At 67.6% G+C, this 56,695-nt stretch carries 61 protein-coding genes (1 of these 61 running past the window's edge); 39 read left to right on the top strand and 22 right to left on the bottom strand.

The window, feature by feature from the left end:
- Positions 1 to 343 precede the first annotated feature (343 nt).
- The gene (locus ACFVVM_RS32990) at positions 344 to 727 is read left to right on the top strand and encodes a hypothetical protein (RefSeq protein ID WP_387626351.1); all 384 of its coding nucleotides are present in this window, start codon (positions 344 to 346) and stop codon (positions 725 to 727) included.
- Between the two features lie 124 nt (positions 728 to 851).
- Here ACFVVM_RS32990 and ACFVVM_RS32985 read toward each other — a convergent pair whose 3' ends face one another.
- Positions 852 to 1,661: a hypothetical protein gene (locus tag ACFVVM_RS32985; RefSeq protein WP_387626349.1), complete on the bottom strand. Its 810-nt coding sequence runs from the start codon at positions 1,659 to 1,661 to the stop codon at positions 852 to 854.
- A 545-nt stretch (positions 1,662 to 2,206) separates the two neighbouring features.
- Here ACFVVM_RS32985 and ACFVVM_RS32980 point away from each other — a divergent pair.
- The 5 genes from ACFVVM_RS32980 (at position 2,207) to ACFVVM_RS32960 (ending at position 7,526) form a co-directional block, all read left to right on the top strand.
- Positions 2,207 to 3,922, top strand: coding sequence for a ParB/RepB/Spo0J family partition protein (locus tag ACFVVM_RS32980; protein WP_387626347.1), 1,716 nt, complete (start codon positions 2,207 to 2,209; stop codon positions 3,920 to 3,922).
- A 58-nt stretch (positions 3,923 to 3,980) separates the two neighbouring features.
- The gene (locus tag ACFVVM_RS32975) at positions 3,981 to 4,934 is read left to right on the top strand and encodes a ParA family protein (protein ID WP_387626345.1); all 954 of its coding nucleotides are present in this window, start codon (positions 3,981 to 3,983) and stop codon (positions 4,932 to 4,934) included.
- On the top strand, positions 4,904 to 5,167 hold the full coding sequence (locus tag ACFVVM_RS32970) for a hypothetical protein (RefSeq protein ID WP_387626343.1): 264 nt from the start codon (positions 4,904 to 4,906) through the stop codon (positions 5,165 to 5,167). Before ACFVVM_RS32975 ends, ACFVVM_RS32970 begins: the two co-directional genes overlap by 31 nt.
- Positions 5,168 to 5,239: 72 nt before the next feature.
- Positions 5,240 to 6,349 (top strand): hypothetical protein, encoded by a 1,110-nt coding sequence (locus ACFVVM_RS32965; RefSeq protein WP_387626341.1) that lies wholly within the window; start codon positions 5,240 to 5,242, stop codon positions 6,347 to 6,349.
- A gap of 298 nt (positions 6,350 to 6,647) precedes the next feature.
- On the top strand, positions 6,648 to 7,526 hold the full coding sequence (locus ACFVVM_RS32960) for a hypothetical protein (protein WP_387626339.1): 879 nt from the start codon (positions 6,648 to 6,650) through the stop codon (positions 7,524 to 7,526).
- A gap of 51 nt (positions 7,527 to 7,577) precedes the next feature.
- On the opposite strand, the gene ACFVVM_RS32955 is transcribed toward ACFVVM_RS32960, so the two are convergent.
- From ACFVVM_RS32955 to ACFVVM_RS32930, 6 genes are all read right to left on the bottom strand, one after another.
- Positions 7,578 to 9,257, bottom strand: coding sequence for a hypothetical protein (locus ACFVVM_RS32955; protein ID WP_387626337.1), 1,680 nt, complete (start codon positions 9,255 to 9,257; stop codon positions 7,578 to 7,580).
- 402 nt (positions 9,258 to 9,659) lie between these two features.
- A complete protein-coding gene (locus ACFVVM_RS32950) occupies positions 9,660 to 9,935 on the bottom strand; it encodes a hypothetical protein (RefSeq protein ID WP_387626335.1) in 276 nt (91 codons plus the stop codon).
- Between the two features lie 116 nt (positions 9,936 to 10,051).
- On the bottom strand, positions 10,052 to 11,080 hold the full coding sequence (locus tag ACFVVM_RS32945; protein WP_387626333.1) for a GAF domain-containing protein: 1,029 nt from the start codon (positions 11,078 to 11,080) through the stop codon (positions 10,052 to 10,054).
- Positions 11,081 to 11,106: 26 nt separating this feature from the next.
- A complete protein-coding gene (locus tag ACFVVM_RS32940; protein ID WP_387626331.1) occupies positions 11,107 to 12,477 on the bottom strand; it encodes a cytochrome P450 in 1,371 nt (456 codons plus the stop codon).
- A 207-nt stretch (positions 12,478 to 12,684) separates the two neighbouring features.
- A complete protein-coding gene (locus ACFVVM_RS32935) occupies positions 12,685 to 13,068 on the bottom strand; it encodes a hypothetical protein (protein WP_387626329.1) in 384 nt (127 codons plus the stop codon).
- Between the two features lie 805 nt (positions 13,069 to 13,873).
- A complete protein-coding gene (locus tag ACFVVM_RS32930) occupies positions 13,874 to 14,389 on the bottom strand; it encodes a helix-turn-helix domain-containing protein (RefSeq protein WP_387626327.1) in 516 nt (171 codons plus the stop codon).
- A gap of 265 nt (positions 14,390 to 14,654) precedes the next feature.
- Between ACFVVM_RS32930 and ACFVVM_RS32925 the strand changes: the two genes are divergently transcribed.
- The 20 genes from ACFVVM_RS32925 to ACFVVM_RS32830 all read left to right on the top strand — a co-directional run bounded on the left by ACFVVM_RS32925 (position 14,655) and on the right by ACFVVM_RS32830 (position 34,538).
- Positions 14,655 to 15,050 (top strand): hypothetical protein, encoded by a 396-nt coding sequence (locus tag ACFVVM_RS32925; protein WP_387626325.1) that lies wholly within the window; start codon positions 14,655 to 14,657, stop codon positions 15,048 to 15,050.
- The gene (locus tag ACFVVM_RS32920; protein WP_387626323.1) at positions 15,047 to 16,348 is read left to right on the top strand and encodes a hypothetical protein; all 1,302 of its coding nucleotides are present in this window, start codon (positions 15,047 to 15,049) and stop codon (positions 16,346 to 16,348) included. The genes ACFVVM_RS32925 and ACFVVM_RS32920 overlap by 4 nt, the downstream gene beginning before the upstream one ends.
- Positions 16,349 to 16,362: 14 nt before the next feature.
- Complete coding sequence (locus ACFVVM_RS32915; RefSeq protein WP_387626321.1) at positions 16,363 to 17,223, top strand: hypothetical protein; 861 nt, start codon at positions 16,363 to 16,365, stop codon at positions 17,221 to 17,223.
- Entirely contained in the window at positions 17,220 to 18,071 is an 852-nt protein-coding gene (locus tag ACFVVM_RS32910; protein WP_387626319.1) for a hypothetical protein, read from the top strand. The genes ACFVVM_RS32915 and ACFVVM_RS32910 overlap by 4 nt, the downstream gene beginning before the upstream one ends.
- 29 nt (positions 18,072 to 18,100) lie before the next feature.
- On the top strand, positions 18,101 to 19,642 hold the full coding sequence (locus ACFVVM_RS32905) for a cutinase family protein (RefSeq protein ID WP_387626317.1): 1,542 nt from the start codon (positions 18,101 to 18,103) through the stop codon (positions 19,640 to 19,642).
- A 101-nt stretch (positions 19,643 to 19,743) separates the two neighbouring features.
- Positions 19,744 to 20,409, top strand: a complete 666-nt coding sequence (locus ACFVVM_RS32900) for a hypothetical protein (RefSeq protein WP_387626315.1) — start codon at positions 19,744 to 19,746, stop codon at positions 20,407 to 20,409.
- Positions 20,406 to 20,693 (top strand): hypothetical protein, encoded by a 288-nt coding sequence (locus tag ACFVVM_RS32895; protein WP_387626313.1) that lies wholly within the window; start codon positions 20,406 to 20,408, stop codon positions 20,691 to 20,693. The genes ACFVVM_RS32900 and ACFVVM_RS32895 overlap by 4 nt, the downstream gene beginning before the upstream one ends.
- 2 nt (positions 20,694 to 20,695) lie before the next feature.
- Entirely contained in the window at positions 20,696 to 20,947 is a 252-nt protein-coding gene (locus ACFVVM_RS32890; RefSeq protein WP_387626311.1) for a hypothetical protein, read from the top strand.
- 35 nt (positions 20,948 to 20,982) lie between these two features.
- Positions 20,983 to 21,612 carry a hypothetical protein gene (locus tag ACFVVM_RS32885; RefSeq protein WP_387626309.1) on the top strand — a complete coding sequence of 210 codons (630 nt, stop codon included), beginning with the start codon at positions 20,983 to 20,985 and terminating at the stop codon, positions 21,610 to 21,612.
- Positions 21,613 to 22,464, top strand: a complete 852-nt coding sequence (locus ACFVVM_RS32880) for a hypothetical protein (RefSeq protein WP_387626307.1) — start codon at positions 21,613 to 21,615, stop codon at positions 22,462 to 22,464.
- A gap of 29 nt (positions 22,465 to 22,493) precedes the next feature.
- On the top strand, positions 22,494 to 23,990 hold the full coding sequence (locus ACFVVM_RS32875) for a hypothetical protein (protein ID WP_387626305.1): 1,497 nt from the start codon (positions 22,494 to 22,496) through the stop codon (positions 23,988 to 23,990).
- Entirely contained in the window at positions 23,987 to 25,471 is a 1,485-nt protein-coding gene (locus tag ACFVVM_RS32870; RefSeq protein WP_387626303.1) for an SCO6880 family protein, read from the top strand. The genes ACFVVM_RS32875 and ACFVVM_RS32870 overlap by 4 nt, the downstream gene beginning before the upstream one ends.
- Complete coding sequence (locus ACFVVM_RS32865) at positions 25,471 to 27,240, top strand: hypothetical protein (protein WP_387626301.1); 1,770 nt, start codon at positions 25,471 to 25,473, stop codon at positions 27,238 to 27,240. The genes ACFVVM_RS32870 and ACFVVM_RS32865 overlap by 1 nt, the downstream gene beginning before the upstream one ends.
- On the top strand, positions 27,237 to 27,557 hold the full coding sequence (locus ACFVVM_RS32860; protein ID WP_387626299.1) for a hypothetical protein: 321 nt from the start codon (positions 27,237 to 27,239) through the stop codon (positions 27,555 to 27,557). The genes ACFVVM_RS32865 and ACFVVM_RS32860 overlap by 4 nt, the downstream gene beginning before the upstream one ends.
- On the top strand, positions 27,554 to 29,188 hold the full coding sequence (locus tag ACFVVM_RS32855) for a peptidoglycan DD-metalloendopeptidase family protein (RefSeq protein ID WP_387626297.1): 1,635 nt from the start codon (positions 27,554 to 27,556) through the stop codon (positions 29,186 to 29,188). Before ACFVVM_RS32860 ends, ACFVVM_RS32855 begins: the two co-directional genes overlap by 4 nt.
- Before the next feature lie 11 nt (positions 29,189 to 29,199).
- Entirely contained in the window at positions 29,200 to 29,760 is a 561-nt protein-coding gene (locus tag ACFVVM_RS32850) for a hypothetical protein (protein WP_387626295.1), read from the top strand.
- Between the two features lie 39 nt (positions 29,761 to 29,799).
- On the top strand, positions 29,800 to 30,513 hold the full coding sequence (locus ACFVVM_RS32845) for a hypothetical protein (RefSeq protein WP_387626293.1): 714 nt from the start codon (positions 29,800 to 29,802) through the stop codon (positions 30,511 to 30,513).
- A gap of 71 nt (positions 30,514 to 30,584) precedes the next feature.
- Complete coding sequence (locus ACFVVM_RS32840) at positions 30,585 to 32,285, top strand: type IV secretory system conjugative DNA transfer family protein (RefSeq protein WP_387626291.1); 1,701 nt, start codon at positions 30,585 to 30,587, stop codon at positions 32,283 to 32,285.
- A complete protein-coding gene (locus ACFVVM_RS32835; RefSeq protein ID WP_387626289.1) occupies positions 32,282 to 32,815 on the top strand; it encodes a DUF4913 domain-containing protein in 534 nt (177 codons plus the stop codon). Before ACFVVM_RS32840 ends, ACFVVM_RS32835 begins: the two co-directional genes overlap by 4 nt.
- Entirely contained in the window at positions 32,808 to 34,538 is a 1,731-nt protein-coding gene (locus tag ACFVVM_RS32830; protein WP_387626287.1) for a hypothetical protein, read from the top strand. Before ACFVVM_RS32835 ends, ACFVVM_RS32830 begins: the two co-directional genes overlap by 8 nt.
- A 133-nt stretch (positions 34,539 to 34,671) precedes the next feature.
- Here the strand turns inward: ACFVVM_RS32830 and ACFVVM_RS32825 are convergent, their stop codons facing one another.
- From ACFVVM_RS32825 to ACFVVM_RS32815, 3 genes are all read right to left on the bottom strand, one after another.
- Positions 34,672 to 35,316 carry a class I SAM-dependent methyltransferase gene (locus ACFVVM_RS32825; protein WP_387626285.1) on the bottom strand — a complete coding sequence of 215 codons (645 nt, stop codon included), beginning with the start codon at positions 35,314 to 35,316 and terminating at the stop codon, positions 34,672 to 34,674.
- 64 nt (positions 35,317 to 35,380) lie between these two features.
- A complete protein-coding gene (locus ACFVVM_RS32820) occupies positions 35,381 to 35,560 on the bottom strand; it encodes a hypothetical protein (RefSeq protein WP_387626283.1) in 180 nt (59 codons plus the stop codon).
- Positions 35,557 to 35,736, bottom strand: coding sequence for a Tn3 family transposase (locus ACFVVM_RS32815; RefSeq protein ID WP_387626281.1), 180 nt, complete (start codon positions 35,734 to 35,736; stop codon positions 35,557 to 35,559). Before ACFVVM_RS32815 ends, ACFVVM_RS32820 begins: the two co-directional genes overlap by 4 nt.
- Between ACFVVM_RS32815 and ACFVVM_RS32810 the strand changes: the two genes are divergently transcribed.
- Positions 35,665 to 35,844, top strand: a complete 180-nt coding sequence (locus ACFVVM_RS32810) for a hypothetical protein (protein WP_387626393.1) — start codon at positions 35,665 to 35,667, stop codon at positions 35,842 to 35,844. The genes ACFVVM_RS32815 and ACFVVM_RS32810 overlap by 72 nt on opposite strands.
- A 23-nt stretch (positions 35,845 to 35,867) precedes the next feature.
- On the opposite strand, the gene ACFVVM_RS32805 is transcribed toward ACFVVM_RS32810, so the two are convergent.
- Positions 35,868 to 36,494 (bottom strand): hypothetical protein, encoded by a 627-nt coding sequence (locus tag ACFVVM_RS32805; protein ID WP_387626279.1) that lies wholly within the window; start codon positions 36,492 to 36,494, stop codon positions 35,868 to 35,870.
- 207 nt (positions 36,495 to 36,701) lie between these two features.
- Here ACFVVM_RS32805 and ACFVVM_RS32800 point away from each other — a divergent pair, with 207 nt between their 5' ends.
- On the top strand, positions 36,702 to 36,977 hold the full coding sequence (locus ACFVVM_RS32800; RefSeq protein WP_387626277.1) for a hypothetical protein: 276 nt from the start codon (positions 36,702 to 36,704) through the stop codon (positions 36,975 to 36,977).
- Between the two features lie 267 nt (positions 36,978 to 37,244).
- Positions 37,245 to 37,595, top strand: coding sequence for a hypothetical protein (locus ACFVVM_RS32795; RefSeq protein ID WP_387626275.1), 351 nt, complete (start codon positions 37,245 to 37,247; stop codon positions 37,593 to 37,595).
- Between the two features lie 21 nt (positions 37,596 to 37,616).
- Here the strand turns inward: ACFVVM_RS32795 and ACFVVM_RS32790 are convergent, their stop codons facing one another.
- A complete protein-coding gene (locus ACFVVM_RS32790; protein ID WP_387626273.1) occupies positions 37,617 to 38,123 on the bottom strand; it encodes a hypothetical protein in 507 nt (168 codons plus the stop codon).
- Positions 38,124 to 38,222: 99 nt separating this feature from the next.
- Positions 38,223 to 39,935, bottom strand: coding sequence for a helix-turn-helix transcriptional regulator (locus tag ACFVVM_RS32785; RefSeq protein WP_387626271.1), 1,713 nt, complete (start codon positions 39,933 to 39,935; stop codon positions 38,223 to 38,225).
- 82 nt (positions 39,936 to 40,017) lie between these two features.
- Between ACFVVM_RS32785 and ACFVVM_RS32780 the strand changes: the two genes are divergently transcribed.
- From ACFVVM_RS32780 to ACFVVM_RS32760, 5 genes are all read left to right on the top strand, one after another.
- Positions 40,018 to 41,145 (top strand): hypothetical protein, encoded by a 1,128-nt coding sequence (locus ACFVVM_RS32780; RefSeq protein WP_387626269.1) that lies wholly within the window; start codon positions 40,018 to 40,020, stop codon positions 41,143 to 41,145.
- 76 nt (positions 41,146 to 41,221) lie between these two features.
- Positions 41,222 to 41,977, top strand: a complete 756-nt coding sequence (locus tag ACFVVM_RS32775) for a hypothetical protein (protein WP_387626267.1) — start codon at positions 41,222 to 41,224, stop codon at positions 41,975 to 41,977.
- Positions 41,978 to 42,298: 321 nt separating this feature from the next.
- The gene (locus ACFVVM_RS32770) at positions 42,299 to 43,585 is read left to right on the top strand and encodes a hypothetical protein (RefSeq protein WP_387626265.1); all 1,287 of its coding nucleotides are present in this window, start codon (positions 42,299 to 42,301) and stop codon (positions 43,583 to 43,585) included.
- Positions 43,586 to 43,929: 344 nt separating this feature from the next.
- Positions 43,930 to 44,505, top strand: a complete 576-nt coding sequence (locus tag ACFVVM_RS32765) for a hypothetical protein (protein WP_387626263.1) — start codon at positions 43,930 to 43,932, stop codon at positions 44,503 to 44,505.
- Positions 44,506 to 44,724: 219 nt separating this feature from the next.
- Entirely contained in the window at positions 44,725 to 45,432 is a 708-nt protein-coding gene (locus ACFVVM_RS32760) for an NUDIX domain-containing protein (RefSeq protein ID WP_387626261.1), read from the top strand.
- Between the two features lie 28 nt (positions 45,433 to 45,460).
- Here ACFVVM_RS32760 and ACFVVM_RS32755 read toward each other — a convergent pair whose 3' ends face one another.
- Both ACFVVM_RS32755 and ligD read right to left on the bottom strand, forming a co-directional pair.
- Complete coding sequence (locus ACFVVM_RS32755) at positions 45,461 to 45,727, bottom strand: hypothetical protein (protein WP_387626259.1); 267 nt, start codon at positions 45,725 to 45,727, stop codon at positions 45,461 to 45,463.
- A gap of 31 nt (positions 45,728 to 45,758) precedes the next feature.
- Positions 45,759 to 46,709 carry a non-homologous end-joining DNA ligase gene (gene ligD, locus ACFVVM_RS32750; RefSeq protein ID WP_387626256.1) on the bottom strand — a complete coding sequence of 317 codons (951 nt, stop codon included), beginning with the start codon at positions 46,707 to 46,709 and terminating at the stop codon, positions 45,759 to 45,761.
- Positions 46,710 to 47,005: 296 nt separating this feature from the next.
- On the opposite strand from ligD, the gene ACFVVM_RS32745 reads away from it, so the two are divergent.
- Positions 47,006 to 47,506 (top strand): hypothetical protein, encoded by a 501-nt coding sequence (locus ACFVVM_RS32745; RefSeq protein ID WP_387626254.1) that lies wholly within the window; start codon positions 47,006 to 47,008, stop codon positions 47,504 to 47,506.
- 22 nt (positions 47,507 to 47,528) lie between these two features.
- Here the strand turns inward: ACFVVM_RS32745 and ACFVVM_RS32740 are convergent, their stop codons facing one another.
- Positions 47,529 to 47,663: a hypothetical protein gene (locus ACFVVM_RS32740; protein WP_387626251.1), complete on the bottom strand. Its 135-nt coding sequence runs from the start codon at positions 47,661 to 47,663 to the stop codon at positions 47,529 to 47,531.
- 663 nt (positions 47,664 to 48,326) lie between these two features.
- Here ACFVVM_RS32740 and ACFVVM_RS32735 point away from each other — a divergent pair.
- Complete coding sequence (locus ACFVVM_RS32735) at positions 48,327 to 49,301, top strand: tyrosine-type recombinase/integrase (protein ID WP_387626249.1); 975 nt, start codon at positions 48,327 to 48,329, stop codon at positions 49,299 to 49,301.
- Between the two features lie 58 nt (positions 49,302 to 49,359).
- Here the strand turns inward: ACFVVM_RS32735 and ACFVVM_RS32730 are convergent, their stop codons facing one another.
- From ACFVVM_RS32730 to mobC, 3 genes are all read right to left on the bottom strand, one after another.
- Positions 49,360 to 49,875 (bottom strand): hypothetical protein, encoded by a 516-nt coding sequence (locus ACFVVM_RS32730; RefSeq protein WP_387626247.1) that lies wholly within the window; start codon positions 49,873 to 49,875, stop codon positions 49,360 to 49,362.
- An 81-nt stretch (positions 49,876 to 49,956) separates the two neighbouring features.
- Positions 49,957 to 51,681 carry a relaxase/mobilization nuclease domain-containing protein gene (locus ACFVVM_RS32725; protein ID WP_387626245.1) on the bottom strand — a complete coding sequence of 575 codons (1,725 nt, stop codon included), beginning with the start codon at positions 51,679 to 51,681 and terminating at the stop codon, positions 49,957 to 49,959.
- A complete protein-coding gene (gene mobC / locus ACFVVM_RS32720) occupies positions 51,678 to 52,034 on the bottom strand; it encodes a plasmid mobilization relaxosome protein MobC (RefSeq protein ID WP_387626242.1) in 357 nt (118 codons plus the stop codon). The genes ACFVVM_RS32725 and mobC overlap by 4 nt, the downstream gene beginning before the upstream one ends.
- Before the next feature lie 494 nt (positions 52,035 to 52,528).
- On the opposite strand from mobC, the gene ACFVVM_RS32715 reads away from it, so the two are divergent.
- Entirely contained in the window at positions 52,529 to 52,951 is a 423-nt protein-coding gene (locus ACFVVM_RS32715; RefSeq protein ID WP_387626240.1) for a hypothetical protein, read from the top strand.
- A 33-nt stretch (positions 52,952 to 52,984) separates the two neighbouring features.
- A complete protein-coding gene (locus tag ACFVVM_RS32710; protein ID WP_387626238.1) occupies positions 52,985 to 53,143 on the top strand; it encodes a hypothetical protein in 159 nt (52 codons plus the stop codon).
- A 250-nt stretch (positions 53,144 to 53,393) separates the two neighbouring features.
- On the opposite strand, the gene ACFVVM_RS32705 is transcribed toward ACFVVM_RS32710, so the two are convergent.
- The 3 genes from ACFVVM_RS32705 to ACFVVM_RS32695 all read right to left on the bottom strand — a co-directional run bounded on the left by ACFVVM_RS32705 (position 53,394) and on the right by ACFVVM_RS32695 (position 55,533).
- Positions 53,394 to 54,356 (bottom strand): DUF4192 domain-containing protein, encoded by a 963-nt coding sequence (locus ACFVVM_RS32705; protein ID WP_387626236.1) that lies wholly within the window; start codon positions 54,354 to 54,356, stop codon positions 53,394 to 53,396.
- A 373-nt stretch (positions 54,357 to 54,729) separates the two neighbouring features.
- Positions 54,730 to 55,176 (bottom strand): hypothetical protein, encoded by a 447-nt coding sequence (locus tag ACFVVM_RS32700; protein WP_387626234.1) that lies wholly within the window; start codon positions 55,174 to 55,176, stop codon positions 54,730 to 54,732.
- Between the two features lie 123 nt (positions 55,177 to 55,299).
- Positions 55,300 to 55,533: a hypothetical protein gene (locus ACFVVM_RS32695; protein ID WP_387626232.1), complete on the bottom strand. Its 234-nt coding sequence runs from the start codon at positions 55,531 to 55,533 to the stop codon at positions 55,300 to 55,302.
- Between the two features lie 696 nt (positions 55,534 to 56,229).
- Here ACFVVM_RS32695 and ACFVVM_RS32690 point away from each other — a divergent pair.
- On the top strand, positions 56,230 to 56,695 hold the 5' portion of the coding sequence (locus tag ACFVVM_RS32690; RefSeq protein WP_387626230.1) for a DUF4238 domain-containing protein. 653 nt of this gene lie beyond the right edge of the window; 466 of the gene's 1,119 nt are visible here — the first part of the coding sequence; it begins with the start codon at positions 56,230 to 56,232; its stop codon lies off the right edge, out of view.

Genomic DNA, 56,695 nt, shown 5'->3' with positions numbered 1-56,695 from the left:
CGGTGGACTGTGGATCTGGATCCGTCAGGACGGGCTGATCCACACGGCCGCAGCGTACGTCGCGATCTTCCACTCGGATCCGGCCAGGCGGCGGGCCGCGCTGCGGGTGAGCGATAGGTACCTGCGCGAGCGGCCCCCAAGGCTTGTGCGCGGTGCCACGCCGCGCCGCTTGCCGAATCCTCGCCGGGGCCGACGCGCGGCCGCAGCGCCCGCTTCCCCGTCTCCCATCGCTGATCCCGATACGTAGTCGGTCCGGTAGCGCCTGGCGTCGAGCGGATGCAACACTGCCACGCCCTGCCCGCTCGACCGAGGCCAGCCCACCAAATTCCGAAAGGTCACCACCATGTACCGCAAATTCATGCCCGCCGAGCTGACGGCCACTTTTGTTCCGAGCGCAGCCGGGTACATCTCGACCTGCTCGCAGGTGTACGGCTGCCCGCCGTTCACCATCGCCTATCACGCCGAACGGGCGCTCGAAGCCGGGCGCCCGGTCACCCTGCCCGAGGAGTACGACCTGCCGGTCCTGCGCCAAATCAGCGCTGCAACTGGCGCATACGACGAGCCCGTCCGGATCTCCGACCGCCAGGCCCGCGAACTCGCCCAGATCGGCCGCGAGCTGCTCGCCGCCGACACCGCGGGCACGTTCCCACTGAAACGTCGCGATCGTGAGCTCATCGAGCTTCTCGTCGATCTCGTCGCGGACGTGTCCGAGGGCCCTACCACCTAGGGGTCCATCCATCAGCGCGACCAGGGCGCTCCCCTGGCAGTCGTGCTGATTTTCAGCACGGTCTCGGTGCCGGTGGTCACCGCGTTCATCACCCTCGGCCGCCGCGCCCGATAGTTCACCTCCGTCAGCATCCGCGCTGACGCAGCAACTTCCAGCCCTGCTCACACATCGCGAACGCGGCCAGGTAGGGCTCGGCCAGCTCCCCCAGTGAGCCGCCGACGGCGAACTCGGCGACGCCGTTGGCGTCGGGCTCGGCAGTCTGTGTCATTCCCGGGCCGCCGAAGGTCGGCCAGAAGAACCCATGCGCGGCACCGGATCCCGACCGCCACACCAGCACTGCCGCCTGCTCAAGCTGCGCGGCGTCCGCGCGCCCGGCGAAGACCTCCCGCGCGGCCTGCCTGATCATCTTGGTGTTGCGGAACAGGGCCGTCTCCTTCGCTGCCGCGCGCTTGGCCTTCATCTCCTGGATGCGCGTATCCAGGTGCGCGGCAACGATCTCGGTGCCCTCATGCGGCTCGCCGCCCGCGTAGGTCTGCAGGTCGGTTAGGTACTGGCGGTGGTTGTGGTGCATATCCGTGATCAGCATGCGGTGGCGGCACAACCGCACCTCCTGGTCATCGGAGACGAGCAGCCACACGGCCTGCGCGGCGCCGACGAGCGCCGTCCGGCACAGCGTGGCCTGCGGCAGCGGGAACAGCTGTCCCGGACCGGACTCCGGCTCCAGGTGCACACGGATCGCCTGCAAGTGCGTCACCGCAACAGCCAGACCCTGATGCGCTACCGCCGACAGCGGCGCGTACGGCCAATCGAGGTCGTCGCCGCGAAGCTGACTGCCCGACTCGGGCCTGAACGCGGTTCCCCCTGCGGTCTGCCACAGGTCTAGCGTGGGAAAGGTCGATCGAATCATCCGCGTGTAGTCGGCGTCGCTGGTCATGCCCGATCCTATGTCCGCCCGCCGTACCTGGCACGGAATTTCCTGCCCACCTGGGCCCCGATGGAACGCCCTACGCGGCCCCCTGTACCGTTCGCTCCCCCATCGTGCAGATGAATCAACAGCCCTACGCCTGGGGTCCTTTGGCGGGCCCCAACGAGTAGTGGCCAGGCAGGTCTTGGGGCAAGCGAGCGAAGCTCGCGCGGCAGCCATCTTCTGCCGCGCGGAGCTCCATGCGGCTGGCGATGGATCAATTCACGGTGAATTGGTCGGCGTGCGCTCTTCCGATCCCCCGCCTGCCGACCTACCATTGTCGGGATCCCGTCGTTGCCGAATCGCGACGACCTTCCCTGGGCTCGACCCGATCCCATTCCCCACCCGCTGACGGGTTTCCATGACGAACGCGATAGCAATTCACCGTGAATTGCCCCCTTCGATGGGGGTCTTTGAGGCAACAAATCCGCGCTGCGCGCGCCCTCGCGGATCCAGTCTCTATGCAGTAAGGTTTGTATTACATGTTTTACGTGTAATGATCATGAGGAGGATGAATGGGGTCCCGACTCACGCGTGAGAAGCCTGCGGAGCGCTACCGAAGTCGGCGTGGCGGCGACGCGTCCGACGAAGTGAGGGAAGCGGCCTCGGGAGCGGGTTTCGACACGGCGGACATCGACGCAGCGCAAGACGACGAAAGCGGCGATGTCGCCGCCGCCTTGGCGAACATCCATGCCAAAGCTGCTGCGGCGGGATTGTCCATCCCGGATTTGCCAGTGAGTGCCCTGGCACCGCACCCTTTGAACTCCAAGCGCCGATCAGAGCCTCAGCCCGGCCACCCCAAGTGGGAAGAGCTCGTTCGCTCGATCCGCAAGGTGGGGAAGGTCGTCATCCCGCTGCTGGTGGTGACCCGCGCAGCGTTCCTCAAGCACCGCCCCGATTTGGCAGATCAGATCCCCGCCGACGCTGCCTACATCGTGATCTACGGACACCGGCGGTGCGCGGGTGCCCGCTTCGAGGGCCTCGAGACTGTGCCGGCCATCATCGACGACTCGGTGATGGAGGATGGTGGCGATCTTGTAGAAATGGGCCTGGAGAACTCAGGCCGTGACGATCTGACCGTCATCGAGACTGCGCACCAGTATGCGAACTTCATAGACGACGGCATGAGCCAGCCCGATGTCGCCGACATCATGGGTGTCAGCCAACCGACGGTAAGCCGCCATCTCGCGCTGCTCTGGTTGATTCCCGAGGCGCAGCACCTGGTGTCGACCGAGAAGAGCGAAGGAACGATCGGCCTGCTCGCAGCCGAAGCCCTTGCCCGTGAACTGCCGATCGGCCAGGCGCGCTGGGAGTGGCAGACCTTCATCGACGAAGAGGCTGTTTCGCCGCAGCGGGTGGAAGACCAGCGGACTGCGTTGGGCTACGTGCTCGAGGGTGTTCCCGCCAAGCGGGCTGTGGAGCGTGTGCGTACTGAGCGCCGGTCGCGGCGAGTCGCCGCAGAGGCCGGTTTCGAGGTGGTCGAGGACCCGCGCAGCACGTTCGGCGACCGCCTTGAGCACCACCGACTCCTGGAAGTACCCGAACCCGGGACCGAGGGCATTGTCGCGGCTCTCGACGAGGACACACGGACGCTGGTGTACTTCCGCGAGTCCGCGCCCGATCCAGAGCCCGAGCCCGCGCCGGTTGACGACCGAACCGACGTGGTGAGGCGCCAAGAGCGACGATCACAGCCCGATGGTGAGAAGGCCTCTGACGACGATGCTCGACTGCGATCAGCTGCGCAGCGGGCTCGGCGAGCTGCTGTTGCCACCTTGGCAGCGAAGGGCGCGAGCAGGGAGCGGTTGGGTGCGTTGCTGATCCAGCTCACGAAGGCTCGGGTTCGCACAGACTCTCCGCGAACCTGGGCCCTGGCCCACGGGTGGCTCCTCGGCAGCGGTGCGACCTCCGCGACCTCAGCTACGGAGTGGCAGGCTGAGTTCGATGCCGAGACCGACCAGAAGGCGATTCAGCGCGGGCTCTGGGCCGTCGCTCTGGCCGCGTGCGAGATTCGCGCTGCGGAAAGAGGTCGGCTCTGGGACCAGCTCGATGCTGCGTACCTGAGTTGCCTGGTCGATGGCGGCGAGTTTGAGCCTTCCCCCTGGGAAGGGGCTCAGTTGTCTCGGCTGCGCGCTCCTGTCTCGACTGCGCCCACCAAGGCAATTCACGGTGAATCGCTTGCCGCTCAGCCTGAGAGCAACCCCGCAGACGCCTCCGACTCCCCCACAGACTGACACCTCAACCGGGGGGCAATTCACGGTGAATTGCCCCTCCCTTCCAAGGAGTAGCCACGTGTCGACCACCGCGTTCATCAGTATGGCCGGTTCCACCGGCAAGACGGTCACAGCGATCACCACGGCGTGCAAGCTCGCCGCAGACGGCCTCGTCGTCGACGTGGTCGACATCGACCTACAGGCCAACCCGACGTCCTGGCTGGGTTATGAGGAATGGAACGGCCCGACGGTCGCAGATGTGCTGAGGGGGAAGGCTTCTCTGAAAGAAGTGCGTCTGCCTGCCCGGTACTACCTGGGGCGAAACGCTGACGATGAGGACGTCTACAAGTACCTCGATCGCGTTCGGATCATCCCAGCCTCCCGTGAGACACTCAGCCCCCTGTCGGTAGAAATGGTGGGCGACCGAACGCTGCTGGACTCGCTCCGCGATGCCTTCATCGCCGAGGCACACAGCGATCCCGACCAAGTCGCCGACGTTCGGCTCCTCGACTGCGGCGGCGTGGACAGTCCTTTCAACACCCTCGCGATGCTAGCCACGACAGCGGAAGAAGACTTCCCCGACGGCGGGACCGGAATGAGCGGCGTAATCACCTGCTCGGCGCCAGGCCGCAAGGAGATGGAGGGACTCGACCCGCTGATCGCAATGTTGAAGCGGACAGCCAAGCTCTACAACCGGCCGCAATTGAAACTGCTGAGCGTGGTTCCGACGATCGTCCCGACGGCTACAGGCGCGCCGACGAAGGGGGAGAGGGAGCTGCGGGACTATCACTTCCGACCCGCTACCGGCTTCCACGAACTGCTCGAAGTGATCGAAGATGAGTACGCCGACGCGGCGCTCTGTGGCGTTACCCCACCGGTGCGGGAGACCCGCCACGTGAAGCGAGCGTTCAACGAGGCGATTCCACTGCACTTCTACCGGCCGACCCGAGATGTCGCCGGTGACTACGACCGGGTGGTGGAGCACCAGAAGGCCCGCGGATTGTGGCCGTCGACCTCGCGTCACGCGGCCTGATGGCACCTGCCAAGCGCGACCCCACAGTGAGCGTGCGCCTGGATCTATACCGCCGGGTGCGGGCCGCGGTGCGCCTGATCCAAGAGAACGGAAGGCCGCAGTTCAGCATGCGCGACTTCGTGGACCGGGCCTTGATCGAGCTGCTCCGACAAACCGAGCTCACCTACAACGACGGCAACGCATTGTCTGGCGACGACGTACCCCTCAAGCCGGGACCGCGGCTGCCGGACTGAACCGAGCACGCCCGACGTAGCGCGCCGCGGCGCGCAATTCACCGTGAATCGAACGAAAGCTAGGAGGGGATGATGGCAACACAGACACTGGATGACGCGCCGGCGCCGGCGCGGGACGGCAGGGCACTCAATCGCGTCGAGCGCCTATCTGCCGAACTCGAAGAGGCGTTAGCTCTCGCGCCGATGCAGGCACGCGGGGAACTGCTCGACGTCTTGTCGGATGCAGAGCGGACACGCGACAAGAAGCAGGCGCAAAGGCTGAGGGACTTACGTCGCCAGCAGGAATTCCGTACAGCCCGCGCGAGGATTCGAGCGCAAGGTCGTGCGGCGCGGGATTCGATGCGGCGCGACGCAGCCGAGCGGAGGCTGACCCGAATCAGCACTCCCGAGTATCGGCGGTTGCAGGCGTACCAACGGTCGGTGTGGAGTTCTCGGGTACTGATCGCCTTGGTATGCGTCGCGCTGGGATGGGCCGCGGTGAACGTCCAGCGCAATCTCGCCCCGCACTCGACGTGGACCGATCCGCTCTGGTGGTTCTCCTTCGGCGCCGAGGCGATCGTCTCGGGGTTCGTGGTTGCGCTCATGCTGGTGTCGACGACAGCCACGAGCGTTCGGATGGACCTCGATCGAAGCAAGGCCGTGACGTTCGAGGTGATCCTGATGGCGGTAACTTTGGCCATGAACGCCGGGCCACATGTCGTCGCGCAGGATTGGGGAACCGCAGCGAAGTTCTCAGTTGCGCCAGCGATGATCGGGATCGGAATGGCTCTGCACGGGTGGATCTCGAGCCGCTACAGCGAGATCCTTGCCAAGGCAGATGCAGACCTCGAAAGGACTCGCGGCGAACTGCAGCCTGACACCGACGTTGGCCGAGAACTCGATCAGGTGGATGCCGTGGTCGCCGCTGAGCAGGAGGAGCAGGCCGGCGAGGAGATTGATCTTCGGCAACTCGCGGAAGAGATCGTTGCCGAGTCCGCGCCGAACTCGGCGCGCACCCACCCGAGCGACTATGCCCGGATTGTCGACACCGTGGAGTCCATCCTCGCCGCCTATGAAGACGGCGACGAGCCCGGCGAGATCTCGCACGCGTTCAACGTCAACGAGGCTGATGTGCGGCGCCTGATCCACCGTGCCGGTGAGATCGTCAACGGAACCGCGCCCACCCAAAAGGCGGCCGCGTAGGTGGCATCTACACGTGGGAGGCCGAGGCGGGGCATGAGCCCGCAAAATGCGTCACAGTGACGAAACTGTGGTGGCCGTCCCGTCGTAGGCGGATCGCAGATAGAAACGCACAACTCGGCACGACCTTTTAGAGGTTCGGACACGGTTCGGCCCCTGGCGCCCCCAACGGCGCCAGGGGCCGAACCACTGCAAGGTCTGATCGGTGATGACCCGTTAACCGTGAGCCAAGCACCCTCGCTCAGCCGAACCTGCAGTGGCATCATGAGTCCGAGCCAGCACCCGGCTCCACTCCACCCGGATGATCGTTCCAATTGCAATCAGAGTCAATCAGTTTGGGTCTTACCTCCTCGACCTATCGAAGAAGGAGCCGCTCATGCCGTTGTCCAGTGTGACCCTCGAAAGGCATGTCCTCTACCACGGTTCGGCCACCCCGGGGATCGATGAATTCGATGCGGCGGAGGAGGACACGCTCGGCACGGGCGTCTACCTGACCGACGAGGCTGCCGCACGGGGGTACGCCCACCATCGCGCTCAGCACGGGGGAGTCCCGGTGCTGTACAGGGTGGAAGTCGAGAAGGCCCGCCTGATCGACCTCACCGACCAGTCCACGGTCACCGCGGTGATGAACGACTTTCGCCAGGATCTGGTGGTCGAGCGGCACCGAGTCCTCGCCGACCAGACCGGTAGCTGGGCCTGGCCGATGGCGCTGGACCAGCTCATCGACGAGATCGACTCAGGTCGTGGCACCGAGGTCGGCGCGGTGAAGCTCGTAACTCAGCGTAGCGGCGAGCTTTTCACGAAGCACCTGAGCGAGCGCGGATTCGATGGGGTGTACGCGTGGGAGGGCGGTGAGGGCTCGATCGGCAACCACCGCACCTACGTGATCTCGAACCCGGCCGCTGTCCGCAAGCTCGGTGAACAACTGCTCGAGTCCCCCGTTCCCGAGAAGGCCCCCGGCCGAGCGGCCGTCGTCGACCGCCGTACGCCGGAGTCGGGAAGTGCAGCCGTGCCGAAGGTGGATGCCGAGCTGGTAGGTGTGCTGAGTGCGCTGCGGGCGCAGGCACCGCCATCGTCCCGCCAGCGAGCACGCGGCCGGATCGCTGAATCTGCTCCCGCATCAACGGAACTCCCGTCGGTCACGCTGGCGCCCATGCCAGCACCGGGCTTCGAGCGTTGAGGCCACCGCAGCGCTGAGGCTGGCGCCGCGGTCCCACGACGGTGTGATGGGTCATGCCGCGATCAGCACACCTTGTCCGTCGTCGACCGAATCTGCGGTCCAAGGCGGCCGTTTCAGCCCGCGGTGCAGTGCGATCGGCGCGGCAGTGACCAGGGCGCCGTCCTCGTCCGTTCCGGCTCCGGACGAGATCCGGGCCGCGGCCGCGGCGATCTGTTCGCGTTTGACGAGCCAGTCGAACCAGGCATTCCTCGTCGAGCGGTGTAGGCCCGCAAGGGTTTCCCGGCGCAGCCGCAGCCGCTCGGCCTGCTCCTCGGGGCTCCTGGTCCGCCACCAGTTGCGCTGTGCCCAGGTCGACCGCAGGTTCTTGGCCAGGGGGTGTTGGCTGGTCGCGAGTCGTTCACCGGGAGCCAGAGCAGCGAGGACGTCGCACCGGGGTGTCCAGGCCGCGCGTTCGGCTGCGTGGAGCTCGGTGAGGGCGGATTGGTTGGCGGAGCCGGTGGGGGCGGGGGTGCTACAGCTAGTGTGCGGAGAACTCTGCTGAGCTTTCCTGATGTAGCTGAGGGCGGCTGGTCCGAGTGCGTAGACCTGGCAGGTCTTGGCCGTTCCTCCGCCGTACCGCTGGGAGATGACGAGCAGCCCGTACTCGACGGCGGTGGCCACTGCGGACTGGACGGTGCTGGTACGGATCTGGCCGCGTTCTGCGATGTGGCGCATGCTCATTGAGCCGCCCCGCACCAGAAGGGCGGGCACAAGGGCACACAGCAGGATCAGCACGCTCTGGCGTCGGCGCGGGTCGACGCTGGCCAGGACTACCTCGACGGCCTCGTGCAGGCCGCGGCGCATGGCCTCGGCTTCTCCCGGGTCTGCGGCATCGAGGGCGGTGGGGGAGAGCTCACCGACCAGGGTGGTGGCTCGGGGGCGGCCGGTGGCCGCTTCGGCGACCGCGATGGACCACAGCTCGTCCCACCACGGTCGCCCGCACTCGGTCATCCGGTCGCGCTCGATGAGCGCCCAGGCCTGGTCGGGGTGGAGTCGCTGCTCGGCGGCCACCGTGGTGACCGCGCTGAGCCAGACGTAGCGCTGCCACCAATCCCGGCCCCGTCCCGGCTCGAACACTTTCGCGTTGTCGCTGAGCTGGACTTTGAGCTCAGTCCACGCTTCCTCGGCGGTGTATCCGCGTCGGGCCAGAACCAGCGCAACGCGGTACTCGGCCTCCGACCGTGAGCCGTCGGGCACGCGCCGCGCCGACTTACCGGCCTTCGTCGTGGCCTTTCGCTCGCTGACGCGGGTTTCGCGGCCAGGGAAGAGGTTTCGGGCGTCGATGACATCGCCGGGGGTGAGGGTGCAGCTGATGATCGGGCTGGGGAGCCCGAGCCGGTGGGGAGCGGTGAGCAGCCGCAGGGCTTTGTCGCTGCGGTCGTCGACGACGACGCGATACCGCTGCGAGAGCTTTTTGCACAGTGCCCGCCACTGGGCGGGGTCGACGCGGTGGTGGGTGATCGCGGTGATGACGTGGCGTCCGCCGGGGCGTCCGCTTTCCCGCACGAGGTAGGGCAGGTTGTTCGCGACGCACCAGGCGACGAGAGCTTCGGCGACGGCGTCGCCGACGACCGGGTCCTCGGCGTCGATGTCGGCGCCGTGGACGCCGTCGACGAGGCTCGCAGCGACGGTCGCGACGTCGGCGGTGTCGAGGGCGCGGCGGAGCGCGTCGAGGGAGCGGACCGTGCTCACCCCGCGGTTGTCCGCGCCGACGCACACCCATCGGCCGCGGTACATCACCCGCTCGAGGGCACGGAAAAGATCACGATCCGGGTTCGACGCACGGAGAATTGTGCGTTTGACGTGGGGCGATAGCCCTTTGCTGTGGTCAGGATGCGCGACACCATCGCTGGTGTTGGCCGCGTTCGTTGAGCCGGGCCGTAGGTATGCGCTATCCTGAGACCTGTCTTCGTATGACATTTGGCCTCTGGGTTTGGGGGCCGACGGTTTCAGAGAGTTCGCACCTCGTCTGAATCCGCTTCAAAGCTCTCGGTCACATAGTGGCCGGGGGCTTTTGAAGTTTCTGGGCCCGCGGAGTTGTGTTCAGTTGTTGGTTGTCAGTGGATAGACATTTCCCCGTTGATACCCGGGGGGTTACGCGATCTCGCGAAGCTCCTCGTCTGTGGTCGTCTGGTCGGTGAACTCGGGCTTGTTCGGCACGAGAAGCTCCGCGAGGTCGCGTTGAACCTTCTCCGCCACCACCTTGGTCAGCCACGCGCTCCGGTCTTCGGCACCGCACTTACACCGCTCGTCGTTTCGCGGGCAAGTGCACCCGCGCAACTTGTCGATCTCGGCCTCGACGTTGGAGTGGAGGCGAAACACGACCCGTTCGGTTGTGTACTCTTTCCCCTTCGGTCCAGGCTTTGCCATGTCGCGATCCTTCCATGCTTGTCCCCAGTGCGGAAGCCAACACGCGGCATCTTTGTCACCTGGATTACAACGCATTTTCGCGCGCACCGCAAACTCCGGCTCGCAATTACACCGAATTATTTTGGCGGCGACCCGGATTCAGCCTGGTCGATCTTGCAGATGCGGATGATGTGGAGTCGCTCGCCAGCGGGGCCTGGGTATCGCCGGGAGGTGATGCTGACGGGCTGCCACCCTGTTTCGGTGTGGGCGCGGATGCGCGCCTGGGTGATGATTTCCCCGTGCTGGTCGTGCCCGGGAAGGTCGGGCGCCAGGATCGTGGTGGTGCGGGCGAGTTCTCGTTGGTCGTCGGGATGGATGAGCTCGATGTCGCCTTCACGCAGCCAATCCACCCAGCTGGGCGCCTTGGTGACCCACAATGCGATGATCGCGCGGTCGGAGTCGGGCGGGAAGGCCAGCAGCGCGGCAGCCGGGGCGTCAGGGTCGGGTTCGGCGGTGAGGCCGAGGGTTTCGAGCGGCCCGATCTCTGGCGGGGAGACGTCGGTGATGTCGTGGGTGAGCGCGCGCATCCCGGAGTGCTCGTCGTCGCGTGTGCGGGCGGCGATTTGCCAGCACATGAGGTGGCCGCGGTCATGGAGCACGGTGATGGTGGCGTCGAAAGTGTGCCCGGCGACCGGCTTCGTCGCGATCTGGATCAGCTCGGGCGCCTTGTCGAAACGCACCACTTTCCGGAAGAACTCGCCTGGGCTGCGCACACGCTTGAAGCCGTCTGCGTCGTCGGTCGACATCATCCAGGACTCGAGTTGCTGTTGGACCTGCAGCTCGCCGGAGTTCCATCGGATTGCTGCCGCCGGCCGGGGTGGTGTGCTCGGTTCGGTTTCACCGACCCAGACGTGGATTCCATAGACGTCGCCGTCGACTCCGACGATCGGAATCGCCTCAACGAGGCGGGGTCCTTTGGCGCCGGTGATGGTCTGGGAGATCGGGGTGGCGTGGCGACGGACCTGGATGAGCAGGTCGAGCAGGTCGACGCCTTCGTCGCGCTTGAATCGCCGGATCCCCGACCATTCTCGGTGGTCGCCTTCCTTGGCGACGATGCTCATCGGTGCGGTCGGTAGGTCGAGAGATTCAACGAGATACCAGGTCATCATCGTCTCCCGTGTGGTCTGCGTGGTCAGGATCGGTAGGTCGCCGTCAGGGTGTATCCGGCCGGTCGCAGGGTTCCGCGCTCGACCATGCTGAGTTCGTTTGCGCTGGTGGAGAGGTCGAAACAGTTCAGTATGCGCGCCAGCAGCAGCAGTGATTCGTGTTGGGCGAACGACATGCCGATGCAGCTGCGCGGGCCGGTGCCCCAGGGTTTGAAGAAGCGTTCGGCGGCTTCACCGCGCCGGTCGGCAAAGCGGGTGGGGTCGAACTGCTCGGCGCGCTCGCCCCATACCTGGGGGTCGCGTTGGGCGGCCAGCGACAGCACGAACACCGCGCGCCCGGCGGGGATCTTGAATCCACCGAGATCCTGGTCGGTACGTGCGAGGCGGAAGTAGCCGGGGACCGGGGGGTGTAGGCGCAGGACCTCGTTGAGCAGTTGGCGGAGTCCACGCAGGCCCGCGACGGCGCGGTAGTCGAGGCTACCGGCCGCGGTGACCTCTTGGCGGAGCGCGTGCTGCAGCTCGTGGTCGCGGGCGAGGTAGAACAGGGTGGATTCCAGTAGCGCGGCGGTGGTCTCGTGGCCGGCGGCGAGGAAGGTCAGGACCTGGTCGACGACATTGTGGTCGGGCAGGAACTCGCCGGTTTCGGGGTCGGGGGAGTGCAGCATCGCGGCGAGCAGGTCGTCGTGGTCGGTGCCGGCGGCCCGGCGTTCGGCGAGCATCTGGTCGACGTAGCCGCGTAGCACCTTGATGTCGCGGGCGGCCTGGCCGTCACGTAGCCGGTTGCGCACCGCGCCGAGGAGGGGCAGCTCGTTGGTCGATTCGCTCGCCCAGCGCAGGATCGAGCCGAGGGCGGCGACGAACGCGGTGGCATCGGGCTCGCCACCGGTCTCGGGCCCGAGGAGGCCGAGATGTCGGGAGAATCCGGCGCGCCCGATGACTTCCAGTGTTGCTCGGGTCATGGCGTCGTGGACGTCGACGGTGCTGCGTTTGGTCCAGTCGGTGATCAGGTCGTCGGCCACGGTCTGCATGGATGCGTGGTAGATGCGCATGGAGGCCGCGGTGAAGGCGGGGTCCATGATCCGGCGGGCCTGCGCCCACAGGGGATCGCTGGTCCTGGCAGTGAACAGTCCGCTGGGTGCCAGGCGGCGCAGGGCGGCGCCGGGGCCGACGAGGGCGCGGGCCCAGTTGTTCTCGTCGGAGCACTGCATGGCAAGGCGGGCGCCGGAGACGACGACGAGGGTCTCGCCGAGGATCTTGCGCCCGAAGATCGGGCCGAGGGTGCGGGAGAGTTCGAGTTCGTGTTGGGTCGGCGTTTTCCGGTCGACGCTGGTGACGTCTCCGAGAAACGGTATTCGGCCCGGCGCGTGCGGCAGTTCGTCGATCGATCGTGTCGCCATGGGATCACCCTACTGACGCAGGTCAGTCCAAAGGCCCTGGCCACAGCCACACGGCCTCGCGCAGTGCGGCGCGAGGTGAGGTTGCCGGGGATTCGGAGCCACGACTGGACCGACAACTCGAGGTGATCAGCGCGGGTCCATGTGGCAAGCCGACGAAGTCGGCGCGGCAGCCTCGGTGCGGAGGCCGCAGCGCCCCGAACGATCCGCTCAGTTGATTGGGTTCCGCTGCTCGTGCTGGGCCTGCAGCTCGGCATCTCTGAATCGCACGTAGGCGATGTGCCTGGCCTCGTCGTCGGGATGGTGGGCGCCGTGCTCGGCCAGCCAGCGCTGCCAGCTCTCCAGCGCGGCCGATGTCGGGGCGTCGATCTCGGCCAGCTCGCGGGCCAGGGCCAGCGCCCGGTCGAGTGCGTCGATCAGGTTGCCCACGGCGCGGGCTGCCTGGCCGGTTTCGGCGTGGGTCGGGCTTGCCGTCAGCGCGAGGCGGAAGGTCTCCGGCAGCTCGTCGTCGGTGAGTTTCCAGAGCTGCCCGGTCAGCTGGCGGCGGCGCGTCATCTTCGTGCGGGCATCGGGGGTGTCCTGGTAGTAGTCCACGTTCACTCCAGTCGGTCCGAGAAGCCGTCGATTGATCGCCGGAGTCTAGAACGACCCCGTCGGTGCTCCTCCGCTCAGGAACGGGGTGCAGTGACCGCCGTGATTAGGCGGCTTCGAGATGTCCTACCTAATCAAGATCATCCGGTCAGTGCTTCGGATCGGGTTGGGCTCGATGTGTTCACCCCGCTGCCGTGGCCGAAGCAAATGCCCTGGCCACGGCGTTACGGCGGGATCTATAGCCTGCGGCTGTAAGGCGATTGCCAAAGCCGATAACGATATGGTTAACTGCGAGAGCGCTGGGTGGCTGATCCCCTGGCCGTGTCGACAAGTCCAGATCGATGAGTGCAGCTACCGAGGCTATTTCGGGAGTGTGGCTCGTCGTATCGGTATGAACGCCACGGGGTAACCATGTCAGCCACAAGCGAATTCACGGGCCGTTCGGCCCCACCACGAACCCTTCCACGCCACCTGAGCCCTGCTCGTGTGGTGCCTGTCGTCGTGCCCGCTCGGTGGGGTTCGACGCGAAGCGGGCCGCGTGGCCGGCCCGAGGAAGTGGCGGGCATCGACCGGCGGGGGCGCCGGGGCTGAGATGGGGGATCGGGGGGAAATCGCAGGGGAGTCATCGTTCGTAGCGGCGCCGACGGCGCTGGCGAACGGGCAATCGGATCGTCGGACAGTGAGCAGGGGAACAATGAATCTTGTACTCGCACAACGGGATTGTTGGATGCCAACATCTGTTGTACCTGCCCGTTCGCGCGCTTGGAGCGGACGAACGGCGGGGTTGGAGGGACTTCGGGGAGCTCGGTCAGGCCTTCGCGCCGGCGGGGCGGCGGTGCGCGCGCTGCCACGCGGCGTCTATGACGTCGACCTCGACGTCATAGAGCTTGGCGAGGGCGATGGCGAGGTCCTTACCGATCGCACGGTTGCCGCGCTCGATCCGGCCGTAGGTCTGGGTGGTGATGCCCAGCTGCGTGGCCACGCCGGTCTGAAACATCCCGGCGAGCCATCGCAGGTCCGCCAGCGTGCGCTTCTCGGGCGCGACGACGACGAGCACGTCCATCGGCACGTTCAGTTCGTCGGCGACCGCTTTGAGCAGGGTGGCGTGCGGTGCACGCAACCTCGACTCCCAGTTGTAGATCGCCGTGGGCGAGACGCCGGTGAGTCGCGCGAGATCGGCGATCTCGATCTCGGGCAGGCCCGCTGCGTGGCGCAGCGTTCCCTCCTCGGCCAAGCGCTCTCGACGGAGGCGGTCCGGATCGAATCCGCGTCCGACACTGCGGCTCACGGCAGCGCGTCCGGGGTCGGGGTCACGACGAGTCATGCAAGCAGGTTACTAGCGCGGAGTCACAGAAGGTGGTTGTATGGTTTGAACGTAACGTGTAATTGATTGCGAGGTGTCCCCCCACTGTTGGAGCAGCGGGGAGACGCAGAACTCGGCGGTTGGCGCCGCCACAGATTGAGTCCTGATTTTTTTTGAGTGCAGAGAGAAGGTCCCTGCTGTGTCCACAGTAGCGGCAGTCCTACCGCGTTGCCGCAGGCAGACGCGCCCGTCACGCTGGCGATCCGCCGCGTCACGGGTCCTTCCGATGCGGGCCGCGAACTGCGGCTGCGCACCCCTTGGCCGTTCGGCCGACGTCGCCGCGCTCGTCGCGGCGTGCGAGCACGTACTCGGCGAGCTGGCCACATCCTGCGTTGTCGTCGCCATGTTCACCGACGGCGTGTTGTCGTGCGTGGCGAGCCTGACCCCCAGTGGCGCAAGCGAACTGGATGAGCTGCGCGATCTGGTCGTGCGGCAACAGCCCGACGACGTGGCGGTCGTGGCGATCGCACCGGTGCGTGAGGCTTCGGCGATCTGGGAAGCCGCCGAGACCGTGTGCACCGTGCTCGCCACGACGGTCGTGGTCACCGCGACCGTTTACACCCACACCTCCGACCCCGGATCCCCGGTGGTCGATCTGAGTTCCACGAGGAGGCAATCGTGAAAAAGACCCGTTCGACGCTGCGCACCGCCGCGGCCGCCACGGTCCCGTTGGTGGCCATCGTGGTCGGCGCGGGCATGACCCACGCCGCGCCCGGCCAGCCCGGTCTCGCCGCGCCTGGCGACGGCGCCGGTCAGCCCGGCCTGAGCACCCCGCCACCGCCTGCTCCGCGCTCGGTGGCGCCGAACCCGTTGGCGGCGCTGCCGGAACCGGAAACCCTGCCGGTGCCCGCGCGCCCGCAGCCCTACTACCAGCAGCCCGCCCCGGCGCCGTACTACAGCCAGCCCGCTCCCCAGCAGCAGACCTACGTTCAGCCGCAGGTGACCGAGCAGTTCTTCGACGATGAGACCGCCGAGCAGGCCGATGTCGAGTCGGCGGCGCCCGAGGTGGTCGTGCCGGTCGAGCCGGTGCGTCCGGACACGTTCCGGTTCGGCTCGACCAGGGTCGACGTGCCCGAGTGGCTGGACCCGGAGATGGTCCGCAAGGCCCAGGCCTACGAAGAGTGGGCGACGTGGTGGATCGCTGCGGGTTACGACCAGCTCGGTGTTCCACGCGATGAGGCCGACCGGCGTGCGGCGAGCACCGTCGTCGGCGCGGTGGTCGGCGCCGGTGTCGGCGCGGCGGTACTGACCCCGATCCCCGCGGTGCTCGGCTGCGCGGTCGGTGTGCCGGTCGGCGCGGCGATCGGCGCCGCTGCCGCAGGTTTCGCGACCGGCGGCGTGCTGGCCGGTCCCGGCGCGCTGGCCGGTGCCGGTGCGGGTTGCGCTGCCGGTGGGCTGGCCTTGGGCGGTTCGGCGGCGCTGCTGGGCGCCGGTGGTGGCGCGCTGCTGGGTGGCTTGGCCGGTGGTGCGTTGGGTGACCGGATCGACCCGACTCCGCCCGCGCAGGAGCTGCCGAGCATCGATGCGCCGGTGGTGCAGGTGCCGCAGGTGCAGCCGCCGGTGCTGGCGCTGCCGTCGGTCGAACTGCCCCGCGTCGAGCTCCCGGTCGTGCCGTTGCCGCAGCTGCCGCCCGTGCCGGTCCCGCCGATCGCGGTCCTGACCGTGGAGGAAGTGGTCGGGCAGGCGCAGGTCTTCACCGCCGAGGTGGTCGAGCAGGCGACCGTCGCCGCACCGCAAGCTCAGCAGGTGGTGGCTCAGGCCGCCGCCGGCAACGAGGTCGTCGGCCAGGCCGTCACCTCGCTGCGCGGTGCGCTCGAGCAGCTGCCGACATTGCCTCCCGAGGCGGCGCCCGCTCCGTTCGTCGACGCGGTCAACGGCCTGCTCGGCGCCGGTGCCACGGTGCTGGCTCCGGTGGCCTGAGGCAGGAGATCACGATGACCGACCAGCACACCGACAACGAGGACAACGCCGAAGTCGTGGCGTTCGAGCCGCCGTCTGGACGTGGCCCGGACCAGCACGACGCCGACGAGCGCAGCTGGACCAGCTGGTTCGGTGATCCCGAAGACCAGACCCTCCCGAGCGAGGTGGTCATCGTCGACGACAACGATGACCCCGAACGCGACGAGCTGGAGGGACTGGAGGTCGAGCCTGCGGCAGAACCGAAACCGGTTCTGCCGCAAGGCGACGATCCCTTTGCCGCGCTGGCTGCTGATTCCAAGCGCCGCGCGGTGGCGCGGCGCCGCCGATCGATTGTGGTGCGCACCGCAGGTGCGACGAGTGTGCTCGGCATCCTCGCTGCGGTCACCGCCGGTGCCGTCGTGGCCTTCACCGGCCCCGACGACACCGGCGCCGCGCACCCACCGACCACGGTGGCGCCGCCTTCAACGTCGTCGGCCGCAGCGGTCGCCGAACCGGTGTGGTGCGAGCCGATCACCACCGACGCGTTGGTGGTGAGTTCCGGTCCGGGCGACGAGTTCTCGGGAGTCGGGATCATCTTGTGGCAGCAGCACCAGTGGTACGTCGAGCGCGACGCCGACGCGGTCCGCGCCGCGATGACCCCTAACGCGGTGGCCGCCCCGGTGGAGTCGACCCGCGACGCCATCGCGGCGGTGCCTGCGGGCACCCGCCACTGCGTCACGCTCACCCCAGCGGGCACCGACCGGTGGTCGGTGCAGATCGAGGAACGTCGCCGCGATGGCACGAGCGCGCGGTGGGCTCAGTTCGTCACCACCACGGTCGTCGCCGGCAAGGCTCGCATCACCCAGGTCATCACCGCGGGCGGTGGTGGCCAGTGACCGAGTTGCAGGTCGATCTGGACCAGATCGAGCGCTCCGCACCGGATCCCGAGCTGGCTGCCTTGCTCGATCCCACCGACGGGCCCAGCCCCACCGGGATGCCGGGCACGGACGGGCGCCTGGTGCGCACCGTGGTCCCGGCCGCCGTCGTGGTCGGGACCTCCGGCGGGTCGGGGACCACGACGACGGCGTGGGGACTGGCCGCGGCGGTCGCCGAGCGCGGTCTGGACGCGGTGGCCGTCGACGCGACGCCGTTCGGCAACGATCTGGCCGAACGAGGCTGCGACCTGGCCGCCCCGATCAGCACCCTGCAGCGCTGGCTCGACGACCCGGCGCCGGGGTTGCCCTCGCGTATGCGGGCGTTCACCGGGGAATCGTCTACCGGTGCACGGATTCTGGACCGCAGCGCCGACCCGCTGCCGCGGTGGGAGACCTTCGTCTCGGCGCACCGGCACCTCGGTGACGCCGGGATGACGCCGGTCTATGACGGTGGCGGCTCGCTGAGGAGCCGCCTCATCGGTCCGCTGCTGGCCGATCCGCGCATCGGCCTGGTGGTGACGGTGGCTGCCCGCGCGGACGCGGTGGCGCGGCTGCGGCCCGCGATGACCTGGCTCGACGAGCAGTACTCGACTTTCGCGGTGAGTCAGGTCGTGATCGCGGTGACCCGCCAGAGTCCGACCGCGCCGGACGCGGCCGCGCTGCTGACGCGCGGTCTCGGGCCGTGGCTGCGCGCGGTGGTCGACATCCCCTACGACGCTCATCTGGCCACCGGCACCAAGATCATCTGGGATGAACTCGCGCCGGACACTCAACAGGCCTACCAGCGGTTGCTGGCCGAACTGCAATGACTCACAACGAAAGTCGGGAGGAACACACGGTGACCAGGGTGATCACGAGAGCGGCGGCCGCCGCGGTCGCGGCGGTCGCGACCGCGGCGACGGTGTCGGTGGCCGGTACCGCCCCAGCGGGTGCGCAAGGTACCGACTGCCCTGCGGTGTATGCGCTGGGTGTGCAGGGCACCGGCGAATCGTCACCGGATGCCTCGCGCACCACCGATACCGGCATGCTGTCGTCGGTGTTCATGCCGCTGCTGGCCCAGGCCGAGGCGGCGGGTGTGCGGATCGAGCGTGAGTACATCCCGTACGAGGCCGCGTTCGGCGGCGCCGTACCGGGTGGGTCGGTGCCCTACGAGGACTCGGTGAACGGGGCGATCGGGGCCCTCAACACCAGGATCGGCGAGATCGCCCAGCAGTGCCCGGCAAGCGGAGTCGCGTTGGTCGGCTACAGCCAGGGTGCCAACGCCGTGGCCAACACCGCCAAGGCGATCGGCGCCGGAACCGGCCCGATCGATCCCGACCAGGTCGTCGCCGTCGCGCTGATGGGCGATCCGACGCGCGCCGCGAACTCCGGCCCGTTCCCCGGCGACCCGAACCGCACCTCCCCGGCCACGGTGCCGGGAACTTCGGGTGAGGCGGTGTCCGCGCTCGAGCAGCTGATGGCGACCACGGTCACCGGCAGCGGATCCGGGATCGGCCCGACCTCCCAGCGATCCGGCTCCTACGGCCGGATCGCCGGCCGTGTCGCTTCGCTGTGCTCACCGGGTGATCTGGCCTGCGATGCCCCCGACAACGCCGCGCTGCTGCGGGCGGTGGCCAACGTGGCCGGCCAGTCCGAGCTCGGCGGTGACCCGATTCGTGCGATCTCCTCGATCGCCGAGTCGTTGGCGATGACCACGATCAAGACCGCGACCAAGGTCGTCAACGAGGACATCTCCGGCAATTCGCTGGCCACGCTGAGCCTGAACCCGAAGAAGTCGTTGTCGGAGCGGGTGGCCGAGGCATCGGACCCGAGCGCGCCGTTCGATCCCGCCCAGGCGCTGCAAGCACTGTTCAAGGTCGGCGGCATCGCGCTCAACGCCGTGGTGGCGGTGGCGCGAACGGTGCTGACCCCGGCCAACATCGCCGAGGTCGCCGCCGCGGGCATGTCGAATCCGGCGGCGGGCTTGGCGATCGCGGGCGGCAAGCTGCTCGGCGCGGTCACCCAACTGGTCCCACCGGTCACCGTGAACCGCCTGGTGAACCAGACCTTCCAGGCCGTGGTCGACAACGTCCAGGACAACTCCGACCTGCTCGATGTGAGCACCTGGGTGAAGTATTCCCAGACGATCACCAGCCACGGCTCCTACGGCAACGCCCCAGTGACCATGAACGGCTCTCCTGCAACTAAATTCGTCGCCAACTGGATCACCGCGGCCGCGCAAGACGTCGCCGACGGAGGGGGGATATCGGTGACGTCCACGCACACGCCGAGGGACTTGGTGCCCACGACCGTGCCCAGTACGGCCACGCCGACGACGCGCAAGCCCTCGGCAACGATCCTTCCGTCCACCAGTTCGGTGTATCCGACCACCCAGAACTGACCAGTTGCGGTGGCGGGCACCAGAACTCGGCCCGCCACCGCAACCGTCACTCGACCCCAGGAGTTTCCGATGTTGACATCGAACAACGGTGGTGACCGTCTGTGAGCGCAGCCCTCGTTCTGCCCGATGAGTCCGAATCCGACGACGGCGAATACGCCGCCCGGACAGCGCGATCGAGGGCATTCGGCTCGGTGCTCGCGCCCGAGCCCTGGGAGTGCGCACCGGTCTGGGACGGCCCGGTTCCCGGGTCGGGTCGCCGCCCGGCGGGGTGGTTGCTCGGTGCGCACGGTGGTGCCGGGGTCTCAACGCTGGCGCAGATGATGGCCCCGCTCGGCGACTGCCATCGCCGTTGGCCTCTCGGCCGTGGCGGCGAGTCGCCGCTGGTGGTGATCGTGGTTCGCGAGACGATTCCTGGTCTGGTGCAGGCACATTCGCTGCTGCGTCAGTACCACTGCGGTATGGCCGGTCCCGGAGCGCGGTTGCTCGGGATGATCTCGGTCGCCAACCGGCCTGGTCGTTCCTCGCGCTCGATCCGCCGCTACCTGGATCTGGTGCAGCAGCTGGTCCCTGAGCAGGGGCGATGGCAACTCGACTGGCAAGACGAGTGGCCTCAGACCAAGATCACCGAGTTGCCGACATGGCAACCACGCTCCCAGGCGCCGGAAAAAGGCACCGATCCCTTGCGGGCGATTCGTCCGTTGGCCGAAGAGCTGTTCACCGTCATCAGATCCGAATTCGACATCATCAAGGAAGGCACACCCCGATGAGCATGATGCTTACCCTCCTCGCTGAGCACTCGCACCTGGCCCAGGTCGAGATCAACCCCGTAGCCCCTCCCGGCAGCGACAAATGGCTGTGGCTGGCAGGCATCATCAAGTGGTTCTGCATCCTGGCCGGGGTCCTGGGTATCTGTGTCGCCGGTGCATTGTTCGCGTGGGAGAAGTGGAGCACCGGCGCCGTTGAAGCGCCCAAGAAGCTCGTCGGCGGGATGGTCGGCGGCGTCATCGTCGCCACGTCGAGCGCGCTTATCGGCGCGGCAACGGGCGTCTGACGATGTTCCTGCTTGCCGCAGAGATGCCCGCCGAAGTCTCTGAGCCGCTCGAGTTGCTGCTCGGCTGGTTTCTGTGGCTGGTCACCCTCGGCCTCGCGGTCGTGCTGATGTACCGCGGCGCGGTCCTCTGGAACGCGTGGAGACGAGCGAGTGATTTCTCCGAGATCAGCACGGAGCTCGTGCTGCCGGTCGTGGGGACGATCATCGCCACCACCGCGGCCGCCGTCGCGGCCGCGCTGCTCACCGGCGCCTAGCGACACGCTCACCCTCCCTGACGAAAGGAACGACGATGCCTGGATTCGGACGCCTCACCCGCGCTGCGGTCCTCGCCGCCGCCATCGCGATCAGCGCCACGGCGTGTGGCGGCGGCACCGACACCAACAGCAGCAGCAGCGACCCCGCTGATCCGGATCTCACCGCAGTGCCTGCCGGTCTGCGGTGGGAACTGTTCCAGGGAGTGAAACTGCCTGCCGGAAAAGACGGACCGAGGACCACCGAGGCCGCCGCACTCGGATTCAGCCGGACCCCCCAGGGTGCGGCCCTGGCCGCGATCAACCACTCCACGAGGGTCACGATCGCTCCGGACTCCAAGTGGGGCGCGATCGCCGGAGCCAGCCTTGTCCCGGGTCCGGGCAAGGACTGGTTCGTCTCGAACCGGGCTCTGGTCTCGATCACCGCGTCGGCCGACGCCGAGAAGCCGCGCATACAGGGCTACTCGATCACCTCCTACAGCCCGGCCGAGGCTGACGTGCTGATCTTCTCGGCCTACAGCGACGGCAGCGTCGGCCAGAACGCCGTCCACGTGACGTGGATGGCCGAGGACTGGCGGCTGCGTCTGCCCGATCCCGCCGACAAGACACCCACCGTCACCTCCATCGCGGCGATCCCCGCCGATGCCGTCCAGCTCGGGAGCGCCTAGATGATGAAGAAGTCCGACCGCGCCGACTCCTCGGACGGAAAAGAGGGTGTGGGGCTGCCGATGCAGTTGAGCATCGGGCTCATCGCCCTAGTGCTCATCGGCGGCGCGATCGCCGGCATCTCGATGTTCAACCGCGACGACGCCGCCCAGCCCGACGACACAGGTTCGGTCACCACGAGCGCGTCCTCGGGAGAGGCAGCCTCCGGCTTCGGCCCTCCCGACGTCGACGTGTTCGGCCGACGCATCGATGTGCCCAACAACGAGTTCGGCGAGCCGCTGCCCCAGGTCGAGGCCCAACGCCGCGCCGAGGATCCTGATTGGCTCACCGCCGCTCCGGCCGGGACACAGGAACGCGGTGGGTGGCAGCGCGTCACCGGCGCTGTGGTCCCGTTCTCGACCTCCGACGGCCCGACAGCAATCGTTGACGGCGTCCCGGTCGGATGGGCACACACACCACAGGGCTGTGCTCTCGCTGCGGCCTGGGTTATTTGGGAAGTCAACGCCCGCCCCGGCGATCGCACGATCAGAGAGCGTGCGCTCGTGTCGACACCAGCAGACCTTGCGCAGTTTGACCGCGATCGGGCCGCTGGAAAGATCCCGGACCGGGCACCTCTGGCAGCGACCCGGTGGATGCTGGCCTTTGACGCGTTCCAGATCAAGACATTCTCCGCCGATCTGTGCGTCGTCGGGCTCGCCTCTCGGGCCGAAGATTCCAACAACGGCGCCGCGCGATGGATTGGCACCGGTGTGTCCATGGTGTGGGACGGTTCAGCCTGGCGACTCCGTGTCCCAGCCGGAGGCAATCCGCCTAAAGATTCGTTGAGTTCCCTCGCAGGGTGGACGCCGTGGTAGCCGCAAGGAGCATCGTTCTCCGGTGCCTGGTGGCACTCATCGCCGTCGTCATCGGTGTCCTAAGCACAGCAGGCCCCGCAGTCGCGCAGACCGGTGACACTGGCGGCGGAACCTACGGATTCAACGACACCTGTGAGCAACTCGATGGCATCGGTCTCGGGCCGGTCAGCATCGGAGACGTTCTGTCGACTGCATGCAAGGTGGGAAACGCGGCGACGCATCCGGGTCAGGCTGTCGAGGCCATCAAGGACAAGGCGTGGGATTCGACGTTCGGCAAGATCGTCGAAACGTTGATGAGCGGGCTGGGTCAGGCGCTGGTCATTTCGGTCACGTGGTGGACCCGAATCCCGAACAGCGCCTTGGAGAACTCGGCCGACCTGTTCATCAAGGTCCGCGAGTACACCGATGAGATCCAGATATATGCGTTGGTCGCCTCGATCATCCTCGGTGCCTGGAGGATCGGTTCGGCCCGCATGCGCGCCGCTGCGGATGAAACGCGTGAGATGACGAGCACTCTCGCGCGAACCATCTTCGCCACCTGGATGTTCGCCGCGGTAGTCGTTCTCGGAACGCGCGCCGGCGATGCATTCGCCGACTGGGTGATTATCAAGTCGACCGACGGCAACGCGAAAGGCATTGCCGAAGCGATGTTCAAGTCCGGTGCGCTGCTGACGTTCTCACCCGGCCTGATTTTCATCATCTCCGCCATCGGCATGATCGGCGCCTTGGCGCAAGCGGTGTTCATGGTGATTCGGCAGGCACTACTGGTTCTGGTTGTCGCGGTGTTCCCGACGGTTGCCGCGTTGTCGGGATCGAAGATGGGCAAGCAGAGCTTCGAGCGGTTGGCGGCTTGGGCGTTGGCGTTCTTGTTGTACAAGCCCGTCGCGGCCATCGTGTACATGATCGCGTTCACCACGTTCTCCGAGTCCCGTGACCTCAGTGCCGGTGAGGGCACGATCGATGCCGCGGGTGCGCAGCGGGCGCTGGTCGCACTAGTGCTGATGTGTTCGGCGGCGCTGGTTCTTCCGGCATTACTGAAACTGGTCACCCCGATCAGCGGGTTCGCGACCGGAGCCTCCGGCGCGGCTGTCGCTGGCGGTGTCCTCGGCGGCGGCGCGATGGCGGTCGGCCTGGGATCCAAGATGGCCTCTGGCGCGGTGAACACCGGCAGCAGCGGATCGGTCAATTCCCCCGGGGGCGGTGGTCCACGCCCCTCGGGCGCGATGAACACCGGATCGAGCGGAGGCGGGGGACCTCGGCCTCCTGGCGGCTCGCCGGGAGGCGGCGGCGGTGGCAGTGCCGCGGCGATGGGCAGCAAGGGCGCTGCAGCAGGTGGTCCCTACGGTGCGGCGGCGATGGCCGCAGCCAAGACAGTGGGCGCCGGTGTGCGTGCCGGGCAGGCGGCGGTGAACAACGCCGCGGCCCAGCCCCCCAGCGGGGGAGCGCCACCTCCAGGAGCGAGCGGCGGCGGGTCGAACCCACCGCGTAACTCCGGCGGTACGAGCGGTTGGACGGTGAATCGATGACCAAGCCTGCCTCATTCGAGGAACGCCGCATGTACGGCCTGTGGACGCGGCCTCGGAATCCGGGCCTGTTCGGATTCAGCTGGATGGCGTCGATCGCGGCGCTGGTCGTCATCGTGGTCGCGTTGTTGGCCTCTGCCGTCGCCGACCTCACCACCGCCCTGGTCATCTTCGTCGTCGGCGCGATCGTGGTCGTCCCGCTCGGCTATGAGCACAACGGCAAAAACGGTTACGAAAGAGGGATTTTGATGTTCCAGTGGTTCCGGGGAGTGATGGCCAAGGAGAACATCTACCGCGCCGGGGTGTTCTCCGCGCACGGCAGCTGCAAGCAGCCGGGCCTGATGGCCCAGACCAAGCTCTACAGCGGCGTCGACTTCGCGGGCAACGAGTTCGGCATGATCCACATGCCGAAGACGAACATGTACACGGTCGCGGTGCGCTGCTTCCCTCAAGGCGCGCAAGCCTCCGATCAGGCCCGGGTCGACGCGTGGGTCGGTGCCTGGTCGAAATTCATGGCCACCTTGGGGGCCGCACCCGATGTCGTGGCGATCGTCCCGGTCATCGACACCATTCCCGAGACCGGCAACCGGCTCAAGGCCGAGGTCGACTACCTCGTTCACGACAACGCTCCGCCCCTGGCCAAAGCGATGATGTTCGAGCTGGGAAACGAGCTGCCTTCTGAGAAGGTGCACATGGAAACGTGGCTGTCGATCACCTTCCGCGCGACCACTCCTGCCCGCAGACGCGATCCCGCCGAGCAGGCCACCGAAATCGGACGCCGACTGCCCGGCATTCTCAACGGCCTGGCCGATGCTGGTGTCCGCGCGATCCCGATGAAGTCCGAACAGATCATCGCCTGCACGCGACGAGCGTGGGATCCGGCCACCGAGCCAGATTTCGAGGAGGCGAAGATGCTCGGCCAGCCCCACGGCGTTTCCTGGGACGAAGCGGGTCCGATCGGCGACGTGGAGAAATCGGACCGGCTTTTCCACGATGGCGTGGTCTCGGTGACTTGGGAGATGGAGCAGGCACCTGAGAGCGCGGTCGATGAAAAGGTCCTCAAGCGGTTGATCGAGCCGAACCCGGATCTTCCGCGCAAGCGCGTCGCTATCGTCTACCGGCCTCACAAGCCTGCCGAGGCGGTCGACATCGTCGACACCGACTTCAAGAACGCCACCGCCGCCGAGCAGACCGAACGCGGAGTGGGTTCGGCGGCCGCCACGATCAAGGTCGGCGCCACCCAACAGGCCCGTCAGGAACAGGCTCAAGGCCACGGGGTGACCAGGTTCGGCATCTTGATCACGGTGACCGCACACAAGGACGCCGACGATCCATCGCTGGAGGCGATCACCAAAGATCTGTCGACCCAGGCCCGTTTGAAGATCCGCCGCTCGCACTACTACCAGGCCGCCGCGTTCGCCGCAGGGATGGGCTTCGGGGTCGTGTTGCCGGAGATGGCGAGCGTTCCGAAGGAGCTGAGCTGATGACCGACCTCGATGATCGGCCGACCGAGCAGCTCGCCGAACAGGGATTCGGCCAGAAGCTGCTCAGCGCCGCCGAACGCCGTGGTCTCGAGGACCGCGCGGCCAACGGCGGCCTGTGGTCCGCGGCGTGGGCGAAGTTCCGACTCAACATCGACGACAACCGCCGACGCACCAAGAACGCGACCCAGCGCGAGAAGGAATCTGGTGGCGGTTTCGAGGGCATGCCGCGCCCGAAGATCACAGCATCAGGGGCGGTCGGTGCCGGCGGCGGGCGCCAGCGCGCGATCGGGTGCCCGGCGGAGTACCGCGGAACCACCGCGCAGGTTGCGGGATTGTGGCCGTGGTCGGTAGGTGCGGCGACACCGATGATCGGTACTCCGCTCGGCACCCATCTCGAGACCGGCCAGCCGGTGTGCTTCGACTTGTTGAACTGGTTCAAGCGCGCCGGGCTGATCACCGCCCCGTCGCTGTTCATTCTGGCGCTCAACGGATTCGGCAAATCCTCGCTGGTGCGACGGCTGATCCTGGGCGGCCTGGCCAACAACATCACCCCGCTGGTCTTGGCCGATGTGAAGCCGGACTACCGCTCGACGATCGAGGCCTGCGGTGGCCAGGTCATCGACGTCGGCTACGGCCACGGCCAGATCAACCCCCTCGACGGCGGGGTCATGGCCGAGGCGATCACCATGCTCCTCAAGGCCGGGCGCGACAAAGAAGCCCATGGCCTCACGACCGCTCTGCGGGCCCGCCAGACCAACCTCGTGAGCGGCCTGCTGGAAGTGGCGCGCGGCGACCGCATGCGCGACTTCGAGGAAACGCTAATCTCGACCGCGCTGCGCCACCTCTACACCCCGGTCGATCAGGGAGGTAGCGGGTACACCTGGCTGAACCCGCCGATCCTCGAGGACCTCGCCGAGCTGATCGACACCGGCGGGCCGGAGTTCATGCTCGATGCCGCCGCCGTCGATGCCCTGGACTACGCGCGCGCGACCACTGAGCTGCGGCGATCGTTGCGCGCTCTGGTCAAGGGCAACTTCGGTGCGGTGTTCAACGGGCAGTCCACGACGAAGATCACGATGGACTCCAACGGTCTGTGCATCGACGTCTCCCATATCGGTCAGTCCGACCGCAAGCTCAAGGGCGCGGTCATGCTGACGACGTGGAACGCGGGGTTCTCCGCAGTCGAGGCGCACAACACCCTGGCCGAGGCCGGGTTGACCAAGCAGCGCTACTTCCAGATCGTGATGGACGAGCTGTGGCATGTGCTGAGCCTGGGCGACTTCATGGTCGATCGCGTCGACGAACTCACCCGCCTGCAGCGTGAGTGGGCCGCCGCGCTGATCATGATCAGCCACTCGATCCGCGACCTGCGTTCACGCACCGGCGACGCGGTCAACCGCGCCATCGGCTTCCTCGAACGTTCCCGCGTCAAGATCTTCGGTGCCCTTCCCCGAGAAGAACTCGAACAGCTCTCCGGCATCACCGGTTTCACCGAGACCGAGAAACAGAACATCACCAGCTGGTCGGCGCCAGCGGCCATGACCGGAGAACCGCCGCGCGAGGGCGAACCGCTGCCGCTGCCACCAGGAGTGGGCAAGTGGATCCTCAAGACCACCGAAGACTCCACCCCCGGGACACCATTCGTCGTGGTGTTCACCCGCGCTGAGATCGAGGCGGGGATTCACAACACGTCCAAGAGGTTCGACAGCTTCGGCACCCAGGCCTCCTCGACCACCACCGACCTGATCCCAGAACTGGAGCGGCTGTGATCTCTGAGCGACGTTACGGAGCCGTCTCCGACGAGATGCGCGAACGTGCGGTCGGCCACGTCCGCAAGTTGCGAACGGACTCCCCGGCGATGTCGAGGACCGAGGCCTGCCGGATCGCGGCCCAAGAGGTCGGGGTGCACTTCAATTCCGTGCGCAACTGGCTCGCCGAGGCCGACAGCAAGCTCCCGGCCGCCAACGTCTCCGACCTGCAGGCCCAACTGCAGCGCACCGTCGAGGCACTCGAACTCTCGCGCGAGCTCAACCGCGAGCTGGCCGCGCGCCTCGACGAGCTGAGTACCCGCCCGGAGCATCGGTGAACAGCACCGCCCGCGCGGGCGCCGCGCTGGTGGCCGCGGTCGTGGCGATGGCCATGATCTTGGTGGTCATCGCGGGCAGCGAGGAGGAGCAAGCGTGCCTGCCGACGACCACACAGCGCGGGTCCAGCCTGGAGGCCACCGACGGCAAAGCCATGCCGATGGCACCGGGAACATTCTCTCTGACCAGTGGTTTCGGGCCGAGGTGGGGAGCTGAGCATCAGGGCCAGGACTTCGGTGCCGCCCCGAAGGTGCCGATCTACGCGGTCGCCGACGGACTGGTCGTGCAGGCCGGTCCCGCGAGCGGATTCGGCATCTGGGTGGTGATCGACCACAACTTCGGTGGCGAGGTCGTCTCCTCGGTCTACGGTCACATGTTCGCCGAGGACCTTCTCGTCTCGGCGGGCGACACCGTGAGTGCCGGTCAACCGATCGCCGCGGTCGGCTACAACGGCGAAGTGCTGCCTCCCGGCCCCGGCGGTGCCCACCTGCACCTCGAGATCTGGACCGGCGGTGGCCGTTTCGGCGGCGGTTCCCCGATCGACCCGATGCCGTGGCTGGAAGGCGCCGAAACCGACTCGGCGAGCCCTGACTCCTCACCAGTTCCGGCACCGCCGACGACCGCCGCACCCGGTGACTCCGCCGTCGCTGGGGCGGGCACCGAGCTGGCGGCCATGCCCGCCTCGATCGGCAGCGAAGCCGGTCTGCAGGTCGACTCGATCCGGGTGGCGCGCACCATCGTTCAGGCATTCCCGCAGGTTCAGACGATCGGTGGCCAGCGTGCTGATCCGCTGCCGGATCACCCCAGCGGTCGCGCGATCGACATCATGATCCCCGATCCCAGCTCCGGTGAGGGCAAGGCCCTCGGCGATCAGATCACGCAATTCCTGCTGGCCAACGCGGGCCCGTTGCAGATCGACTACCTGATCTGGCGACAGACCTACTACCCCGCGACCGGCGAACCGAACCTGATGGAAGACCGGGGTGGCTTCACCGTCAACCACATGGATCACGTGCACGTGACGACCGTCGGTGGCGGCTATCCCGACGGGTCGCCCATTGAGGGATCGGCGACCAACCCGCCTGCGACAGGATCGACCCCCTGCGGGCCCGACGTGGGTGAGTCCGACTTGGCACCCGGTCACGTGCCCGCCGACCTCGAACACTGGTACCGGCAGGCCGGGGCCATCTGCCCGGAGATCTCCTCCTCCCTGCTGGCCGCCCAGGGCCAGCAGGAGTCGGGGTTCCGGCGCGGGTTGACCTCGCCGTCTGGCGCCCAAGGCCTCGCGCAGTTCCTGCCCGACACCGCGACCTCGCTGGCCTCCGACGGCCAGCCCTACGTCATCGATGCCGACGGCTCCGGCACCGCGAGTGTGTGGGACGACGGCGACGCGATCATCGGTCAGGGCCGCTACATGTGCGACATCGCCGCGAAGGTGTCGGGCTGGATCAGCGAGGGCAAGGTCTCCGGCGACGTGACCACCCTGACCCTGGCCGGATACAACGCCGGGGAGGGCGCGGTGCTGCGTTCAGGCGGATTCCCTACCGGCGCTGCCGATTACGAGACCCAGACCAAGCCCTACGTTGCCAACATCCTGGCCATGGCGGCGCAAATGTCCGAGACGATGAGCTGAGGACCGTGACCATGAACCGATCACTCCGTTGGCCCCTGGCCGCAGTCCTCGTGCTGGCCCTGGTGGTGCTCGCCGTCGTGCTGATCATCGGCCGCGACACCGCCGAGCTGCCGAGCGAACCGGCGCACCCGCCGGGTGACGCGCACACCCACATCGAGGGGCCGACGCCGGAGAACTCCGGTGCCGCGACCACCGCGCAGATGGCGTTGAGCGCGATGTTCTCCTGGCAACCGGCCGTCGACGACAGTCCCGGCACCGCCCTGAGCCGCGCGATGCCCTGGCTCACCGGCGAACTCGCCGAGGCCGCGGCCGCCGGCCCGGCGACCGGTGTGCGGCCGCTGGCCGAGTGGGACGGGTGGCGCCGCAGCGGCGACATCGTTACCGCGATCGTCGACGCCGACCAGCCCAAGACCACGGCCGACGAGACGGTGCTCGCGGCGACGGTGCGCCAGATCGTGCTCCACCGCGACGGATCCCAAACGCCCTACCAGCGCATGGATGTCACCGCGACCGTGGTGAAGACCCCGCAGGGGTGGCGGTTGGCGAGCTACCAGGTCAACACCGGCAACTAACGAACGTACTGATCGAACACAACGAAGGGGAGATAGACGATGGCGACCACGACCAAGGGCACCAAGGCCAAGTCCGGCAAGGCCAAGCGCATGACCGAGGCCGAGGAATGGGAGTTCGTCAAGGGCAAAGTCCGTGACAACGCCGCAGAACTCAAGGCGATGACCCGGCCGAAGGAACTGCTCGACTGGGCCAAGTCCAACGGCCTCGACACGGGGTGGCTGTTCAAGAAGTTCAAGGCCGAGCTCCGCAAGCAGCTCTACCTCGACTACGACGAGCTGCGCGCGACCGCGCTCGAGAAGGCGAAGCAGGAGATCGCCGAGCACGCCGCCGCGGGGCCGCTGATCACGTTGTGGTCCGCCGGTGACGCCGAGGTCGACTCCTACGCGATCTGCGCTGAGAACGGAGATGTGGCCTGGTACAACACGTTCTACGACGACGACAAGGTCGATGATCAGACCAGCGCGGACATCGCCGCCGCGCAGAAGGCGATCTGGTTGGCAGGCAAGGTCCGCGAGGAAGTCGGTGCCGATGCCGCACGGTTGGCGTTGACGGTGTCCAACCACGAGGTCCAGGCCGCTGATCCGAAGCTGGCCACCGCAGCGGTCAAAGCGCACCTGGTCGTCGAGATCGAGATCAGCGACGACGTCAATCCCGCCCTCGAGTGGTGCCAGACGCCGGGTTTCCAGCGCTGGCAGGAGTTCCGGTTGACCGACGCGATCACCGACGAGACCGGAAACGAGGTCGAGGACTGATGCCCCGCGTCGGTGCGAAAGAGCCTACGGCCCATCTCGGTTCATTCTGGTTGTGGGTCGGTGGCGCAGCCGTGGTCTTGTCGCTGGTTGTGGGCGTCGTGTCCTCGGCCGCATTGCGGATCGCCGGCGGCCAGGACGTTCCGGGTAATCCCTTCCAGGTCGTACTCGAGCTCATTACCGGGCGGCTGCGCTGGTCGGGCGGGGCCACCGTCGCCACGATCGGGATGCTGCTGGTGGTCGTGGCCACCTCCGTCGCGATAGTGCGGCCGTTGCTGGCGCGGCGCGGGCACCGCACGCGAGTCGACGACATTGCCAAGTACATGGGCACGTTGCGCGATGTCGAGTCTCTGACCGAGGCTGGATGCACCGGGATCGCCCGCAAGCTCGGCGTGCGACTCGGCGAGGGCGGCGCCCCGGGAATCCCGCTGGGCACCCACATCCCGTCCGGAGCTCCGCTGTACGCCTCCTACGAGGATGTCATCGTCGACATCTGGGGACCGCGCACGGGAAAGACCACCTCCCGCGTGATCCCCGCGATTCTGTCCGCGATCGGCCCGGTGCTGGCCACCTCGAACAAACGCGACGTGGTCGACGCGACCCGGTGGGTCCGCGAACAGCAGACCGGAGTTCCTGTGCGGATCTTCGATCCGCAGAACATCACCGGGGAGAAGCCGACCTGGTATTGGAACCCGCTGTCCAAGATCAGCAACGAGGTCAATTCCGCGGCGTTGGCGGCCCGGTTCGCCGACGGCCAGGACGGTCGAGCCGCTAAGGCGGACGCGTTCTTCGAGCCCGAGGGCCAAGACCTGCTGGGCGGGTTGTTTCTGGCCGCCGCTATCGGAAAGCGGCCGATCACCATCGTCTACGAGTGGGCCTCGGACTACAACGACAAAACCTCGATCAAGATCCTGCAGAACCACGGTGGGTTCCCCCAAGTCGCCAAGGGTCTCATCAGCCAATACAACGCCGCCGAGAAGCAGAAGTCCGGCGTGTTCGCGACCGCGCGAAAGATGGCGGTGTGCCTCAAGATGACCCATATCCAGGCGTGGGTGACCGACGACGGCACCGACCGTGAGCACTTCGACGTCGATGCGTTCGTCCGTTCGCGCGGCACGCTCTACCCCATGTCGCGCGAAGGCGAGGGCAGCGCGAGCCCGATCATCGCGGCCCTGGTGGAATCGGTCACCAACGCCGCCGTCGACTACGCCTCGACCCAGCCCGGCGGCCGGTTGGCCGTGCCGCTGCTGGCCGCGCTCGACGAGGCGGCCAACGTGGTGCCCTGGCGCGATCTGCCCAAGCTCTACAGCCACTTCGGCAGCCGCGGCATCAACGTGATGACCGTGCTGCAGTCCTGGTCACAAGGTGTCGAGGTGTGGGGTCCAGACGGCATGCGCAAGCTGTTCAGCGCAGCGAACGTGAAGGGCTACGGCGGCGGTGTCGCACTCGACGACGGCGAGTTCCTGACCAATCTCTCCTCGGCGATCGGCGAGCACTGGGCCTTGCAGACCTCGGTGTCGCTGGGCAGCCACACCAGCGCCAATCGCAGCGTGGTCGAACGCCGCATGCTCAAGGAGGCCGACCTGGAAGCGCTTCCTCGCGGCCGCGCGATCATTCGGTCCTCCGGTAACCGGCCGGTGCTGATCAAGCCTGCGCCCTGGTACGAGGGCCCGTTCGCGGACGCGGTCAATGCCTCGATCCGCAAGTCCGAACAACGCACCGCCGAACTCATCGCCGCCGCTTCGGTCACCTTGGAGAAGGGCGAAGCGGCGTGATCGACACCAGCGACATCGACGACGATTTCGACGATGATCTAGATGATGATGATCTAGATGATGAGGACGAGGCGCCCGAGCTGCATTTCGCCACGGTGGATCTGTTCGTGGAGTGGGTGGCCGGAGTCCATGCGCGCGACATCATGGGCAACACCGACCAGTTCCGGTGGTGCCCAGAGTGGTGGCGCCACGCCGAGGCCGTAACCGCCTTCGAGGCTCTCTGGCGGGCGTGGGAACACCACCGGCAGAACCCCGGCCCCGGGATGGCGAGTTGGTGGGTCCAGATCTTCTGGCCCGCGATGGACCGTCTTCTGCAGATCAAGGGCACCTTCGAGCACTGCCGCGACGCCAAACACAACACCGATCCGGAGATCGCCGCGACCATGGCCTCGCTGCCGCTCGTCGCTCCGCCTCCGGGGTTGTTCGACAACCCGGAAACGGTGAGCGACACCGACACCGACACCGATGACGACGACGACACCGTCGTCGATCTGGACGAGGACGAGAGCGAGCCTTACGACGATGTCTGATCAAGAAGAAATGAGCCGCGACACCGGCGCCCTGGTCCGGGCCGCGTTGCAGGCCAGCCTGTTCCTCGGCGAGCACATGGCCCGCATGATCGAGGCGAAGCGGCAGACTTCTCTCGCGCAGCGCACCGAGCTGCAGAAGCAGACCGCTGCCCGCCTGGCCGCCGACCAGCGCGCCGCCGAGTCGTTCCTGAAACTCACCACGACCGATGCCTGGTGGAACACCGCGGGGCGTCCCGCGATCGCCGATGCCTGGTTCACCGCGGTGTCGTGGCAGGACCAGTCCGAGGTCGCCCGCGAGGCCATGGAGAACCTGGCCGAACGCATCCGCAACCAGTACGGCATCGACCCGTCCTCCCACATCCTGACCACCGGCATCGGCGAGACCGTCCCGCTGACCGAGCAGATGCTCGCCGAGGCGGCCTGGCGCCAGCAGCGCCGTCAACGCGACGACTCGACCACGCTGGGCGCACTCGAGTTGGCCGCGATCCGCGAAGGCCTCGACAGAGAGGCGCTCTACACCTTCGTGGTCCTGCATGAGCAAGCCAGCACCGAGCTCAACCGGCTCGCCAACGCCGCCGAGGACGGGTCGTTCCCGCTCGACAAGCAGCAGGAATCGATTGCCGAGCAACAGACTGCATTGGCGGCCGCCGAGAACGCCCTGCACGGGCTGGGCCGGATCGGGGAGCAGTGGTTGCGTGAGTTCGACCGCGACCAGGACGGTGCCTACGCGCGCGTGCTCGTCGCCGAATCCGCCGAGGACCGCGCGAAGATGTGGGACATCGGCCGCCGCCTCGCCGCCGTGCGGGCGAACAACGCCGAGGTCGGCGACATCGGCACGGACAACGATCAGATCCTGGCCCTGCACGCCGAGATGGCCGCCGTCGGCGACGCCGGCGTGCGGTGGCTGGCCAGCCACCGCACCAGCATCACCTCCGCCGACCCGGAATTCGACCGCAGCTTGGCCTGGATGGTCGCCAACCCGCAGGTCGAGCAAGCAGGACTCGACCGGATGCGTGATCAGCTGACCTCGGCGATGATCGGAGCGGAAAACACCGACGGCGCCCGCCCGGCCGATCCCGGTCTCGTCGCGCAGATGCGCCAGGCCTTCCACTGGTACCGCGACAACGACCAGGAGAAGGCGAACGCGATCCGCCGGCACATGACCCATCTCAAGGACACCAAGGCGCCGGTGGAGGAGCGCGAGACGCTCTATCAACGCTGGATCTCGCAGTGGAAGACCGACACCTCGAAACAGAAGACGGCGGGCAAGGCACCGAAAACCGAGCGCGGCCCGAAGCGCGAGCAACGGCCCAAGGGCCCGTCGCTCAACCCGGCCGAGGCGCGCTACAGCGACGCCGAGCTGCGTGCCGCGATGGACTACTACCGCAAACACGATCCTGAGCAGATGCGCAAGTGGCTGTGGAAGATGGACAACATGCCACCGGAGAAGACCAAGTTCGGCCGGATCTCGGTGGAGAACGAAATGGTCGAGCGCTGGCGCCGCGACGCCCACGACACTCCGGAACGCCGCGCGATCCTCGAGGAACAACTCGAAGCGGCCAATGTTCCTGAGGACGCGAAGCGCGCCCGGATGGCGGCCGATGCCGCCAGCGCCCACCCCCCTCGCGAATCAACCCGGCCGGACGTCACGGTCCCACCGACCGTGGTGCCGCCCACCCCGTCGGTCGGGATCAACCCGCAAGACTTCGACCTCGGGGCATAGGAGCGAGACGAAGACGGCCTTTCGAATCCGAGGGGCCGTCTTCGTGTTCGGGCACCCTGGCGAGAGCGCCCACCTGGGCGGTGTACGTCGGGGACCTCGCGGTTCCGAATGGCGAGCCCGACATATGCAGAAGTTAGGACTTACTGCGTGCGAAGAGAATCGCTTGCTGAGCTTTCGCATCCGGGTCGAGCAGCATCTGGGCCTCGACCACGAATCCGGCATCGTGCAGCCACGATGCCACCTGGTTCGCCTGGCGGCGGTGGACATGGACCTTCATCGGGTGACCGCCGTAGCCCTCTGTCTTCAACAGCGACTCGCCGCCGACGTGAAACAGGAGTTGCAACGGTCCGCCGGGACGCAATGCTTGGTGGAAGCGCCCGAATACAGTCGGCACCTCGTCGTCTGGGATGTGGATCAAAGACTGCCAGGCGAGCAGGCCGGTCACCGAAGCGACGGGCAGGTTCAGTTCCGTCATCGAGCCCACCTCGAACCGCAGGCCGGGGTGGTCGCGCCGGGCCACGTCGATCATCGCCGGGGAGAGGTCGATACCGAAGGCGTCGACACCGAGCTCATGCAGGTGGGCGGTGACTTCACCGGGGCCGCAGCCGACGTCCGCGACCGGTCCGCCGCCAGCGGTCCGCACGCTGTCGGCGAACAATGCCAGAGCCGCGCGAAGGTACTGGTGTCCGGCGAGGGCGCCGCGCACTTGGTCGGCATAGCTGACCGCGACTGTGTCATAAGAGGTTCGGGTGTCGGCCAACCAATCATCCGTGGTCATGACCGGCACGATATTCCATGATCGCGGCGGACTCGGCGCTACCCGGGAACGGCGAAGGTGCCTGTCAAACGATGGTGAGTTCGGTGTAGGACGCGTAACAGTGATCGGTGCCGTTCACCAGTTCAGCGAACCGTACTTCGACGCCGGCCGGATCGACTTGTTCGACCGTCCCGATCGGCGCCGCCCGCCACCTGGTCGCCAGCGACCCGACCCGGACGACATCTCCTACCTGGACCCTTCTCACAAGGTCCAACGATAGTGCTGGTCAGAACAGGGTGCCGTGGTCGACTTGCCGCGGGTCGGGAAGCGCTGCCCGTCGCTCGAGGACACCGTGCCGGTCCGAACACCGTGGTCAGCGGCAGGCCGCTGGTGGTAGTCGATGAGCACCAGATTCGCCGCGCGCAGGGTCTCCTCGCGCACATACCATTCGTCGGTCCAGGACAGGATGTCGTAGCTGATGCCGCAGTCCTCGTGCTGGCCCTGGTGGTGCTCGCCGTCGTGCTGATCATCGGCCGCGATCAGGCGTAGCTGCTGGTCAGCGTCGGCTGTGTTCAGCTCGCCTGCACCTTTTCGATCTCCTTGCCGACACGAACGAGAGCGTCGTAATGATGGGCTTTGCCGTGCACGATGAGGTAGGCCAAGACCTCGTCCTTGTCGAGCAAGGATCGCTCCTGCAGCTCCCCTAGGAGGCGGCGCAGATCCCGTAGTCCGTAGGCGTCGCCCCAACCGTTGTTGCCCGCGAATTCGATTCGCTCCAGCAGCTGCTGGTGTTCAGCCGAGCGGTCGACCGCGTGAATCTTCTGCTCGATCACGTTGGCTGCCCCGATCTCGTCAGCCCACCGCGAGGACGAGAATCCCGCGTCTTCCACGACCGCGATCGGCGCGTTCCGCGCGAACTCGGTGGCAAGCGCGAGTTCCCGCTGTCCCGGTGCATACACCAGAGCGGGACGGCCGTAGCCGATCCCGGACTGGTTCGAGTTCTTCGGAGTCAGGACAGGACGTCCTGTGGCGTAGGCGTTCAACGGCGGGCAGACGGTGAGGGTGTTCTTCTGGGGGACAACGACGATCGTGCCGCGGGCACCGACACGGTCGAGGTAGGCGATAGCGATCTCGACTGCTCGGTTGTACCCGTGCTCAGGTTGGAAGGGGATGTAGGCGGCGCGGGGGAGTTCGGTCACCCGAGGCACCGTATAGCAGGACCGCCTCGGCCGGAACGTCGTTGAGGCGTTCCTGCCGGCATCCGCGTCGTGCCAAAGCACCGTGGTGAGACTCTGACGCATGCCTGGCTGCTAGCTACCAGGCAAAACATGGATTGAAACAGTCTGCACCCCTGCCTTCTACGGTTCCTCTCACGCAATCGTGAAGTGAGAGAAGGGAGCCCGGTCATGATCAACACTGTGGGGATCTGCTCGGTCATCGGGTATGGCCTGCTGGTGTGGCTGTCACACGACGGGCCGACAAGGCTGTACGCGGGCATCGCCGCCGTGCGCGCGAAAGATCCTGCCGTCCGCCAGGCCGCGTACCTCGTTCTGGCCGAGACTCGGTACTTGCGCGGACGGGAGCCGGGCACGGCTGACCCGAGCTGGGTTTCGATGGCCCGTCTGCCGTGGCTCGGCCGCCGGACCGCGTCACCCCGCAACGACGACCCCGCGTCGACATGAGCAGTCAGACTGACTCGGGCGCCCTGGTCGACGGCATCGGTGTCGCCCGCTGTGCGGTGACCACGGAGTTGGAGGGCAAGCCAGCGAAGCTGGTGCGGCAGCCCTGTAGGAAGGTGGCCAGGAGTTTGTCGTCGCGGTCGAGCAATGGCGCCCGAGCTGGCGGCGGTGGCGCCGATGGTCCGTGCGGTTTCGTCGTCGTGTTTCGTCCGGGCGGGGGCGCGCTTAAGGTTGTCGGCCATGACCGATGATCACCGGAGGACGGGCTCGATGACCGCCGAGGACTACGCGGCGGAGGCAGCGTATTTCGCTGGCCCCGGTCCGCTTCTCGATGACCTGTCCGGGGTCGCCGAGCAGGTGTGTGAAGTGCTGTCCGACGACGAGAGTGATGTCGACGTCGCGTTCGATCTTGCTCGTGAAGCGCTCGAGGCCGATACCGATTTCGACGCCGCTCGATCCCAGATCCAGGCCGTGCGTGACACCGCCGACCAGGCCCTGGCGTTGCTCGGCAAGCTGGAAGGCCTGCACCGCGAGGCGATCTCGGAAGGTGTCGATGCCACCGTGATCGCTGCCGCGATCGCGCGCGGGTTCCGCGGTGAGCCCACCGCCGCGTCGGCCTGATCTGCCCTGGCGGCGGGTTCGTCAGGGCCCGGTGGGGAAGACGACGGTGACCGGTTCGGGTTGCGGGCCAGCGGTGAGTGTTCTGAGCAAGGTCATGTAGGAGTCGTTCATCGCGGTGACCGTCGCAGCGAGGTCGGAAGCGTTGTTGGCGCCGTAGCGGTAGGCGTTCTCGGCGATGGCGTAGGCCCACCATCCGGCGCGGGTGCCGCGGGCGAGAAGATCCAGTCGCACGTCGTTGGCCGCGGTGCGTGCGGGCTCGATGAGACTCATGTCCACCGACGTTGCTGAGTCACCGACTCTGCGGGTGTCGAGTGTTTGGGCGATCCGGCGCAACGAGTTGGCGTAGGGCCGTAGCTTCGTGATCGTGCTCAGGTGTCCGGACGCGACCGGCGCCAGACTGGTCACCATCTCGGCGAGGTCGTCGTGGCCGATGCCGCGCAGCGCGGCCGCCGGATATGAGCGCAGCATCCAGTCGACGACCCGCTCGGGCTCGCGGTGGACATCGACAACGATTCTCGGGTCTGGCATTGGTTCGTGCTCCTAACGTGTGCGGCGTCGCGTGATCGCAAGGGCAACAACAGGTTCGGCGCGCCACCGCGCCGGGTATTGCGGTTCGGCGAGGGGCGTTCAGCTGTCGTTGTCGCGCCACGGGGATGTCGACCGGTCGTTGAGGAGCTTGGCCAGCTCCCGGTCGTCGAGTCCGTTCGCGCGCGGTCCGACCGCGTAAAGCAGTGTGGTCCAGTCGATTTCGAGGTGATCGGTCGACTCCATCGCCTCGGTCATTCGTATCAGTAGGTCAGGGGCCGCGCTCAGCTTGGGATATCGGCTCATGTGCAGGGGCTCGTCGAATCCGAGAGCGACGGCAGCCAGGACGTAGGCGATCGATTCTGTGGTGGATCGTGCGTTGATCGCGATCGGCACGACGGCGCCGGTCCGGTCGACGAGAAATGCCGCGTAGCGGCGCATGTCAGTGGGGCCGGTACCGACCAGGTGCACCGTGCTGGGCGTTCCGAGCGAGAGGGTCTGTCGAGGTACGTGGTAGACGCGTCGATCACCAACGATCAGCGCGGGATGGGTGTGCGGCTCCGGATCGGCTTTCCATCCGGCTGGGATCGGCGGCTGGTGCGGCTCGGTTCCCGCGATGTGGCGGTGCAGGGCAGTGTGCAGCCACGATGTGCGGTGCTCGATCGGGGTGAAGGCGTTTTCGAGGAGCTGGCGCAGCCGCGCCGGGAGGGTTGTGAGGTCGATGTCGATCACCTCGACCGATTGCGGATATCCGTAGAATCCGACGCCGATCTGGGCCATCTGGTCGGGTAGCCCTTCTTGGTCGAGCAGCCACTCGAGGCCTTCGAACAGATCGACCGAGGGTGGCTGAACGGGGAGCAACGGTTCGGGCTCGTCGTTGCTCTCCCGCGGCGGGATGATCGGCAGGGTCCAGCCTGGATCCAGGTCCTTGCGCCGATGGCCGGCCCAGTCGAACTCGCCGACCCTCATATCCCACATCGTGTTGCCCAACTGGGCGAGCTGGGCGACGGTGCCTTCGGGAGCGTCCCGCGCACCTGTGGAGATCTGAGCGATGACTTCGGCGCACTGCTCGCGGAACTCCTTCGATTCCGCCAGCGCGGGGACCGGGCCCGCCGGGACCGGAGGAGTCGGGCCCTCGGTGTGTGGCACCGGAACCCAGATCGAGGCGGCCGCTTTGGAAACGGCGCCGCGCTGCCAGAACGGGAGTGGGTGCCCCAGCAGCTGAGAGAGCGTGTTCGGTCGGAGCAGGCGCATGTCCAGCTCTCGTTCAGCGCTGTCGACAGTGGCTCCGTAGACGGTGCCCGGGTGCCAGCCGCCTGGAGCGGTGGGCACGATCCAGGCGACCGCACCGCGAGCCTCGGCATAGCCGAGCTGGGTCAGCGCCTCCGTGGGAATCCAGTGCGAGATCGCTGGCAGGTCAGGGTGGTCGCCGACGGGCACGCACAGCGCGACTTTCCTCGGGTCCTCGGGGTTGATCGCGGTGTAGCGCAGGGTCCGCAGTTCGACGGGGCGCCGCAGTCCGGTGATGGTGACGAACTCGGCGTCGGCAAGTTGCCATCGCTGCGCGATCGGTCCCTCGTCGTCGATCACCGCGAACGGTTCGAGTGCGTCCTCGCCGAGGCGGCCGTCGATGACCATCCAGCGGATGATGTCGCGGCTCAGCCAGCGGGGCTTGCGCGGAGTGGACAGGACCGCGACGGGGTTGGGGAAGGTGGGGTCGTCGCTGCGAAGCCTCGACAACCTGGCCCTGCCGATGTTGAGCAGTGCTTCGAGGTTTTGGCTCGTCAGGATCGCTGGCAGCGCGTACGGGTTCACATCCACAGGGTAACACGTTTACTACGTTTACTAGGTTGCTGTGAGTCTTGTGTTGCCACTTGGTTGATGTTCAGGTAATTGCTTGATTCCGCGCTACACGGAATCGGGGTATTATCCGAACATGCCTGCTATTGGGACTGAACCGCCCCGAGACAGGGCCGAGGCGATCGAGTTCGCGGCGGCCGCGATTCGGGAACGGTTGCCAGGGACGTGGGACTTCCATGGCCAGGGGCAGCGGTTCAACGACAAGCGAATCGACGCGGAGTTCAGCCTGTACCCGCCGAGCGGGCCGGTCCTCACCTTTGTCGTGGCGGCCCGAACCGTGATCCGTGCAAACGACATCCACCGGCTGCGCGACCAGCTCGAGACCACGATCGCCGGGCGGGCGGGCGTCGGCGCCATGCTGGTCTCTCGGTTCTTGTCGCCCTCGACCCGCCGGCGCCTTGAGGATTCCGGGTTCTCCTATGCCGACGCCACCGGCAACCTGCTGCTGCGCGCCGATGACGCGGCGGTATTCATCTCCGCAACCGGCGCCGACAGCGACCCCTGGCGAGGGCCGGGCCGACCGCCCGGCACGCTGCAGGGCGAGCCTGCCGCGAAGGTGGTACGTGCGCTGCTCGACTTCGACAGACCGTGGAAGGTTCGCCACCTCATCGATGCCGCGGATGTGGCGACCGGCTCGGCGTATCGGGTGCTGGACTTCCTCGAGCAGGAAGCCCTGATCGAGCGTGAGGGCACCGTCCTCACGGTGCCGAACTGGGTCGCGCTGTTGCGCCGGTGGAGCGAGGACTACCAGTTCGTCGGCACCAATCGGACTTCGCGCTGGATCGCGCCGCGCGGGCTACCCGCGTTCCTGGACGTCGTGCGCGGTGCCGAGGTTCCCGCCTATGCCTTCACCGGATCGATCGCGGCCGCGACGTGGGAGGCTTACGCGCCCGCGCGGGCGGCGATGATCTACGCCCAGAATCCCGAAAGCGCTGCGGAGGCTTGGGGATTGAGGCGTACTGAGAAGGGTGCCAATGTGGTGCTCGCCACTCCGGCTTATCCTGTGCTCCTCGCTCGAGGTGGCGAAGCGCTCGACGGCCTGCGCATCGCCGCGCCTGCCCAGGTCGCCACCGACCTGCTCCGCGGGCCGGGACGTGCACCGTCGGAAGCCGAAGAACTGCTGCACTGGATGGAGAAGAATGAAAAGTCCTGGCGCCGACGCTGATCCATTCGGTCTGTTCGCCCGCACGCGCAGCGTGCTACTCGATGCCCTCGAGGCATTGAGCGAGCACCGGGACTCGGTGATCATCATCGGCGCCCAGGCGGTCTACCTCCACACGGGCAGTGCCCGTGTGGCCATTGCCGAATCGACCAAGGACAGCGATGTCGCGATCGACCTTCGCCGTCTCGGCGAGGACCCGACGATCGACGCGGCGATGCGGCGAGCGAACTTCATTCCCGACCCGGAGAAGCTCCAACCAGGCGCGTGGGTAACCGTCGAGGACGGGATTCCCGTCGACATCATGGTTCCTGCGGCTCTCGCCGCGGGGCCGAAGGGCAAGCGCAGTGTGAACAAGCCACCGCACCACAAGATGTCGATGCGTCGCGCGCACGGCTTGGAGGCTGCCGTCGTCGACTTCGGCGAGATGATTGTGCGTTCGCTCGATCCCGCCGACGGCCGAGCGATCGCTGCCCGTGTCGCCGGGCCGGCGGCGTTGATCGTGGCGAAGTGCCACAAGATCGGTGAGCGGGTTGGTGATCCGAACCCGGATCGACTCAACGACAAGGACGCTCATGACCTCTACCGGATTCTGCTGACTTTCGATACCGACGTCCTGGCCGCGACGTTCGCGGTGCTGCTCGCCGACGAGATCAGCAGCGAGGTGACCGATGAGGCGGTCACCTACCTCGACGACCTCTTCGGCGCCGGGCCCGAGGCGATCGGTTCCGCCATGGCCGGCAGCGCGGAAGAAGGAGTCGGCGAGCCTGAGGAAGTCGCTCTCGCAACCAGCATCCTGGCGGCCGACCTCGTGCAGGCGATCCGGGCAATGAGCTGATCGCGGCACCCCATATCCGCCCGAAATTCGGCGACCACGACGGGGAACCTTATCCGACGGATGCCACCAGGAGCCCAGGGTAAGAGTCCCGGCAGATCAACCGTCTCCAACACCCCTGCCGGGGTGGCGGTGGCTGGGCTATTCTCGGATCTGGCCCCCTGCGCTGGGCTGACTCCGAGCCCGACCGCCCACGTCGGAACGGCTTCGAGGAACGAAGGGTCTCGGACTCCGCGCCTGAAAGAACAACTCTCGCTCGTCTATGACCTGTGGTCCCGAGGCGTCGAGGCGTGGGGTCGTCGCCGATGACATGGGAGCAGAGCCATGACAGCGAACAGAGCCCGCAAGCGCGCCAACAAGGCCCGCGCCGCCCAGCAGGGCGGTTCCTATACCGCCGCGCACTACAGCGACGACCGCGGTGCCGGTGACCCCGCCATCCTCGAGCGGATGCGCCTGACCGGCGCGACCCCCGAACTCGCGGCGCGGATGATCGACGACGCCCGCGCCCGCAGCCGAAACCTCGCCGACGACGACCGGAGCCGAGAAGCCGATCAGGTCCGTGAGGCCGCGGCGGCCGTCGAGGAATGGGAGGCCCGCCGTGCGGGCAGGCTCGTGCGGTACTGGACGGTCTACGTCGAGGCCAGGGCCGCAGCGACCGACGCAGATGAGGCCTGCGAGCGTCTCGCCTTCTTCCTGCGCGAGCTCTACCATCACGTGCCCGGGATCGGCTGCGCCGCAGTGGAAGTGCCGAATCCTGCCCCGGGTCGCGCGTATGTGGCCGAGGTCGACGCCGACGAGTTGTCGCCGCAGCAGCGCGCCGACCTCATCGCGGACTATCCACCGGCTGCGTGGGCGCTGCGCGATCAGCCCGACCGGCCGTTCGGTGCGCGCGAGACCGCCCACGTGCACGCCTACGCCGCGGCGCTGGAGCGCGCCGCGATCACGCTCGAATCCGGGACCGACGACCCAGATCCTCTGCTGCAGGTCCTGCCCGCCGACACCGCGCTGCGATTCTGGCGCGCGCTGCGCAGCACCGCGGTCCTGGCGGGTCCGGACGAGGCGTCGGCGCGGCGTCGGGGTGAGCAGCTGGCCGCGACTGTGGTCGATCGTCGTGGTCGCGGTGTCGGCAAACTCGTCGCGGTCGAGCCCGACGACGGATTCGTTTCCGCGATCGACGAGCGCTGGGTGCATCCCGCCGAGGAAATCTACTGGCAGGAGGTCGAGGAACTGTGGGCGGACTACAACCTCGACCAGGCCGTCGATCACCCGACGTTGCAGGCAGCGACCCTGCGGCGAGCAGCCGAGGAAGTGCTCACCGGCTGGAACGCCGCGCGCACCGAGTACGCACACCACGAGGCCAAACTGCACACCCAGCCCGATGGGAGTCGGACGCTGTCCACGCCGGCGGAATTCGCGCGCGTCGCCCACCAGGCCGCGCTCAAGGCCGAGCTGCTCACCGCCGAGCAGTTGCGCGAGCTCGCCGCCGAGGACGACTACATGGCCTCACGGGTGTACGGCAAGACCGTCGAGACCGATGAGGACGCCAAACGCGTCGAACGGCTACACCACCGCGCCACGGTCCTGCGCGACCTCGCGGACAAGAAGCCCTGACCGACCACCGCGGCTGGTAGATGTTCGGGGTGAGGCTGGTCAGGACCGCAGGTCACGCAGCGCGGTGCGCACAGCCTCACCCGCGGAGTTGGTCCGCTGCAGCTGATCGAGATGCCGGCCGAGGCGATCGCTACTCGCCTCGAGGATCTCGAGTCGACCTTGATCCCGTCCACACCGCCAGCGTGCCAGGGGTGTGCGCCGTGCGAGTCCGTGGGCCCGGGAAAACGCACGGCGCGGAATCCCTCGGCGCACGTCGCGCGCATACTGGAGAAATGTCGACGAGGCCCTGCGGAACGGTGGTCTTACTGCCGGGTCAGCACGACGCGCCTCTCTACGGTGCGCGGGTGCGGGTGCTGTCGCGTCAGCTCGACTCGGTCCCTGGCCGGGCCAGCGTGCGGTGCGAGTTGTTGTCGGGCCCGGTCTTGGGCAGCTGGACGACTGGTGTCGCGGTCGCGGAGGTGCAGTGGGACGACCTCGCACAGATCCAGGCGTGGTTGGCCGATCATCCCGCGCCACAGCCGCGTCGCGGCAGCCGCAAGCGCACAACGCCGGCTACACCGAGCCCGCCAGGAGTCCAGCGCCTGACCAGCGCATACTGCAGGGAGACAGTGTTGATCGGGCCGGGAATGACGATCGCGGGGTTCGCTCTGCTGCACGGCGAGCTGCTCGACGCCGAGATCCGCGCCGGGCTCTCGGCGCTGGGCGAACCCGCATCTGGGCTCTACGGCGCGCTGTTCGTCTACGACGTCGAGGACTGCACGACGCGGCGTTGGACGCTGTTCACCGCGGATGGGCCCTACGCTGAGATGCTCACCCGGGCGGGGGGTGTCGAGGCCGACGTGCGGATGCTGCAGGAGAAGTTCCCCGCGTTCGTGCCTGGCTGGGTCCTGCACGACGAACACGAGGTGACACCAGACTGAACCGGTCCGAGGGGGAACTCGTCGCCGCGGCTCCGGCTCGTGGAGGTCCGCGGACACCATTTATGTCGCACTGACACTATTCGTGCGCTACATTTAATAGTGTCAGACTGACGTAAATGACCAGGGGTGTTCCATGAACGTCGACCGGGCCATCACGGCCATCGAGTCCTGGCGCGACACATCGCGCCGATACGCCGGGCAGATGCGCGGTGGTGCGGCATGAGCAGAACCCGGTTCAGGGTCACGGTGGACCTCGCCGCGATCACCGTGCACGACGACACCCTGAAAATCCTGCTCGTCGAGCGAGGCGAAGAACCGTTCGGGTGGGCACTACCCGGCGGACACCTCGAACGCGGCGAGGACCTGGACGAAGCGGCGGCGCGGGAGCTGATCGAGGAAACCGGGCTGGATCTCGATCGTGCGCACCTGGAGCAGCTGCGCGCCTACGGTCACCCGGACCGCGATCCCCGTGAACACGTGGTCACCATCTGCTACCTGGCATTCGTGCCCGACGCCGCGACGCCCGTCGCGGGCGACGATGCACGGGCCGCAGCATGGCTGCCCGTCGCCCCGATCCTGAACGGCCGACAAGAGCTGGCATTCGACCACAACCAGATCGTCGCTGACGCGGTGAACCGCGCCAGGGCCAAGCTGGAATCCACCACGCTCGCCACTCGCTTCTGCTCGCCGGAGTTCACCGTCACCGAGCTGCGGCAGGTCTACGAGATCATCTGGGGTCAACCCCTGGACCAACGAAACTTCTCACGCAAGATCACCGGCACCGAGGCCGCGTTGGTCCCCACCGGGCAGCAGACCACCCGCAACGGCGGGCGGCCCGCCGCGCTCTACCGGCCAGGTCCCGCCACCACACTGCACCCGGCCATCCTTCGCAGCGAAGCAACAGAATTGGGTGTGCCGAGGCGATGAGTTGGAGCGACGCCGAGATGCTCCAGGGTCAGGTCTCGGGTTCGTCGTCGTGTTCCTCGCCGTTGAGAAGCTGTGTCGGATCGGTGATGTCGAGCGACAGTTCGGCCCAGACATCATCTCCGTGCGCCGCCAGTTCGTTGATTCGGCGATACACGCGCCGCTGCTCCTCGCTGATGACCTCGCGGCATTCGTCGAGGTGGGCGCATCTGCGCTCGCCGAGACCGGCGACGAAGCACATGGTGCCGGTCTCGTCGAGGTCGGCGCCGTATGCCGAGCAGGGCCACATCTGCGACACCGTAGCGGTGTGGACCGACAGCGGGTGCTGATCAGGAGATCGGGGCGGGCCATTCGACCGCGTCCGGTGCGACGTCGGCTCTGATGCCGCGGAATGAGCAATGGCGCAGCGCGCCGTCGGCTCCCAGGCTTCGGTAGTGGACGTCGGCGACAAGGATGGGGCTGACCCACCGGACGCCGGGCAGCGCTATGTCGACGGGTGCCTCGTCGACGACCAGGGTGTCGAGGGTCTCGCGCAGTATCCGTCGGGTGGCACCGGTGAATCCGCTGCCGACGCAGCCGAGGTAGTGGATCGTGCCGTCGCGGTGATGTGCTCCGAGCACGAGTGCGCCGAAGGTGTCGGTGTTCGGCCCGGTGCCCGGCAGGAATCCCAGAATCAGTGCCGAAAGCGATTGGCGGGCGACGGTTTTGATCCAGGAGCGGGAGCGGCCGGGCTGGTAGGTGCTGTCGCGGCGTTTCGACACGATCCCCTCGAGCGAGAGCTCGTTGACCTGCTGCAGCACACGCTCGGCCTCGGGGCCCGGCCAGCTCGGCGCGAGCTGGAGTCCGTGGCGGGGGAGTTCCAGCGATTCGAGCAGGGCCCGTCGCTCGGTGTAGGGCAGGCCGGTGACGGGTGCTCCGTCGAGCTCGAGGAGATCGAAGGCTACGTAGTCGACCGGGGTCTCGGTGATCACCGAGATCGGCGCGGAGACCCGGTGGATGCGCCGCTGCAGCCGGGAGAACGATGGGCGCCCATCCCCGTCGACGGCGATCACTTCGCCGTCGAGGACCAGGCGCCGGCCGTCGAACGCGTCGTCGAGCCGGGCGACGAGGTCGGGGAACGCGGCGGCGATCTCGCGTCCGCTCCGGGTGAACAATCTCCACAGGCCGTCGGCGGTGGACTGGGCCAGGCCGCGCATGCCGTCGAACTTCAACTCGACGGCCCACGAGTCGGTACCGGGAGGACTCCCGGACACGGCGAGCATCGGTGTCGGCTTTGACACCTGATCAGCGTATCGCCAGTTAACTCATCGATCCGGTTCGCCGACACGGAGTGCGGACGGGCTGGTGATGCTGGTCACCGCTGATCGCGGTGGTGTTCACGGTCATGTCCGACACATCGCCCGGTCGCGCCCCGAAAACGTCCCTGAACAGCGCCCACCTGCGGTGATAGCGAAATCTCTGCGGATTTTGGCAGGTCGTTCGCCCTGTGCTGGAGTGACGCCGGGCCGGTGGGGAAGTCCGGCCCGATCAGCTGGTTCGACGCCGTCCTCGGCGCGGACCGACGAAGGGATTCAACGTGAACATCAGAAACCAGGGGCGACGTGTCGCGTCGATCGGGCTACCGTTGGCGGCCGCGGTGGGGATCGCTGGATTCGCCACCACCGCGCCCGCTACCGCTGCCCCCGCCGCGCCACCGGCCGCCGTGCTCGCGGCCGCCGACCCGGCACAGCCGATCGCCGATCCGGTCGTCGACGGTCAGCCGTCGAACGTTCACGTCTTCAACGGCTTCGCAGCCGGTGCCACCCTCGGCGCGCTCGCTGGCGGTGCGGCTGGCACCGCGGCGGGCTTCGTACCGACGATTCCATTGGCGATCGCCGGTGGCGTCGCTGGCGGGGTCGTGGGCTGTGTCGTCGTTCCCGCGGTCGGGTGCGGTGTCGGCGCCGGAGTCGGAGCGGGACTGGGCACCCTCGCCGGTGTCGTGCTTTTCGCCGGGCCCGGCATGATGGCGGGCGCGCTCGCCGGCGCCGCCGCCGGTGGCGCGGCAGGCGCCTACGCGGGCAGCCTGATCCCGGCCTGAGCCATCCCGAGCCCGGTCACCGTCACGCGACGGCGACCGGGTCGGGCATCACCGTGACGGTGCCCAGCACTTCGCTACGAGCTGTGCCGCCATGACGGAATACCGTCACGCCGATTGTCGTCTCGCTGGCCGCGTGACGGTAACCCGTCACGGTCACGCTGGCGACGACGGTAGGCCGCCTGGCGGCACGCCGGTGAGCAGTACACCGCGCTGGTTCGGCGCCGCACACCCTGCCAGACGACGAGGCCGCAGACCGGGCACTGCACCCCGTCGAACCGGACCCTGCCGGAGACGATCGCGGCCTTCTGCGCGTAGGTCAGGTCGGTGAACAAGGCGAGCACGGCGCGACGACGCTCAGTGCGTTCGATGAGTCGAACCCGCTTGCGGTAGGCCCGCGAAACGCACGCCGGTCCGCAGAACGAACGCAGCGAACCAGCGTCGGCCGGGAGAGGCCGACCGCAGTCCAGGCAGGCTCGCCGCGCGGCCGGATCGTCTACCGCGTGTACGCCTACCGGTGGACCGGGCGCACCCATATCCTCAGCCTGCGCCTCGCCGCAGCATGCCGCAACAGCCACTCGGGAGCCCGGTTGTCGGGATTGATTAGCGGATGGCGAGAGTGCTGTCCGCTAATCCCTTCCCACGCCCCGGATTCCGAGTCCACCTCACCACACCGGCGCCACCACAGCCGGCAAGGACGCGGCCCCTCGGGAATCGTCCATCAGGTTAGATCGCACCCACGCGATTCGCGGTGAGCGGCCTGCTGGGCTCGCCGGTTCCCGGCGGCCAGCCAGATGTCGGTGTCGGCTGAGACGATTGACCCGTGAGCACGGGCAGCGACCGCGAATCGTCGGCAGGGTGGGGCGATCTGGCGACCGAGTACGGGTTCGGCCCGGTGGTGATGTCGTTCGGGATCTGGCTGGGGCAGCGCTACCGCGCTGCGCGGTCGCGCGAGACCTATCTCGAGAGAGCCCAGCAGTTCCTGGTGTGGATCCGTACGAACGGTTTCACCGACGCTCTGGCGAGCACGGCCGGCCGCGACCGTGCCATCGCCGCGTTCACCGCGAAGATGGAGCAGGACGTCCGCGACGGCGTCATCAAGGCGACCACGCTCAACCTCACGCTCACCGCGATCGACCTGCTCTACGCCTCGCTCGGGATGGGCAAGCCCGAAGCGCCCCGCGCCGCGGTGACACGGATCGTCCCGGCGACCCTGACCGCATCGGAACTGCGCGCGCTGTTGCGGTCCGGGGCCGAGGACGGGCCGCGGGCGTTCGCCGTGATCTGTCTGGCGCTCGAGGACTGCGGCCCGACCGAGGCCGAGCTCGTCGCGCTCGATGTCGACGACGTGGACCTGGCCGACGACGGCGGCGTGACGGTCGCGCGGGGAACGCAGCGCCAGCGTTGGGCCGCGCTGTCCGCCGGGGCGCGGGTCGCGCTGCGAACCTGGATGCCGCAGCGCGACAGCCTGCTCGGCCGCGACAGCGCCGAACGTGCGCTGTTCGTGTCGTTCAACCCGCCCCACCGTCGCTTGGTCCCGCACACGATCGACACGATCGTGCGCCGCGCCGGCCGCGCGGCCGACCTCGTCGTGGCACCGGGAACTCTGCGGGCCACCGCGCAGCAGCGCCAGCACCTTCGCGGTGATCCCGACGAGCTCGTCGCACAACGCCTCGGCCTCGCCGAGATCGATCAAGTCCGCGCGGCCGCGCTGACGACGGGCGTGGCGAACAAGCGCGCCCGGATCCCTCGATCCGGCGGGCAGCAACTCGATCTGTTCGGTGAGATCGCCGGCTGAACCAATCGCGCCCGGCCACCGGGTCTACCCGGATGGCGACACACTCGGGGGCCGGTTGTCAGACCCCGTACCACCATGCGTAGAAGTTTTCGCTCGCAGGTGCGTCGCGCCCGTCATCCGGCGGAACACCGAAGTCGACTGCCTCAAGCAGCGACCCGATCTGACCCGCGAGATCGACGCCTATGCCCTCCTCGGCGTAGAGGCTGGCGAAGTACACGCCGGGCTGCGGAGTGTTGAGGAATCCGCCTGCTTTGGTGAGTTCGATGTGCACCAAGCGGCGGTGTCCCTCGAGCAGATCCCAGGCTTGCAGGAAGGTAGCCAGCTCCTCGTCGGTGTAGGCGGGGAACAGTTCGCGTCGAGCGATCCAGGAGTGCAGCGGGAGCTCGGCCGACACCGCCGCGATCCCACCTGGCGCATCGGGCTGGATGAATCCCGGAACAAAGACTCCGGTCTCTGCGCTGACCCACGATTCGAGCCCGGCGACGTCGGCGTAGACCGTCGGTGGAAGGAACCGCTCGAAGATCGCTCTCGAGGCGACGACACGTGCCTGGGCGATGCCGGACTGGGTGCTCACTGTGGTTCCGATCTCTCGTTGTTCGCGTCGAATCCGACGGTGGTTCCGCTGGTGCTACAGCATGCTGATCAAGCAGTCGGGTCAGCGTTCGACGCCACCCTCGCGCTCGGGCTGCACACCCACCGTCGGCTGCTCGACATCCGGGTCGAGCTTGGCCGGAATCGGCGAGCCTGGCTCGCGAGTACCGGCCGCTTCGGCGCCGCGCCCGCGCTGCGCGTCGTAGAACTGCCGGACCTTGGCCAGCTCCGGATCCATCGGGACCTCCGTGGCCACCGCGACGCTGCCCGCGCTCGCCTTCTGGGGGAGCTGGGTGCGCACCGCGGCGAGGTTCACCCGGCGTGCGTAGTCGATGTGTTCGGCGCGCTGGAGCTGTCCCATCGCGACCTGTGCGTCGTGGATCGCCTCCATCGTTTTCAGGAGCTGACGCAGGACCAGAACCCAGCCGGTCGCGGCGGAGACGTTGGTCGTCTGCATCAGCAGCAGCGCGGCACTGGTCGCGAAGTCGATCCGCCCGACCGGCTTGTGGAACCGCTGCGACGGGTACACCTGAGCGGACCGCTCGATGGCCCGTGCGGCGGCCGCGAGTTCGCGTCCGAGCTTGGGGTCCACGCGCCGAGACCATGCCGCGAGAACACCCGCGGTGCGCCCGGCGGCGTTGGCCCACTGCGCGTGATCGCCATGGGGAATCGAACGCAGGTACTTGTTCCACTGCCCGAGGTCCTTCGCGGCGCGCTCGATCAACGCGGGGTCGGTGAGCTCGCGAGTTTCACGACCACCGTCGTGCACGATCGGGCGCCCACGCTTGGCCGCTGTCCACTCGTCGACGGCCTCGCTGGCGGTCTCGGGAGTACGTTCCCAACCGCAGCTCTCCCGCAGCGCGGGCAGCGCCAGCTCGGGCGCGAGCTCGCCGCCACCGTAGTAAACGACGCGCTCCCACTTACCGCCGACCATCCGCGGCTTGAGACCTACCTTGTAGCCGACGACGACGTCGGACCGGCCCGCGGCGAACCGCGCCGAGACCGCGAGTCCCTCGCGGCGCAGACGCCGCACGAACTCGGCCTCGGTCTTGCTCGCGGTCGCGCACGCACGCACGATCGGCCGCAGGTAATCGCGGGCCGGATCGAGGTCACCGCGACGCTTCGCGCTCGCCACTTCGCCCGGGTGATAGCCCGGGATACTCGGTGCCTTTCCGCGCGACTCGATGACCACGAGGCCGTGCTCGCGCTCGAGTTCGGCGACGATCTTCTGCGCGCGAGGATGGTCGTTCCAGGTGCTCACTTTCGTGCCGTCTTCGCGCACGGCGCTCGCGGCGATGTGGATGTGGTCGTTGCCCTTCTTGCTCAGGCCGTGACGCACCGCGACCCACCGAGCGGGGGAGCGCCCACTGGCCTCGGTGAACCCCATCCGGTCCATGAAGTCGTGCGCGACGCGGGCCCACTGATCGTCGGTCAGCTGCCCTTCGGCAGCGCTCAGCGACAGCGAGCAGTGCCACACATTTCCGTCCTTGAGGGGACGGTCGGGGTGCTTGATCCTCTTGCCGTTGGGGCCGCGCAGTTCGTTGCCCTCGTCGTCGCGCAGGTAGTTCGGCGCGAGTACCTCGGTGCCGAAAACCTTGCGCGGCTGGTCGAGCTGCGCGGCGATGTCGAGGGCGGCCAGGTGCGACAGTTCGGCGTCGTCGTGCCATGCCATGATCGCCGAGTCACCGGTCACCAGGTGCGGCTCGGTGTGTACGTTGCCGCGACCGGGACCGACCAGATAGGTCATCAATCCGGCCATGCTCCCACCGCGGGTGATGTTGGGAATCATGACACCCGGAACCCGTCGAGCACCGCGTCAAGGCGGAACGCCAGGCGCCGCATCAGCTCGAAATTCGCGCGCAGTTCTTGGTCACCTTCGTCGTCGAACACGCGTGTCGAGTTGGCGACTTTCGCGATCTGGTTGACGTTGTTGGCGACGTTGGAGACCAGTCGGTGCAGCGCGAACAACTCCTTCGCCACCACCGCCCGCGCCTCACGATCGACATGCCCGTCACCACCGAACAGGACAGTGGCATCGACCGCTGCGGATTCCGCACCCGGACCTCCGCCGGCGGCCTCGCCACCAGCGTCTGCCTCGGCCGCCATCAGGACGGCGAGGGCTTCCTTGACCACGCCCTGCACCGACATGCCACGTTCTGTCGAGAACTCCTGCACCCGCCGCGCGTACGCGGGCGACCACGTCATCGTGTAGCGCACGGGGACCACATCACTCGACGTGTTCTCGACACGTCGACCCGTCGGACGGCGACGTCCCGACGCGGACACATCGCCACTCTCAGCGGACGAGTCCGTAGCCGTCATGCCGTAACCGCCTTCCGCAGTAATCCGAGCGCAGCGCCCCCACCAACCGGTGGGAACGACACGCCCAGTGTCGCACAGCGATGGCCGCCGAGCCAGCGCGCAAGCCACTTAATGCAATTAAGTGTATAGCTTGCTCTCGATCCTTAGCGTACGCAACGGATGTCACCGTGACGTCGGGGCTGGCTCCGCAAGACTCGCGGCTTGCCGCGCCCGCGGACGTCCCGATGCCTCGGGGAGGCCCCCTGTGGGCCGAGTCGAGGCATCGGGACGTCCCAACCCTCCCGCAACCAAACCGGCTGGTTTAGGCTGTCGGAATGACCACACCCAGCGTTGACCAGATCGAGTCGATCCTGCGCGCAGGACTCGACGCGAAGATCACCTCGGCACGCGCGCTGGCGGACGCGTTCGCCACCCGCGATGAGGCCCGCGCCCGCCATGCCGAGGAGGATGCCGCCAACGTCGCCGCGGTCGACGCCGCGGTCAAACAAGCACGCACCGCCGGGCTCGACGACAACGCCCTCAAGGAACTCGGCCTCTTCCCGTTCCTCGAGAAGGCGCCCGCGAAGAAGCCCAGCACCAACTCCGCCAAGGCCTTGCGTCGCGACGCAGCAGGACGCGGCACCGCCGCCACGACGGCGGCCGCGCCGAAGAGCAGCCAGGACAAGAAGCCGTCCCCGCCGCCACCCGCAAATCCACCTCTAGGCACGGTGCCCGAGCCGTCGACGGCTTCGGCCTGACCCGACCAACCACCTCATGATCGGAGGGATCGAATGAGCGCTGAAACTGAACTCGTCAAGGTGCTGATGGACCGCGACAAGCCGCGGCCGGCCGAACTCGCGGCTGTTGTTCGCGGCGAGCGGTTCATCGATGTGCGCCGCACGAACACAGCGGTGTTCGACATCGCATTCCCCACACGCGCCAACGACTGAACGACCAGAGAACGCACGCCCCGAGACACAGCACACGGGTGAGGCCCGGACCGACTATCGGTCCGGGCCTCACCCGTTCAACAGACCGCACGCAACAGGGCAGCGCGCGCCCGCGCGGTGCTTCCGCTCCACCCCGCCGACGGCGCGACCGAGGAGCACGAGCGTCAGCTCGTTCCGCTGTCGGCCGACCGTGCGGAGGCCCGCCGCACAACGGCGAGGGACCGGCGCACCGGCCCCTCGCACCGTCGGCTCACACCTGCGGGATGAACACCCGGTAGCTGTCGTCGGCCACCACGACACCGACGTCGATCAGCCGACGCCACACCCTCGGTTCGACCGCGTTACCGAGCGCCTGGATCAGCAGCGACAGCAACGGCGGCTCGGCGATCCCCTCGGCCCGCGCGTACTGCGCTGCGGTCGTGACCGCCACGCTTGCGGGCACTCCGTCCTCCGCGACGTAGAGCATGATCGCCGCGACGGCGAGCACCTCCACCCGCATCTGTCCACGCAACTGATTCGCGATGTCGACCATGACCGTCGCAGCCAGATCACATCCGATCGCACCGACCCCGACCAGCGCATCGCGCGCGGTCCGACTGCGCACCACCAACCGACCCACACGGGCCGCGAGTTCGGCCCCGACCGGCTCGCCGAGCATGACCGCGTCCACCGCATCGTTGAGCGTGCGCGCCGCGAACTGCTCGAACGGCTCGGAAGTTGCGAGCATCGGTTCGGCTTCCTCGGTGAGCTCGAAACGGCGCTCGATTTCCGCGCGGCTCGCGTGCAGACGACGGCCCGACATCACGCGATCGGCAGCGACCGGAGACGTGCTCGGATCGTTGAGCAACCCCATCTCCCCGGTGCGCACATCGGTGAACTGCGCGCCCATCGTGTACTCCGGCAGATGAACCGCCCGCAGCATCTGCACACCCGCCTGACGGGCTTGACGCTCGATGTCGTCGACGATGGTTCGCACCCGCGACATCGGCTCTTCGGTCGCCACGATCACGATCACCCGATCGGCACCGTTGCGCGCGGCACCCTCGAACAGATCGATCTCGCCGGGGAACAGCTCCATCGGTGGGGCGGCCACGAAAAGCACCTCCCGCTCGGTGATGAAAGCGAGCGACACACGCTCGACCGGCGGGTAGCCCAGCAGCGCCGGAACCGCCGCGATCAGATCGTTCGCCGTGTTGACCACTACCTTGCCCACGAAACCCTCCCAGGTCCGATGATCGCGATCGCCACGACCATTTCTTTGCCCTTCTGGCAGGGAGAGATCCGACCGGCACAGGGCCGCGGAACGCACACCCTTGAGCGAAGAAGTTTTCCGGCCGCGCCCGCCTCGGCGGGCTGCTCGGGAGAGCCGGAAAAGTTGTTCGCGCCCGCAGGGTCGAGCACCGCGAAGTCACGGGTTGCGTGCAGTGGACCGCCGGTCAAACTCGGATGCCAGAAGGGAAAAGAACCCTCCCCGCACGGGGAAGAGGGATTGCTTCCGGCGACGCCGGAACCCCTGCTCCGCCGACGGCGGACAAGGACAGCACGAGCATCGCGAGACCCGCCATCAGCACCGCGTGCGGATCGGTTCAGCGAACCCGTCGACGGGTGGATCGGGGGTTGGCGATGGTGGCTCGGATGTCGACCAGCCCGACCGTGGGCGGTAGATCGATCACGGTCTCCCCGCGCCAGCGCACCCACAGCGCGACGTGCCCGGCCTCGGCCTCGGCAACCAGCTTGTCGACCGACCACGACTTGTTCGCGCGGTCGATTTCGATGGCGATCGGTGGCCGCCACCACGACCGCTCACACACCACGTCCACGCGCCCGCTGTAGACGCGGCCGCTGATGGTTCGCTCGACCAGCGCGGGCACCTCGGTGGAGGTTCGCCAGCGTTTGCTGTGCGCCCATTCGAGGGTGTGCGCGGTGATCAACTCGGTCGTCTGCGTCGAGGTCAATCCCGTCGCGCACACCGGGGTCAGCCAGTGCCTCAGCGACTGCGCCAACTCGTCGGTCTTCTCCCCGCGCCACCACACGGGGCCCGACGCTACCGGGCACCGCCGACACCCCATCGCGCCCGCCTGGGACGCGGGGTGCAGGAGCGCAGCGAGTCCCGCGCCGACCGGATCCGCCGGCCGCCGAAGCGGCCGGGCCGAGGTTCAGGCGACGGCCAGGTGACCGCCGATCATCGGGACGGCCATGCGCACCACCCACGGCTCGCCCAGCAGCTCGTCGATCCACCGCTCGGCACCGGCCTCGCTGGGATCGGGCATCATGCTCGCGGTGATGGTGAGCTCGCGGCTCTCATGGGTGTCGACGTTGGTGACGATGACCATGAAGCGGTCGGGGGTGATCTCGACGTCGCCGAGAATGGGGTCGTGGATGGTGAGCATGAGGTCCTCCTGCTGGTTGGTGTCCGGTATCTGGCAGGGAGGAATCAGGCCGGCACGAGGGCCGTGGAGTGCACACCCCTGAGGGAAGAAGTTTTCGGCCGCGCCCGCTCCAGCGGGCTGCTCGGGAGAGCCGAAAAGTTGTTCCCGCCCCCGCACGGGGGCCGCAGTCAGGGGTTGCGCGCAACGGGCCGCCGGCCAGACTTCGGACGCCAGATCCGGACGGCCAGCATGGTGACCGCTACCCGCCAGCACGACGTTCTCGCCGAGCACGAACCACCCGCCACGGTGCTTCGCCCACCCCCGTCGGCACACCGGTCCGCGTGCTCGTCGGCGCCCGCGGCGACCCGAACAGAACCTCGGTCGCGCACCGCCGCGCCGATGGAGTAGGTGTCGGTCCGGTAGGACCTTGGCCGTTCTGTCGGCAGCCCGTCAGGGCTTCGTCTCCGGCGCCTGGCGCGCACAAGAGGGCACGGCCCGCGAGGGCTGTTCGGCAGAGACCGCACCGGGTGCTGGTGCGGTGCCTGCCGCACCGGCGTCAGCGGTCGACCGCGTCGACCCGACCGACCACGCGGGGCGGTCGGGAGCCGCGGCGAGGGAGGATCCCGCGGCGTGCTCGGGTGGGCTTGGCCGGCCGCCGTCGATCGGCGCCCGATAATCCGTTCGAGTTCTGTCGGGGGCCGGTGGTGCAATTGGTCCATGACCATCGACGAGGAGTGGTTGCAGTCGCCCGACCGGTTCCGCAAGGTCGGTTCTCGCCATCATGTCGTTCCGAAGTTCGTGCTCAAGAAGTGGGCCGACTCGAGTGGCCGGGTGTGGGTGAAGTCCAAGCACGATCGCCGCGAGGGCATCCGCATGATCACCGATCTGGGGATCAAGGACTTCTACACCTTCATTGCCACCGACGGGAAGCTCGACTCCAGCCTCGAGCACTTGCTCAGTGGAGTCGAGGCGCGCGCCGCGGCGGTGCTGCGCAAGCTCGGCACCCCGTTCGCGATTGATGTGGCCGTGACCTTTCAGGAGTTCACCGAGCTGGTCGAGTTCGTTGCGTTCCAGGCCGTGCGCAGTCCACGCCGTCGTCGCGAGCACGAGATGATGGTCGACTGGCAGGCCAAGACGGTGGCGGCCCTGACGATGGCCGACACGGTGACCGAGGACGAACTGC

The organism is Nocardia sp. NPDC058176, from assembly GCF_042883805.1.
Lineage (GTDB): Bacteria > Actinomycetota > Actinomycetes > Mycobacteriales > Mycobacteriaceae > Nocardia.
The sequence above is the reverse complement of the archived record's forward strand: the minus strand, read 5'-3'. Positions and strand labels throughout refer to the sequence as shown.

Coding starts and splice junctions, on each gene's coding strand:
- ACFVVM_RS32880 (WP_387626307.1), top strand. CDS start 21,613: ATGATGAAGAAGTCCGACCGCGCCGACTCCTCGGACGGAAAAGAGGGT.
- ACFVVM_RS32895 (WP_387626313.1), top strand. CDS start 20,406: ATGAGCATGATGCTTACCCTCCTCGCTGAGCACTCGCACCTGGCCCAG.
- ACFVVM_RS32710 (WP_387626238.1), top strand. CDS start 52,985: ATGAGCGCTGAAACTGAACTCGTCAAGGTGCTGATGGACCGCGACAAG.
- ACFVVM_RS32795 (WP_387626275.1), top strand. CDS start 37,245: ATGACCGCCGAGGACTACGCGGCGGAGGCAGCGTATTTCGCTGGCCCC.
- ACFVVM_RS32965 (WP_387626341.1), top strand. CDS start 5,240: ATGGCAACACAGACACTGGATGACGCGCCGGCGCCGGCGCGGGACGGC.
- ACFVVM_RS32865 (WP_387626301.1), top strand. CDS start 25,471: ATGACCGACCTCGATGATCGGCCGACCGAGCAGCTCGCCGAACAGGGA.
- ACFVVM_RS32800 (WP_387626277.1), top strand. CDS start 36,702: ATGATCAACACTGTGGGGATCTGCTCGGTCATCGGGTATGGCCTGCTG.
- ACFVVM_RS32940 (WP_387626331.1), bottom strand. CDS start 12,477: ATGGCGACACGATCGATCGACGAACTGCCGCACGCGCCGGGCCGAATA.
- ACFVVM_RS32715 (WP_387626240.1), top strand. CDS start 52,529: ATGACCACACCCAGCGTTGACCAGATCGAGTCGATCCTGCGCGCAGGA.
- ACFVVM_RS32925 (WP_387626325.1), top strand. CDS start 14,655: ATGCGGGCCGCGAACTGCGGCTGCGCACCCCTTGGCCGTTCGGCCGAC.
- ACFVVM_RS32950 (WP_387626335.1), bottom strand. CDS start 9,935: ATGGCAAAGCCTGGACCGAAGGGGAAAGAGTACACAACCGAACGGGTC.
- ACFVVM_RS32760 (WP_387626261.1), top strand. CDS start 44,725: ATGAGCAGAACCCGGTTCAGGGTCACGGTGGACCTCGCCGCGATCACC.
- ACFVVM_RS32930 (WP_387626327.1), bottom strand. CDS start 14,389: ATGACTCGTCGTGACCCCGACCCCGGACGCGCTGCCGTGAGCCGCAGT.
- ACFVVM_RS32960 (WP_387626339.1), top strand. CDS start 6,648: ATGATCGTTCCAATTGCAATCAGAGTCAATCAGTTTGGGTCTTACCTC.
- ACFVVM_RS32945 (WP_387626333.1), bottom strand. CDS start 11,080: ATGACCTGGTATCTCGTTGAATCTCTCGACCTACCGACCGCACCGATG.
- ACFVVM_RS32695 (WP_387626232.1), bottom strand. CDS start 55,533: ATGCTCACCATCCACGACCCCATTCTCGGCGACGTCGAGATCACCCCC.
- ACFVVM_RS32850 (WP_387626295.1), top strand. CDS start 29,200: ATGAACCGATCACTCCGTTGGCCCCTGGCCGCAGTCCTCGTGCTGGCC.
- ACFVVM_RS32790 (WP_387626273.1), bottom strand. CDS start 38,123: ATGCCAGACCCGAGAATCGTTGTCGATGTCCACCGCGAGCCCGAGCGG.
- ACFVVM_RS32725 (WP_387626245.1), bottom strand. CDS start 51,681: ATGATTCCCAACATCACCCGCGGTGGGAGCATGGCCGGATTGATGACC.
- ACFVVM_RS32830 (WP_387626287.1), top strand. CDS start 32,808: ATGTCTGATCAAGAAGAAATGAGCCGCGACACCGGCGCCCTGGTCCGG.
- ACFVVM_RS32985 (WP_387626349.1), bottom strand. CDS start 1,661: ATGACCAGCGACGCCGACTACACGCGGATGATTCGATCGACCTTTCCC.
- ACFVVM_RS32890 (WP_387626311.1), top strand. CDS start 20,696: ATGTTCCTGCTTGCCGCAGAGATGCCCGCCGAAGTCTCTGAGCCGCTC.
- ACFVVM_RS32845 (WP_387626293.1), top strand. CDS start 29,800: ATGGCGACCACGACCAAGGGCACCAAGGCCAAGTCCGGCAAGGCCAAG.
- ACFVVM_RS32825 (WP_387626285.1), bottom strand. CDS start 35,316: ATGACCACGGATGATTGGTTGGCCGACACCCGAACCTCTTATGACACA.
- ACFVVM_RS32770 (WP_387626265.1), top strand. CDS start 42,299: ATGACAGCGAACAGAGCCCGCAAGCGCGCCAACAAGGCCCGCGCCGCC.
- ACFVVM_RS32885 (WP_387626309.1), top strand. CDS start 20,983: ATGCCTGGATTCGGACGCCTCACCCGCGCTGCGGTCCTCGCCGCCGCC.
- ACFVVM_RS32915 (WP_387626321.1), top strand. CDS start 16,363: ATGACCGACCAGCACACCGACAACGAGGACAACGCCGAAGTCGTGGCG.
- ACFVVM_RS32980 (WP_387626347.1), top strand. CDS start 2,207: ATGGGGTCCCGACTCACGCGTGAGAAGCCTGCGGAGCGCTACCGAAGT.
- ACFVVM_RS32990 (WP_387626351.1), top strand. CDS start 344: ATGTACCGCAAATTCATGCCCGCCGAGCTGACGGCCACTTTTGTTCCG.
- ACFVVM_RS32870 (WP_387626303.1), top strand. CDS start 23,987: ATGACCAAGCCTGCCTCATTCGAGGAACGCCGCATGTACGGCCTGTGG.